This window comes from Pseudonocardia sp. NPDC046786 (assembly GCF_040645415.1).
Taxonomy (GTDB): Bacteria; Actinomycetota; Actinomycetes; order Mycobacteriales; family Pseudonocardiaceae; genus Pseudonocardia; species Pseudonocardia kongjuensis.
Genome location: NZ_JBEYYF010000002.1, coordinates 341,355 through 393,462 on the forward strand (window position 1 = coordinate 341,355; position 52,108 = coordinate 393,462).

The following is a 52,108-nucleotide window of genomic DNA, read 5'->3' on the forward strand; positions in this document are numbered from 1 at the left end:
CCTGGCCGGCCGGTATCGCCGATCTGTCGCCGTCATCGCCGGAGTACTTTCCCTGACTATCGCGGGAACCGTCGCTGTCGCCTTGGTGGCGAATGGTCTGCACTACGTGAGCGACGCGGTCACCGGGTTCCTCGTCGCTGTGACGGTCGTGTTCGGGATGGCTCTCGTCGCCGATGTCCGGGGAGTACATGACCGGGCTGTTACGGGCCGGTATCACCAATCGTGACGATGCTGGCGCCGTCGATGTCCAGCGAGGCTGAGGCCCTCGAGGGCGCATTCTCATCGGTGCACCCGTCGCTTGCGTGCGAAGGTGGACAACCCCGGAATTGCCTGGCTCGGAGCCTTCCGTGTCGGTTATGCCCCAAGGGAGATCGTGAATGTCGGAATCGTCTGCGGAGACGGCCAGCACCAGGATGCGGCCCCCGCTCCTGGACGGAGCGTGGTGGGCACTCGCCGTACCTGTGGCGACCTGGCTCCGCTTCGACGGTGATCTAGCCGGTGTGCAGCCGGCTCCGGTCGTGTGGTTCGCGCTGCTCGCGGTCGCGCTGCACCTGGCGGTCGGGTTGCTCTCGTGGCACTACCGCGGGAACCACGTGATCGGAGCCTTCGACGACGCCGTCGACGTCTGTATTGTCGCTGCCTCGGTCGGGGTGCTGCTGTTCGTGGTCGGGCTCACCGGGCTGATCGAGGTGCCCCGTTCGCTGGCGGTCATCGCCACGCTCACCGTCGTTCCGCTGATCCTCGGTACCCGTCTGGTGCGTCGTGCGGTCCGGGAGTGGCGGGCCCGTCCCGATGCCGGATCCGCGCAGCGTGTGATCGTCTTCGGTTCGGGCTGGGGAGGTCAGCAGATCGTCCGCTCGATGCTCGGTGACCGTCGCAGCGGCTACCTCCCGGTCGGCTTCCTCGACGACGACCGGTCCGTTCGCAACCGGCGGATCTCCGGTGTCGCGGTTCTGGGGTCGAGGGCGGACCTGGCCCAGGTCGCCGAGGGGACCGGGGCCGAGGTCCTGGTGGTCGCCATCCGGGATCTCGACCTGGTCGTCCTGCGTGAGGTCAGCACGGCGGCGATCGCGGCGGGCCTGCGGGTCAAGGTCGTGCCGGTGCTGACCGATCTGCTGCGGCCGTCGATCGGGTTCGCGGACCTGCGCGACATCGACCTGGCGGACCTCATGGGGCGGCAACCGGTCGACGTCGACATCGCGGCGATCGCTGACTACGTCAAGGGCAAGATTGTCCTGGTGACGGGGGCCGGGGGCTCGATCGGCTCCGAGCTCTGCCGGCAGATCCACCGTTACGACCCCGCCGAGCTCCTGATGCTCGACCGCGACGAGTCGGCCCTGCACGGGCTCCAGCTGTCCCTGCACGGCCACGCCCTGCTGAACACCCCGGACACGATCCTCGCCGACATCAGGGACGCTGCGACGATCACCGGACTGTTCCGGGAGCGCCGCCCAGACGTCGTGTTCCACGCCGCCGCGCTCAAGCACCTCCCGATGCTGGAGCAGTACCCGCACGAGGCGTGGCTCACCAACGTCGTCGGCACCTCGAACGTGCTCGACGCAGCCACGGCGGTCGGTGTCCGCACGTTCGTGAACATTTCGACGGACAAGGCGGCGAACCCGACGAGCGTGCTCGGTGCATCCAAGCGGATCGGTGAGCGGCTCGTCGCTCACGCCGGTGCCGCGGGCGACCGCGACTACCTGTCGGTCCGCTTCGGCAACGTCATCGGTAGCCGGGGATCGGTTCTGACCACGTTCGTCGACCAGATCGGAGCGGGCGGACCGGTCACGGTCACCCACCCGGACATCACCCGGTTCTTCATGACGATCCCGGAGGCGGTCCGGCTGGTCATCCAGGCCGGCGCCATCGGCCGTCCCGGTGAGGTCCTGGTGCTCGACATGGGTAAGCCGATCAAGATCATAGACGTGGCGCGCCAGCTGATGGTGCTCGCCGGACGCCCGGTCCAGATCCTCTACACCGGGCTGCGGGACGGCGAGAAGCTGCACGAGGACCTCTTCGGCGACGGCGAGGCCGACCACCGGCCGATCCACCCCTCGGTGTCGCACGTGTCCGCCCCGCCGCTGGATCCGATCCGGCTCACCGGTCCGGAGCAGGCCGGCCTGGCCGCCGAGCTGATGCACGCGTTGGCGGTCGCAGAACCCGAGATGCTCGACGCCGCGACGGCCGCGATCGCGAGCGTCCTGCCACGCGCACCACGCCAGCTCCGATCGGTGCGTGTGTCGAGTGGTCAGCGATGACGGCCGCGAGCACGAGCGAGCACGCGCTCGCCTCCGACGGTGGCCGCCCCGTGCGGCAGGTCCCGCTGCCGGGCTGGCCGGTGTTCGGCGACGACGACGTAGCCGCGGCGGCAGCCGTACTGCGCTCCGGCCGGGTCAACTACTGGACCGGCGAGCAGGGGCGTGAGTTCGAGCGCGAGTTCGCCGCGTGGGCGCAGGCACCGCACGCCGTCGCCGTGTCGAACGGGACGGTCGCACTCGAGCTCGCGCTGAAGGCGCTCGGGGTGGGCGCGGGCGACGAGGTCGTCGTGCCGTCGGCGACCTTCATCGCGACCGCGAGCGCGGTCGCGGCCTGCGGGGCCCGCCCGGTGGTCGCGGACGTCGACCCCGACTCCCAGGGACTGACCACCGACTCCGTGGCGGCCGTGATCGGTCCGCGGACGGTGGCCGTCGTCGTCGTGCACGTCGGCGGGTTCCCGGCCGATGTCGGGTCGCTCGCGGCGCTGTGCGCATCCCGGAAGCTCGACCTGGTCGAGGACTGCGCCCAGGCACACGGTGCCCGCCGGGCCGGGCGACCGGTCGGGCACCTCGGCCGGATCGCCGCCTGGTCGTTCTGCCAGGACAAGATCATGACCACCGCCGGTGAGGGCGGTGCCATCACGACGGCCGACGCGGGACTGGCCCGTCGGTGCTGGGAGCTGAAGGACCACGGCAAGGGCTTCGCGGCGGTCCACGAGCGGGAGCACGCTCCCGGGTTCCGCTGGCTGCACGAGAGTTTCGGCACCAACGGCCGGATGACCGAGTTGCAGGCGGCGGTCGGGCGGCGCCAGCTGCTGCGGCTCGACGGCTACGTCGCCCGCCGGCGAGCCAACGCGGCCGCACTGCGTGCGGCGCTCGCGGACCAACCGGCGCTGCGGCTGCCCGTCGTGCCGGATGACGTCGAGCCCGCCTATTACCGCTTCTACGCACAGGTCAGGCCGGAGCGCTTGCGGACCGGGTGGGATCGGGACCGGGTCGTCGCGGCGATCACGGCGGAAGGCGTGCCGTGCGGACCGGGCGGATGCACCGAGATCTACCGTGAGGTGGCGTTCGACGGTGCGGGGCGTCCGCCGTCGCCGCTGCCCGTCGCACGGTGGCTCGGTTCCACCTCCCTCGTACTACCGGTCCAGCCGACGCTGGAACCGGCAGACGTGGCCGATGTCGCCCGCGCAGCCGTCAAAGTACTGACGGAGGCGACGGCATGACCCGGCGTGCGGTGGACGTCGTGGTCGCCCTCGTGATCGTGCTGCTCGGCCTGCCGTTGATCCTGCTGGTCGCGCTCGTGGTGCTGGTGGGACTCGGGAGGCCGGTCCTCTTCCGGCAGGAACGGTCGGGCCGCGACGGGACCACCTTCACCGTCCTGAAGTTCCGGACGATGCGGCCGCCGGCCGCCGCGGCTGAGAGCGACGGGGCACGGACCTCGCGGCTCGGGTCGGTGCTGCGGGCGATCAGCGTGGACGAACTCCCGCAGCTGTGGAACATCCTGCGCGGCGACATGAGCCTGATCGGGCCCCGGCCGACCCTTCCACAGCAGGTGGCGCGGTACGGGCCGCACGAACGCGGCCGGCTGGCCGTCCGGCCCGGGGTCACCGGCTGGGCCCAGGTGAACGGCCGCAATGCGATCAGCTGGGAGACCCGGATCGAGCTGGACCTCTGGTACATCGCGAACAGGTCGGTGTGGCTCGACCTCAGGATCGTCTGGATGACGTTGGTGCAGATGGTCCGCCCGAGCGGCGTCGTGGGTGACGGCGGAGTGAACCCGGACTACGTCGGGAGCCGGCCCGTCCGCGACATCGTGGTGCCGAGTCCCGCGACCGAGCCGATCCCGCTGCACCCGGTGGAGCGTCGGTGATGGGCGGAATCCGGCGCTATGAGCCCGCCGACGCGGCCGAGGTGCTCGCGCTGCACGCGAAGACCATGCCCGCACAGACCCCGGCCGCGGCGGACTACCACGAGGGCCTGTACGGCAAGTCGATGTTCGACAACCCCTGGTCGGCCCCCGACCTCCCGTCCCTGGTCTACGAGCACGACGGCGCGCTGGTCGGGTTCCTCGGGGTCGTCGCACGGCCGATGTCCTTCGCAGGACGACCGGTCCGGGCCGCCGTGTCGGTGCGTTTCATGGTCGATCCCGCCAGCCGTGCCGGTGCGGTGGCAGCAGCGGCGCTGCACCGGCGGTTCCTCCGGGGCCCGCAGGACCTGTCCCTGATCGAGAACGCCAACGTCGCGGCCCGCCGGGTGTGGGAGGGGACCCCCGGCGTCGTCGTCGTTCCGCTCGGCAGCATCTCGTGGAGCACCACGGGTGGTCCGGGGCCGGACCCGGGTGGGTCCGATCACGCACTGGACACCGCGGCGCTGCTGGAGCGCATCCGGTCCTCGGCCGCGGCGTACGCGCTCGCGCCGGTCTACGACGAGCAGTCGCTGGGCTGGCTGACCGGCTTCCTGGAGGCGGCCGACTACCGGGGCACGCTCCGCTGCCGCGAGGTACTGGACGAGCGGGGCGGAGCCCGCGGCTGGTTCGTCTACCACGCCAATCCGGACGGTTACAACGGTGTGCTGGCACTGCGCGCCGTCCCGGGCGGGGCCCGGCAGACCTTCGCCGGGCTGCTGCGCGACGCACACGTGAGCGGTGCCGCGGAGAGGACGGTCGGCCGACTCGACGCCGACCTGCTCGGTGCCGTGGCCGACCGCGGCGCCACGCTCACCCCGGGCCCGTGGACGTTCGCGTACTCCACCGATCCGCGCATCGCCCAGGCCCTCGTGGCCGGGGACGCCTTCTTCACCCGATTGGACGGCGAGTTCTGTTGAGGCGATCCTCCGCGAAGGCGACGACATGATCGACGACGAGCTGGACCGGCTGCTGGGGCCGTTGGAGCGGTTCGAGACCGTCCGCAGGCGGGTGGCCCGCCTGGGCAACCGGGCGTGCGACCTCTCCTACGCCAACTTCGCCGGCGGCGTCGAGCCGGACGCGCTCGGGGTGCTGCGCCGCGCACTGGACGACGATCGCGCACTCGGGATGCAGTACGCACCGTTCGGCGGGCAGACGCTGGCCCGGCGCGCGGTGGCCGACGACCTCCGCGTGGGCCAGGGCCTGCCGACCACCTACGCCGACGTGATCCTCACCCCCGGTGCGATGGCCGGCCTGCAGCTCGCGCTCCGGGTCGCCGGGGTCGCTGGGGACGAGGTCGTCGTGCCGGTGCCCTGCTGGCTCGACCACCCGCTCTACGTGCAGAGCCTCGGCATGACCGTGCGGCCGGTCCCGATGCGGACGGACGACTTCGCGCTGGATCTGGACGCGATCGGAGCCGCGTTCGGCGAGCGGACGTCCGCCGTCCTGCTCAGCAACCCCAACAATCCCACCGGCACCGTGGTCACCCCACAGCTCGCCGAAGGGCTCCGTGACCTGATCGTCGCCCACGAACGTCGGACCGGCCGGCGGATCACCGTGATCGCCGACGAGACGCACCGGGACTTCTGCCCGGACGGGTTGTTCACCTCGATCGCGTCGACCGTGGCCAGGACCCTGATCGTCTACTCGTTCGGCAAGAGACACTTCATGCAGGGGCAGCGACTGGGCTACGTCGCGGTGTCGCCGGCACACCCGGAGCGCGCCGAGACCGGCGCCGAACTCGTGCGCTGGACAAGGATCACCGGCACGGCGACCCCGACCGCGGTCATGCAGCGCGCGGTACACGGCCTGCTGAAGATCCCGCTGCACACCGAGGCACTGCACCGCGCCCGGGCCCGGCTGCGCGCGGAGCTCGAAGGGCTCGGCTTCACCCTCGTCCCGTCCGAGTCGACGCTGTTCCTCTACCTGCGGACACCGGACGGGCTGACGGACGCGGCGTTCGCCGAGCGGCTGGCGTCCGACGGAGTGCTCGTCCTGCCTGCCGAGTGCTTCCACCACGAGGGCTACGTGCGGCTCGCCGTCACCGGCGACGACACCGTTCTCGAACGCGCGGTCCAGGTGTTCCGGCGGCACGCGCCCGCCGACGTCACGACGGGAGCGGTGGCCTGATGCAGGTTCGTGTGGTGGGGCGTCCGGACCCCTCGTTCGGTCTGGTCGACGGGGAGCTGATGCCGGACAGCTCGCTGCGGCCGGGTGCCGACGTCCCCGCGCACGGGGTGGGAACGCTCGCGTCGGCCCGGCGGGACGGCGACGACTGGCGGATCGCCCGCGACCCGCTCGGCCTCAACAAGCTGTTCTGGGCCCGCGACGCACCCGGCTCCGTCGTGCTCGCACCCCGGCCGCACCTGCTGCGGGCGGAGGGACTTTCCTTCGACGCCGTGCACGCGGTCCCACGCGGCGCCGTCATCGACATCGGTCCCGACGGGGTGCGGCACGCTCTGATGACCGTGCCCCCACACCAGGAGGACGCGGGGCGCCCGCTCGACGAGATCGCCGCGGACATCCGGCACGCCCTCGACGGCTACCTGGCTGCCGTGGCGTCGGCGGCCCCGGACGCCACCGCGGTCGTCTGCTGCTCCGGCGGACTGGACAGCTCGGGGATCCTCGCGCTCGCGAACCGGCACTTCGGGAGGGTCCTCGGCGTCAGCTTCGACTTCCGGCGGCCCGACGCCCGGCCGAGCGAGGACCGGGTGATCGCCCGGCGACTCTGCGACGACCTGGGGGTCGAGCTGCTCGAGACCGATGTGGATCGGAGCGGCCTGCTCGAGCACCTCGACGTCGTACTGCTGGAGGGCGCCGACTGGCGCGACTTCAACGTGCACGCCGCGCTGGTCAACGCGGTGCTGGCCGAATCGATCGCCGGGGCCGCGGGTGCGAGCCCGCTCGTGCTCACCGGCGACCTGGCCAACGAGTTCCTCGCCGACTACCACGAGGAGCGGTACCGGGGTGAGACGTACTACCGCCTTCCCCGCCTGGGCCCCTCGGCGCTCCGCCGATGGCTGGTCGCCGGCCTCGACAGCACCCACCGGGAGCTGGGGGTCTTCGGTGCCTGGGGTCTGCCCGTGGTCCAGCCCTACGCGGCGGCCACCCAGCACTACCTCAGCCTGCCCGGGAGCTTCCTCGCCCGGGACGACGCCAAGCAGCAGCTCTGCCGTGAGGTGTTCCGCGACCTTCTGCCCGGCTACGTGCTGACCAGGCAGAAGACCAGGGCGCAGGTCGGTGACCCGGACATCGGTGGCGGTGTCCTGGCCGCCTGCATCGACCAGGGAATCGACCAGGCCTCACTGCGGCACCGCTTCGCCGAGCTGCACAAGCTCGACCGGCTCGCCGACCTCGACCACTTCATCCGCGCCGGGCGCTACCGCTCCGCCGTCCCCGAGGAGAACGCATGACCGTCGAACAGATCACCGCGGAGATCGAGCAGTTCGTCTGCGAGTCCTTCGCGATCCGCGCGGACGACCCGGGCTTCCACCGGGACGTCGACGTCTTCGAGGCCGGGTACGTCGACTCGGTCGGGCTCGTCGAGATCCTTGCGTTCGTCGACAGCCGATTCGCGGTCGAGATCGCCGAGGACGATCTGCTTTCCGAAGAGTTCTCGACGCTGTCCGGGATGGGTCGGATCGTGCACCGGACCCGGGCCGGGCTAACGGCAGGACCCGCACCGGCGAGTACACGAGCATGATCCGCCAGGAACGGGACGGCTGAGAGTCTTCATGAGATCACGGGTTGTGCCGATATCCGACGTGGACCTGGACGAGGTCTCGAGCTTCCTGAACCGGCACATGGATCGTCATGTTCCACAGGCAGCGTGGCGGCAGTCGTTCCATGTCGGTCGGCGGTTCTCGCCGCCGAACCACGGAATGATGTTGCTCGCCGGTGACGAACTCGTCGGGGTTCACGCGGCCTACTACTCGGAGCGGGACTTCGGAGACGGCCGGGTCGAGAAGATGTGCAATCTCGGGTCCTGGTTCGTGCAGCCCGCACAACGGGTTCAGGGGGTCCGCCTGCTCAAGGCGCTGCTGGATCAGCCCGGATACCATTTCACCGATCTGACGCCCACCGGGAACGTCGTACCGATCAACCGGCGACTGGGCTTCACGTTCCTGGACAGCCGGTCCGTTCTGGTCCCCACGGTGCCGTGGGGCCGGAAGCGGGGGACGATCACCGCCGACCCGGATCAGCTCGCGGACGGCCTGCCGGAACCCGAACGCCGCATTCATGACGACCATCGCCGGGCTCCTGCGGCACGGCAGATCCTGCTCCGGAACGACCGTGGCTCCTGCCACGTCGTCTTCCGGGTCGACCGGAGGACCTCGCCGACCGGGCTGGTCGCGTCCGTGCTGCACGTCGGCGACCGCACTGTCTTCCGGTCGATGCTGCTGCCCTTCCTCGGGCACCTGCTGCTCCGGCACGGTGTCGTCGCGATGCTCGCCGAGATCAGGGTGATCGGTTACCGGCCGCCCGGCTCGATCCTGCTCCGCAACTTCCGGCGCAAGATGTACCGGAGCCGCACACTGCGGCCGAGCGAGATCGACTACCTGTACTCCGAGCTCGTCGCGGTGCCGTGGTGACGGCCCCGGTGCGTACCCGTCTGCACGATCTGCTGGCCGGCGCCGACGGCCGACGGCCGGACTCGCCCGCACTCACCTTCGGTGACTCGACGCTGACCTACGGGGAGCTGCGGGAGCAGGTCGATCTGGCCGCTCGCGGACTGGTCGCCGCGGGGCTGGCCCGCAACGACCGCGTCGCCGTCTACATGGAGAAGCGCCTCGAGACGGTGATCACCATCTTCGCCGTGTCCGCCGCCGGAGGGGTGGTCGTGCCGATCAATCCGCTGTCCCGGGCCCGGCAGGTGCGCCATGTCCTCGACGACTGCGCGGTGAGCGTTCTCGTCACCACCACGGACCGGATGCGGTCGATCGGCTCCGAGGCGGGTGATGCGAAGTCGTTGCAGACGGTCGTGCTCGTCGGCTCCGACACCGGCGGGTACACCGACGAACGGCTCCGGACGCAGGACTGGACCGCGCTCCTCGCCGCGGGCGTGGGCGCCGCCGAGCCCCGGCAGGCCGCGGTCGACACCGATGTCGCCGCCATCCTGTACACCTCCGGGAGCACCGGACTGCCCAAGGGCGTGGTGCTCTCGCACCGGAATCTGATCGTCGGTGCGGAGAGCGTGAGCAGCTACCTCGGCATCGGGCCGGACGACCGGATCCTCGCCGCGCTTCCGCTCAGCTTCGACGCCGGGCTCAGCCAGCTCACGACCAGTTTCCTGGTGGGAGCGCAGGTCGTCCTGATCAACTTCCTGCTGGCGACGGAGGTCGTCCGGGTCTGCGCCCGGCACCGCATCACGGGGATCACCGGAGTCCCTCCGCTCTGGATCCAGGTCGCCGACCAGCAGTGGCCCCCGGACGCGGCGTCCGGGGTGCGGTTCTTCGCGAACACCGGAGGCCGGATGCCGCGTACCACTCTGGACAGTCTCCGGTCCATCTTCCCGAACGCGCAGCCCTTCCTCATGTACGGGCTGACCGAGGCGTTCCGGTCGACCTACCTCGACCCGGGTGAGGTGGACCGCAGGCCGGACTCGATCGGCCGCGCGATCCCCAACGCCGAGATCATGGTCGTCCGGGAGGACGGCACGCTGTGCGATGCGGGAGAGCCCGGTGAGCTCGTGCACCGGGGACCGCTGGTCAGTATGGGTTACTGGAACGACCCGGAGCGGACCGCGCGACGCTTCCGGCCGGCGCCCGGCCGCGCCGATGAGCTGTGCACACCCGAGCTCGCTGTCTGGTCCGGCGACCTCGTCGTCCGTGACGAGGACGGCTTCCTCTACTTCGTCGGGCGCAACGACGAGATGATCAAGACCTCCGGGTACCGGGTGAGCCCGGCCGAGATCGAGGAGGTCGCCTACGAGTCCGGGGTGGTCCGCGACGCGGTGGCACTCGGGCTCAGCGATCCGCGGCTCGGGCAGCAGATCGTCCTGATCGTGACGCTCAGGCCGGACGTGGCGCCGGACGGGGCAGCAGTGGGAACACACATGCGGCAGACACTGCCGCGGTACATGGTCCCCGGACGGATCGTGGTCCGGACGGAGATGCCGCGTTCGGCGAACGGGAAGTTCGACCGGACCGTGCTGCGGGCCGAGCTCGAGGGCGCCGCCGGTGCGGCCGAGGCCCCGGACGGGGCAGCGCGATGACGGCGGAGCCCGCTCCCACGCATCCGACGGTGGCGACCTTCCGGGTGGAGGACGATTCGCTGCTGGTGGGCGGTGTGCCGGTCGAGCTGCTCGCCGAGCGGGTCGGCAGTACGCCGTTCTTCGCCTACTCCCGGGAGCGGCTCACCGCTCGGGTCGGCCACGTCCGGGAACATCTCCCGGCCGGGGTGGAGCTGAACTACGCGGTCAAGGCGAACCCGATGCCGGCGGTCGTCCAGCACCTCAGCACCCTGGTCGACGGGTTCGACGTCGCGTCGGCCCGGGAGATGCAGGTCGCCCTCGACACACCGACGCCGGCCGCCCGGGTGGGATTCGCCGGTCCCGGCAAGTCGATCGGGGAGATCACGCAGGCGGTCGCCTCGGGCGTCACGATCGAGCTCGAGTCGGAGCTCGAGGCGGAGCGGGTCGCCGAAGCGGGCTCGGCGCTGGGCATCCGGCCGAAGGTGGCGGTCCGGGTGAACCCGGATTTCCGCGTCAAGGGTTCGGGAATGCGCCTCGGAGGTGGCCCGCAGCAGTTCGGTGTCGACTCCGAGAACGTCCCGATGCTGCTCAAGCGAATCGTGTCCTGGGGTCTCGACTGTGCCGGCTTCCACATCTTCGCCGGATCGCAGAACTTGCATGCGGAGATTCTGTGCGATGCCCAGCGGCGTACCGCCGAGCTGGCGGTCCGGCTGGCCGAGGACGCGGATCTTCCGCTGCGCTACCTGAATCTGGGCGGCGGATTCGGGATTCCGTACTTCGAGCGCGACCGGCCGCTCGACCTGAGCCTGGTCGGGCAGGGGCTGGACGAGGTGGTGCGCGAGGTGATCCGCGCCGTGTACCCGGACGTCCGGCTGGTCATCGAGCTCGGCCGTTACCTGGTCGGCGAGGCCGGTGTGTACGTGACCCGGGTGCTCGACCGGAAGTCGTCCCGCGGGCAGCACTATCTCGTCGTCGACGGCGGGATGCACCACCAGCTGGCCGCCTCCGGAAACCTCGGCCAGGTCATCCGGCGCAACTACCCGGTGGCCGTCGGCAACCGGATGCGCCCGGCCGATCTCCGGAGTCAGACGGTGGTGGGCAGGCTCTGCACGCCGCTCGACGTCCTCGCGGACGACGTCGCGCTGCCGCCCGCGGGCGTCGGCGACCTGGTCGTGGTGTTCCAGGCCGGCGCCTACGGCCTGACCGCGAGTCCCGCGGAGTTCCTGAGCCACCCCCGACCCCCTGAGGTACTGGTATGAGTAACGGAATGGACGAGATCGCCGCGCACTCGGTGCCGGATGCGGTCGTGGCTGTCCTCGCGGATGTACTCGGACTTTCTGGCGATGCGCATTACCTCACGTCGGCCAGCGCCCTTTTCGGGAGTGTGCCGGAGCTGGACTCACTCGCCGTGATGGAGGTTGTCACGGCGCTCGAGGAGCGATTCGGAATCGAGTTCGAGGACGACGACGTGAGCATGGACGTGTTCTCGACTGTCGGCGCGCTCGCGGATCTCGTGGAGCGGAAGCAGTCGGACCTCTGAGCGCGAGCACGTGGATCGAGGGGGCGGAATGAACGAGCGTCCCACGGAGACGGTCGAGGCCTCGACCGGTCCTGGTCACGACGGCGCCGGTGTCGGCTCGCACACCGTGCTGTACCTGCTCGCCCGGGGCGTTCCCGGCCTGATGGCGTTCCTCGCCATCCCGTTGTTCACCAGTCTGCTCGAGCCCGGCGAGTACGCCCTGTACGCGGTCGCCATGACCTCCATCGGAACGGCGAACTCGCTGCTGTTCGAGTGGATCCGCTGGTCGATCGTCCGGTGCATGCCGGTCGACGAGTTCGGCCGGCGGTCGTTCGTGTCGACCGTGGTGCGGCTGTGGCTCGGCGTCTCGACACTCGTCGTCGTGACGGCGGCGGTGGCGCTCGCGGTGCCTCAGGTCCGGCCGGTGGGCCAGGTACTGGCGCTCGCCGTCGCGGTGCTGCTCGCACAGTCGATGTTCGAGATCGTCACCGAGGTGCTGCGTGCGGATCTGCGGCCGTGGCACTTCATGGTGCTGCACGTGATCAGGGCGAGCTCCTTCGTCGGCCTCGGGTACCTGCTGCTGCGTCTGGGCGCCGGATGGACGGGGCCCCTGATCGCGGTCGCGGTGGGCATGACGATCGCCTGTGCCGCCGGTTGGCGCAGGACCCGCATCACCACCGGGCCGCCGATTGACCGCGCCCGGACCGTGGAGATGTTCGCCTACGGCGTGCCGATCTCGGTGACGGTCGCACTGGCCGGCCTCATCTTCCTGACCGACCGCCTGCTAGTCGCCCTGCTGATCGGCAACGACGCCGCGGGCATCTACTCCGTGGCCTTCGACTTCACCACCCAGACGGTGACCCTGCTGATGGTGGCGGTGTCGATGGCGGCCTTCCCGATCGCGGTCCGCGAGCTCGAGACCAGGGGTGCCGACGCGGCGCGTCGGCCGATGGCGGTGAACGCCTCGCTGTTGCTGGCGATCGGTGTCCCGGCCGCCATCGGAGCAGGCGTGCTGGCCCCGGGTATCGCGGCGGTCTTCTTCGCCCCGGCGTACGCGGCGTCGGCCGGCATCATTCCGCTGATCGCGCTCGGTGCGCTGCTCGCCGGGCTGAAGGCCTACCACTTCGACACCGCCCTGCAGTTCTCCCGGCGTACCGTCCAGCAGGTCTGGATCGTGCTCGGGGCGCTCCTGGCCAACGGCGGGCTCAATCTCCTGTTGATCCCGGCACTCGGACTGACCGGTGCGGCCCTCGCGTCGGTGCTGACCTTCCTCGGTGCGCTGCTGTTCACCGCCTGGTGGGGACGGAGGCACTTCCGTCTGCCCTTCCCGCTCCGCGAGACCGCGATCGTCGTGCTCGCCGGGACGGTGATGGGTTGCGCGCTCGTACCCTTCCGGGAGTCGACCGGCGTGCTCGTGCTCGCGGTCCAGGTGACGGCCGGTGTCCTCGTCTACGGGATCGTCCTGGTGGCGCTGAACTTCCTCGGGGTACGCGGGCTGCTGCGGCGGGCGCTGGGAGCGGACCATGCGTGAGGGTGTCTGCGTCTACTCCCCCTACCCGACCGGCGGGATGCCGCTCTACGTCGCCGAGTTGCTGGGCGCGATCACCGGAGCGGCGGGATCGGTCGACGGGGAGGGCGGTCCGTCGGTCGAGTGGCTCTCCAGCACCGACCTGGACCGACGCTTCCTGGACGGCCGGTACGTGGTGCACCCCGTCCTGCCGGCGATCCGGGATGCCTCTCAGTTCCGGACCAGGATCGGCTACGTGGTGAGCCGGGTGCTGCATCACGTTCGGCGGGACCGGCGGTTCCTGGCCTGGGTCCGGTCCCGTGCCGACATCGGGGCCGTGCACGTGCAGGAGACGCCCACGCTGCTTCCGCACCTGGTCGTCCGGCTGCTGCGGCGGCGCGGGACCGGTGTCCTGGTGACCGTGCACAACGTCCGCCGACACGACTACCCGCCGTTCCTGCGGCCGGCCACGGTGGACCGCTGGCTCCGCCGCACCTACCTCGACAGCGACTGCCTCTTCGTGCACAGCCGTGGACTCGCCGACGAGCTGGAGCGGTTCCTGACCGCGGGTGGAGCCTGCACGGTGCCCCCGATCCGGGTGGTCCCGCACGGGATATGGAGCACGACCGCCGTTCCGGAGCGGATCGGCGAGCAGCGGCCGGCCGGGCGTCGGCTGTTGTTCTTCGGCACCATCCGGCGGAACAAGGGCCTGCACCTGCTGCTGGAGGCGGCAGCCCGGGGGGACCTGGCCGGGTACCGGATCACCGTGGCCGGTGAGGTCGCGGAGCCCGACCACCTGGATCAGATCATCGTCCCGCTGGTGGAGAAGGCCCGGGCGGCAGGCGTCGTGATCGACCTGCGACCGGAGTTCGTGCCGGACGACGAGGTCGCGGCGCTCTGCGCGGCACACGACGTGCTGGTGTTGCCCTACACCGAGGACTTCGTCGCACAGAGCGGGGCCGCGTTCATGGGGCTGGCGCACGGGCTGCCGATCGTCGCCACCCGGTCCGGTGCACTCGGCGAGCTGATGACCGATCACCGGATCGGCGTCCTGGCAGCGGCGGCCACCCCGTCGGCGATCGCGGCGGCGGTGCACGAGCTCTGCACACTGCCCGAGGACGGCGTCGCCGCGCTCGCCGACGGCATGCGACGGGCGGCCGAGACGCTGACCTGGGGTGGCATGGCCGCCACCACCGTCGCGGAGTACCGCCGCGTGCTGTCCCGTGGCCGGACACCGGCAGCCCGGGGAGGTCTCCGTTGACCTACCTGGTCCTGGTCGTCGGTGGTGTCGCCGTGCTGCACGCCGTCGTGGTGTGGCAGCTGAGCCGGGTGTACCCGGCACGGATCCCCGCCTGGTTCCACGCGGTGTGGGCCGGCCTGCTCGCCACCGTGGCCCTGGTCGCGATCGCTCGCTCGCCGATCCCGACGGACACCACGTCGGCGCTCGGCGTGCTGTGGGTCGTTCCCGCCGTCGATCTCGTGATGCTGCTGGTGGCGGCGGCGCTGCACGGCGAACGGGCCGGCCCCGGGGCAGGCGGTCCCGATCTCGACCGGGACCGCCGCCGGTTGCTGCTCGGCGTACTCGCCACCGGGACCGCCACCGCCACCGGGGTGCTCGCCGCACGACCCGCGCCACTGGCCGCGGGCCCGGGAACCGAGGGAGGGACTCCGACCGTGATCGATCCCGTCGCCCGCGGCGCCCGGGCCGACTACACCGGCCGGCTCGGATCGCCCGGCACCGGCACGGACAGCCGCGCCGGCATCCAGGCCGCGCTCGACGCGGCGAGCGACCTCTCGGGGACCGGCTACTTCGACTACGTCACGCGACGGTCCACCACCGTGACCCTCGCCCCGGGGCAGTACCTGATCAGCGCCCCGGACGACGACGCGAGCCTGGTCGTGCCGCCGGGCGTCGTACTGGACGCCGCCGCGGCCACCCTCTACTTCGACTACCCGTCGACGGCCAGGGCCTCCTGGTGCGGGATCCGGGTCGGTCAGGCCGGGCAGCTGCGCCTGGGGAAGCTGTACCCGTCCGACCGGTCGGACCCACCCGACCGGGAGCCGGTCTACGACGCGGTCCGGCTGGTCCAGACCGACGACAACAGCCGGGTGATCGGTTATGGCGACTCGGTGATCGGCGGCTGGCAGGGTGCAGCGATCCGTGGTGTCGGCGCGTGGTTGGTCTACGTGCAGGGTCTGCGCATCGCGGACAACGCCTACGGCTACGTCGCCTCGACCACCGGGGACGGGACCCTCGGGTACGAGGTCACCCAGGTGGGCCGGCAGGACGTGCGCAACCACGCGGACCTGCGCATCCAGGACTGCTACTTCGTGAACCTGACCCACGGCGGGATCGTCGGATCCGTCGGGGGGACGGCCGGCGCGCTGGTGGCCGCGGACCACGAGTCGCTGAACTTCACCGTGAGCCTGAGCGGATGCGCATTCGAGAACATCCCCGGGTACGCGCTCGAGCTCACCTCGGCGATGGTGGTCGCGACCTGGGACTGCGCATTCGAGGACGTCGGTGCGGCCGGGCGCGGCATGATCCGGCTCGACAACTGCCGGTCGGCGTCGTTCGCCAGTACCCGGGTGAACCTTGCCGCGGTGGGGGACTCCGGACGGCCGGTGCCCCGGTGGCTCTTCGAGGTGGCCACCACGGAGAGCCTCGTCGTGGACGGCATGCACGTGTTCAACGCCGTCGACCCCGCGTTACAGATGGCCGACGCCGAACCGAGGACGAGCTGGCGGGTGGGCAACGTCGGCCCGCGCAACGCGCTCGCGCCCGGCCCGGTCTACGCCGCCAACGAGGCCTTCGCGATGAGCGGCGGCTGGGACCAGGGCCATCTCGTGCTCGGCACGCACCACCTCTGGGTCGACGACGCCGGAGCGCTGCGGCACCGGAACGGTCCACCCGGCTCACCCACCGACGGCGAGGTCATCGCATGAGGCCCACCGTCCCGGTCCTCGACCCGGCCGCCGTCGCGCCGGCCGCGCCGGTGCCGTTCTCGCCGCGGGTCGCGATCCTGATCGTGCTGACCCTGTTCCCCTATCTGGCGCTTCCGGTGGGGGACAGCACCAACCTCCCCCTCGCGTCGCTGTTCGCGCTCGCCTTCGTCCGGGAGATCATGGGCCGGCCACGGCTGCTGGTGCCGTTCCTGGTCCTGTCGCTCGGGCCGATCCTGATGTTGTACGTGCAGTTCCTGCTCGGCCGGAGCCTGGGCTGGGTGATCCCCGCCGGGGTCTGGTTCATCCAGGTGCTGCCGTTCGTGGCGGTCGCGGCCGCCGTCGTCGTCTCGGCGCACACCGTCCGGATCACGCTGCGCGTGGCGCTGATCGCGGCCGCCGGTTACGCCGTCGTGCAGAAGTTCTTCCTCGACAGCGGCGTGCTTCCGTTCGTGTGGATGTACGACCTCCCGGGCTACTGGAGCGTGCCCGACAACCTGCACGAGATCGTCACCTACGTCCGACGCCCGTTCGGCTGGTTCCCGGAACCGTCCTTCATGGCGGGCACGCTGGTACTGGCGTCGATCGGGCTGCTGCTGCTCGGCTACCGGGAGCGGAACCGCCCCAGCGCCCCGGACCTGCTCGCCGTCGGCATGGTGGCGGTGGCGATGGCGCTGAGCCAGTCGGGCAGCGCCCTGCCGACACTGCCGGTCCTGGCGGCGCTGGCGGTCCTGCCGTTCTCCTCGGTGCGCAGGCAGGTCGCCTTCGTGCTCGCCGGCATCGTGCTGTGGGCGGTGGTGGCCACGGACCTGCTCGAGTCGCGGTACTCGACTCCGAACGCGTCCTGGAACGACCGCCTGGCGTCGATCATCGGCGGCGGCCGGTACCTGCTCGACAATCAACCTTTCCTGTTCACCGGGATCGGGGTGGGCGGCTCCACCGCCCTCTACGAACACCGGTTGATCCCGCTGAGTGGATTGGGTGTCGCCTATCCGCTCGACGACATCTTCAGCGTCTCCGGCGGCATCGTCATGTCCAACGGGATCATCGCGGGAGCCGCGATGCTGGCGGTGCTGCTCGTCCCGATCGTGTGGGCGTTCGCCCACTCGACATCGCCGTTCTTCGGGGTGCTGGCGGCATCCGCCTGGATCGTCGTCGCCTCGCTGACCATCAGCTACAACTCGGCCGCCTGGATCTGGGCCCTGCCCGGTCTCTGTCTGGGAATCCTGCTGAGCAACCGCGAAAGGCGGTCCACATGAGAGTCCTGGTTACCTCTCCCGAGATGGTCGCGATGGGTGGCGCCGAGCGGTTCGCACTCAGGATGGTGACCGGCCTGGTCGAACGGGGCCACACGGTCGGCCTGGTCGCGGGCCACGGTGACCTGGACCCGGCGCTGGCCGGGGTGGACCACCGGCGGTTCCCGCTGCCTCCGCCGACCAGGTCCCCCGGCAAGCTGGTCGCCACCCTGAACGCGATGCGCTCCGCGGTCTCCAGGTTCCGGCCGGATGTCATCCACGCGCAGAACGTTACCCACGCAGCCCTCAGCGCACTCGCCGTGCGGCTCGTCCCGGGCTCGCGGGCCCGGATCCTCACCACCTTCCACGGTGTGGAGCCGGGGGAGTACCGCCTCGCTGCCCGGCTCTTCCGGTCGGCCGACGTGGTTGCCTGCGTGTCCGGCGACCTGCTCGACTCACTCGTCGAGGCAGGCTTTCCACCCGGGCGGGCGTACCTGGTGCACAACGGCATCGCCACACCCGAGCCGTTGAGCACGGACCGGCTCGATGAGCTCGACGCAGACCTGGGGATGGGGCCCGCGATCGACGGCCGGCGGACCCGGCTGGTGGCGGCCGTCGGCCGACTGGAGAGCCAGAAGGCGCACGACATGTTCCTCGAGATGGCCGCCCGGGTCGCGGCCCGGCTACCCGGGACCCGGTTCGCGATCGTCGGGGACGGAAGCCTGCGCGCGGAGCTGCAGCAACAGGCCCGCGTCCTGGGTATCGACGACGACGTCGTCTTCACCCGCTACCGGGAGGACGCCCGGGACATCATCGCCCGCTCGGATCTGCTGGTGTTCTCGTCGCGCTGGGAGGGGCTCTCCATCGCCGCCCTGGAGGCGCTCGCCTGCGGGACCCCGGTCGTCTCCACCCCCTCCCAGGGGATGCGGGTGCTGCTGGAGAGCGGCGCGGGGGAGATCGTGGACGGTAGCGCGGAGTCGTTGAGCAACTCGGTCGAGGCGCTTCTGCGGGACGACGGACGACGGGCGGCGATGGGCGTCGAAGGGCGACGTCTGACGGCCGGGCCGTTCTCCGACGCCGAGATGCTGGACACCTACGTTCGTCTCTACGAGGAGCTCGTCTCGCGTCCGAGGAGCGCCGTCCGGTGAACGGGCGTGGAACCGACCATGGTGCTGGAGGGGGCGACCGGATGACCACTCGCGCGTACGTCGCGGTGCTGCGACGGCAGTGGCCGTGGATCGCAGGAGTGCTCCTGCTCTGCGTCGGAGCGGCGGCGGTCGCCACCGTGGTGCTGCCGCCGACCTACCAGGCACAGACGACGATCTACGTGTCCGGCCAGGCGGACGGCGAGTACCCGGTGGCGGTGGTCGAGGCGACCCTGTCCCGGATGCCGTCGTACCGTCAGCTGCTGACCGAGGACCCGGTGCTCGACGGGGCCATGGAGCAGCTCGGCATGGCGGAGTCGGCGGACGACCTGCGAGGCAGGCTCGTGGTCGACAACGAGCCGCAGAGCCTCCTGCTGAAGCTCTCGGCGACCGACAGCGACCCGGCCCGCGCCGCCGCGGTGGCCAACAGCGTGGCCCGGTCGTTCGTCGGGGTGGCCTCCTCGCTCGACACGCCGACCGTCGCCGGACGGCCACCGGTGGTGAGCGCCAGGATCGTCAACGTCGCGAACCCGCCCATCGATCCCATCTCGCCGCAGTCGGGCACCACGATGGGTCTCGGCCTGGTCGCCGGCCTGATCCTCGGCGTGGCCGCGGCGTTCGCGATGGACACCCGCGGCAGGCGGATCCGCACCGCCGCGGCGCTCGCCGAGGCCGCCCCGGCCGCACATCTGGGGAGCACCCTGCACCGCCCGGAGCCGGACACGGGCACACCGGTGGGGATGCCCGCGGCGGATGCTGCGGACTTCCGCCGGCTGGCGGCGAACCTGCAGATGGTCGATCTCGCACACGAGCACAAAGCGATCGTCGTGACCGGTCCCCGGCCCGCCACCGGTGCCACCACGACTGCCTGCAACCTGGCGGTCGCGCTCGCCGCGACGGGCCGCCGGGTCGCGCTGATCGACGCGGACCTGGCCGGTAGGCGGATCGCCACCACGATGCGGATCGAGTCGGTGGGCGGGCTGACCGCCGTACTGACCGGCCAGACGCCCTTCGGGCGTGCGATGCGCACCTGGAGCGGCGGCCCGGGGCTCTCGGTGCTCGACGCCGGCACCTCGCCGCCGAGCGCGATCGAGTTCCTGCGGTCGCCGCAGATGGGGACCTTGATCGAGGAACTCCGGATCGAGTACGAGATCGTGGTCTTCGACGCGTCTCCGCTGCTCGACGGGCCGGAGGCCGCGGTGCTCGCCGCACAGGTCGACGGCGCGGTCCTGTGCTGCCGGTCGGGGCGCACCACGAGCCGGGAGGTCGCGGCCGCCCTCACCGTGCTGGACGACGCGTCCGCCACGCTGCTCGGGACGGTACTGACCCACACACAAGACGAGGAGCGGAACCCGACCCCGACCCCGACGGTGCCGCCGCGGCCCAGCCCCGGTCCCCGAACGGCGGGATCGATGCCGTCGACGGCCGGAACCGGATCGCCGGCATGACAAGCCGGGACGGTGCGGCCAGGCGGCCGCGATTGATGCTGGTGGTCACCAGCGCGGTCACGGTCGAGACCTTCCTGCCCGGCCTCGTCCGTCGGCTGGCCCGGTCCGGCTGGGACGTGACGATCGCCTGCTCACCGGCCCCGGACGGCGCGGTGCCGTCGGTGCCCGGTGCCCGGGTGATCGGGGTGGGGATGCGTCGCGATCCCAGCCCGGTCGCCGATCTGCGCGCGGCGCGCGGTCTGTGGTCGGCGATGCGTGCCACGGAGCCGGATGTGGTTGCCACCGCCACGCCGAAGGCAGGCCTGCTCGGGACGCTCGTCGCCCGGGGACGGCGGGTGCCGGTCGTCGTGCACCTGATGTGGGGCTTGCGATCGGAGACGTTGGCCGGGCGGCGTGGGCGTCTGGTGCGGCTCCTGGAGGGGGTGGCGACGCGCTACTCGCACGCGGTCGTGCCCAACAGCGCCAGCCTCGCGACGGAGCTGAGCAGGCTCGGCATGGTGGACCCGCGGACGGTGACGGTGATCGGGTCGGGTAGCTCGCACGGGGTGGACCTGGCGCGGTTCCGGCCGGCCGGCGAGGGTGCCCCGGCGCCGCCGGCGGTCGTGTCCGGTCTGGCAGAGCTCGGAGCCGGCCCGGTCGTCGGTTTCGTCGGCCGGCTCACCGCGGACAAGGGGATCACGACCCTGCTGGATGCCGTCCGGCTCCTGCGTGGCCGGGGGCAGAAGGTGCGCCTGCTGCTGGTGGGGGCGGCGGAGGACCTGGCCGTCACCGACCGGATCGCCGTCGAGCGGGCCGCCGGGCTACCGGTGCTCGTCGTCGACCGGGTGACCGACACGGCACCGCTCTATAAGGTCATGGACGTCCACTGCCTGCCCAGCCTGCGCGAGGGGTTTCCCAACGTCTGTCTGGAGGCGTCCGCCTGTGCGGTCCCGACCGTGACGACGGACGCGACCGGCGCCGTCGACTCGGTGCTCGACGGGCACACCGGACGGATCGTCGGACGGGGCGACCCGGACGCGCTGGCCGACGCGCTCGGACCCCTGCTCGACGACCCGCAACTGCGCGCGCGGATGGGCCGGGCGGCACGGGACTGGGTGGAGCAGGAGTTCGGCGCCGAGCTGGTGGAACGACGCCACGTCGAGTACCTGGCGGGCCTGCTCGGTGCGCCGGTCGGCGCGGAGGTGACGTCATGACCGCGAGATTCGTGCTGTCCCTGGACTGCGAGGGCCGTTGGGGCATGGCGGACCGACTCACGCCCGGCCTGCGCGATGCACTGTCGGACCAGCCGCTGCGCGAGGCCTACCGCGGCTTGCTGGATCTGCTGGACGAGTTCCGGATGCCGGCGACGTTCGCCTTCGTCGGACTGTTCTCGCTGGATCCGCGGCTGATGCGGGAACTGCACCCCGGTGTGCGCGAGCTGGCGCGACACTTCCCCGACTACCTCGGACCGGCACTGGCCGAGCTGGAGTCGCCGGCGGCGCAGGGCTGGCACGGCGACTGGGCGATCGAGGCGACGCGTGGTGCACGGATGCCGCACGAGCTCGCCCTGCACGGCGCGACCCACGTCCCGTGGGACCACCCGGCGATGACGGCGGATCTCGCCCGCCGTGAACTCGCGTTGATCCACGACGCAGGGATCCCGCTCACCTCGGAGGCGACCACCTACATCTACCCGCGGAACGCCGTGGCGTATCCGGAGGTCCTCGAGGAGTTCGGCATCGTCGGCTACCGCACCGCACGTGGGAGACACTCCCGGATCGGCAGCCTGCTGTCGGAGTTCGACCTGACGGCGCCGCCGGACCCGGATCTCGAGCCGTCGTGGCCGGTGCGGGTCCCGGCCGGCTACTTCGTCAACTGGCTCTCCGGCCCACGCCGGGCCGTGCCGCGCCGGATCAGCGTCGCGCGGGTCCGGAACCTGCTCACTCGGGCCGCGGACACCGGCGGGGTCGTGCACCTGTGGACCCATCCGGAGAACCTCGCCACGGCGCCGGCCACGCTCTGCCTGCTGCGCGCCCTGCTCCGGGAGGTTGCCCGGATGCGCGACGCCGGTCGGTGCGAGGTGCTCACACAGGCGGAGTACTGCCGGCGTCTCACCCCGACCCCGACGACGTGACGACCACCGTGGTGACGGTGGCCGTCACCACGGCAGCTACCACGGCGTCGTACTGCGCCTTCACCACGGGGTTGTCCTTCAGCCCCTTCGCGATCGCCGCCGCCCGCTTCGTCCCGATCTTCCGCTGCGCGGTGTCCACCCCGGCCAGCGCCGCCTTCACCTGCGACGTCGAGTGCAGCAGCGTGATCAGCAGCGCGTCGTGCGCCCCCGGTTCGATCCCGGTGACCAGGATGCCGCGCAGCCGTTCCCGCAGCGCGCGCTCCGGCGCCGGATCGAGCGCGGGCAGCCGGGTGGTGCGGAACAGCCCGAGGACCTTCCCCTCCTCGCGGCTGAGCACGCCGTCGTCGACCAGCCGCTCGGCGACCAGCTCGGCCGGCTTCGTGTGCTTCCACGGCAGCGTGCTCATCCAGTGCGAGACGGTGCGCGGTTTGCTGTCGGCCGCGACGACGTCGTAGACCTTCCGCAGCGCCGGATGCTCGGGCGCCCGCTCGCCCGGGTGCAGCTTCTTGCGGTCGTCGACGGTCACCGCGCCGCTCCCGATCAGGTCGCAGACCAGTGCGCCGTGCAGGCACGACGGGTCGAACCAGCCGTCGGCCTTCCCGGTCTCGTCGTGCAGTCCGATGAGCAGCAGTTCCTCGCTGAGCAGCAGTTCCCCCATGCCGGACGACCGTAGCCGGGCCGGGCCCGGAGCACCTCCTGCGCGAGGACGAGTCCTACGGGGTCGCCGTCACCTCCGGCGGACCCATCGCGTCCGGCCCGCGCCGGTCGGTGCGCAGCTCCACGGTCACCTCCCGGGACCCGCCGTGCGGCGACCGGGTGTGCAGCGCGGCCCGCACCCGGTACACGTGCTCGGCGGTGCGCCCGATCCGCAGCAGCCCGAGCGCCTCCGGATTGCCGCGGCCGAGCCCGGTCAGCGCGACGGCGATGTCGTCGTCGTCCGGGCCGGGGCGGATCACCGCCCGGCTGCGCAGGTCACCGATCCGGGTCAGCTCGGCGCCGGGGGCGTAGGGATCGAGGACCGCCGATCCGCCGGACAGCGCCCGCAGCAGCTTCGCGGGCACCGCGAACAGCGTCTCGAACAGGGTGGATCCGGCGACCAGCGACATCGGCGAGGACACCAGCTCCAGCAGCGGCAGCGACGGCGCGTGCCCGACGTAGCTGGCGTGGATGTCGCCGCCGACGGTCACCGTGGGGCGTCCGGCCCGGGCGGTGACCAGGCCGTCCCAGAGCCGAGCGTACTGGTCGGAGTAGTCGGCGATCTGCAGGTCGATCGCGCGTTCCACCCGGGCACCGAGCGGGCGGTCCCGCAGCCGCGTCCGGTACGGCGGCACCAGCAGCGGCTGCGGGGTGACCAGCACCAGCACGGGCGCCTCGGCGGCGATGGCGAGCACCTGCTCCAGCGCCGCGGCGTCGACGAACGCCGACAGCTGCGGGTCGTCGGTCCGCCGGGTGCGCCGGGTCCGGGTGTCCAGCAGCACGATCTGCACGTCGTCGAGGTCGATCCGCTGCACCACCTGGTTGAGCGGCCGGTGCACCCGGCCGGGCGGGTCGTGCCGGGGCGGGCGGTGCGGATCAGCGGCAGGATCGTCGTCGAGCTCGCCGCGGGTGATCCGGCCGGTGTCGCGGTCGCGCACGCTCGGCGTCTGGAACGAGCCGTACAGGTCGAACGCGGCCCGCCCCCAGGCGTCCCACTCGTCGGGGTGCGGCGGGTGGTAGCTCTGCACCAGCGGATCGTCCGGCGCCGGGCCGGGATCGGCCGGGACGGGCACCGGATCGCCGGGCCGCCGCCGGGCCAGCGCCAGCTGCCTGCGGACGGCGCCGATCGCCGCGCGGGCGATGTTGGCGTAGGAGTGCCGGGCGGTGACCGAGGACTGCGGCCAGTTGTTCCAGAACTCGTGGTCGTCGGGCAGGAACCAGTGCGGGCCGTGGGTGAGCAGCGCGCGCATCCCGAGATGGCGGTGCTCGCCGTAGCGCTGCATCCCCCAGGACGTCCAGTACTCCAGCAGCCCGTAGGTGCGCGGGGTGCTGCGGGCCATCGTGCCGTAGAACTTCGCGGGCGCGTCGGCGTAGACCTGGTCGCCGGTCAGCAGCGTCAGGTCCGGCTCCGCGATCCCGTCGCGCAGCCTGCGGAACGCGGCGTCGAGCGCGTTCGTGGTGTCGGTGTCGGCGTCGTAGCAGGATCCGACCAGCGCGGTCAGCTCGCCGCCGATCCCGATCCGGTGCGGGAGCGTCCGCACCCGGCAGGACGCCCGCCGGTGCTCCTCGCGCAGCCCGGCCACCGGGGCGAGCTCGACCGACGCCTCGCCCCAGCTGTCCGGCTCCAGCCGGTCGACGACGACGTGGCCGTGGAAGAACCGGGTGCCCGACCGCCAGCCGGTGACCGGGCGCTCGGAGTCGAACCCGAACCGCAGCAGCTCGGTGGTCACCGGCCCGCCGGTGCCGAGATCGACCCGCACGGTCGCGGTCAGCGTGTCGGCGGCGCAGCCGTGCACCAGCGCGCCGATCCACAGCCGCACCTGCCGGGTCCCGGCGTCCTTCCCGACGACGAGCAGTCCCGGCTCGATGTCGCCCTCCGGGCCGCCGCGATGCCCGAGCAGCCACTGGCCCAGCCGGAACAGGGCGTGCTGGAAGCGCCGCACGGGCGCCGTCGCCTCGGTCACGCCACCAGCCTGTCAGCCCCGGAACTGCTCTGCGACACCCATCACGTACTCACCGTAACCGGAGCCGGCCTGGCGGGCGCCGAGCGCGTGGCAGGCGTCGGCGTCGATGAAGCCCATCCGCAGGGCGACCTCCTCGACGCAGGCGATCCGCACGCCCTGCCGGTTCTCCAGCACCCGCACGTACTGGCCGGCGTCGGTCAGCGACTCGTGGGTGCCGGTGTCGAGCCAGGCGAAGCCGCGGCCGAGGTCCTGCAGCTCGGCCCGGCCCTGCTCCAGGTAGACCCGGTTGACGTCGGTGATCTCCAGCTCGCCGCGGGCGGACGGGGTGATCGAGGCGGCGATGTCGACGACCTGGGAGTCGTAGAGGTAGAGCCCGGTGATCGCGCGGTCGGAGCGCGGCTTCTCCGGCTTCTCCTCGATGGACACCAGCCGGCCGTCGGCGTCCGCCTCACCGACGCCGTAGCGCTCCGGGTCGCGCACCGGATAGCCGAACAGCACGCAACCGGTCCGCCCGCTCGCGACGTCGGCGGCCCGCCGGCGGAGCATGCTCCCGAACGACGCGCCGTGGAAGATGTTGTCGCCCAGCACCAGCGCCGACGGCCCGCCGCGGACGTGCTCGGCCCCGATCACGAACGCCTCGGCCAGGCCGTTCGGGCTGGGCTGCTCGGCGTAGCCGATCTCCAGGCCGAGCTCGGCGCCGTCGCCGAGCAGCCGCTGGAAGCCGGGCAGGTCGTGCGGGGTGGAGATCAGCAGGATCTCCCGGATCCCGGCCAGCATCAGCGTGGTCAGCGGGTGGTAGATCATCGGCTTGTCGTAGACCGGCAGCAGCTGCTTCGAGACCGCCCGGGTGAGCGGGAAGAGCCTGCTGCCGGTGCCCCCGGCCAGGATGATCCCCTTCACGACCGGGCTCCCAGGTGGGTGTCGAGGGCGTCGCGCCACGACGGCATCGTGACGCCGGCCCGGGTGAGCAGGCTCAGGTCGAGCACCGAGTTCGCCGGCCGGCGGGCCTGCTGTCGTCCCGCGGCGTACTCGGCGGTGGACACCGGGCGGACGTCGGCCGGGTCGCGGCCCTGCCGGGCGAACACCTCGGCGGCCAGCCCGTGCCAGCTGACCGGCTCGCCGTCGTTGGTGACGTGCACCGTTCCGCGCTCCCGCCCGGCGAGCAGCACCAGCGCCGCGGCCAGGTCGGCGGCGAAGGTCGGCCTGCCGATCTGGTCCTCGACGACGGTGGGGGAGACGCCGTCGCGGGCCAGCCGTGCCATCGTCGCGACGAAGTTGCCTCCGTCGCCGACCACCCAGCTGGTGCGGACGACCAGGTGCTCCGGGGCGCCCGCCCGCACCGCGAGTTCCCCGGCGGCCTTGGACGCCCCGTAGACACCGAGCGGTGAGAGCGGCGTGTCCTCGGGCATCGGGCCGGAAGCGGAGCCGTCGAACACGTACTCGGTCGAGACGTGCACGAGCAGGAAGCCGTACCGGGCGGCGGCCCCCGCCAGGTGTGTGGGACCGAGCGCGTTGACCCGCCACGCCGCGGCGGGCTCGTGCTCGGCCCGGTCGACCGCGGTGTACGCGGCCGCGTTGAACACCACGTCGGCGCCGGTGAAGTCGTGGCCTGCGACGGCGCCCGGGTCGCCGATGTCGAGGGCGCCGTGGCCGAGGGCGACCGCATCCGGCAACGCCGCGGTCAGGGCCCGTCCGAGCTGTCCGTCCGCACCCAGCACGCACGCGCGCACGCCGGTCACCTCCCTCGCCCTCGGTGTGGTCGCTCGGAGCGACTCTGACACGCTGGCCTGCGGACACCGGCGACGGGGAGGGCGAATGCAGGTCGTGGTCACCGGCGGAGCGGGCTTCATCGGCTCGCACCTCGTGCGCACCGTCCTCACCGACCGGCACCCGTCGCTGGCCGGTGCCGAGGTGGTGGTGCTCGACGCGTTCACCTACGCCGGCCGGATCGAGAACCTGGCCCCGGTGCGCGACTCCCCGCGGCTGCGGATCGAGCGCGCCGACATCCGCGATCCCGCCCGGGTCCGCGAGGTGCTCTCCGGCGCCGACCTGGTGCTGCACCTGGCCGCCGAGACGCACGTGGACCGCTCGATCACCGGCGCCGCCGACTTCGTGACCACCAACGTGGTCGGCACCCAGGTGCTGCTGCAGGCGGCGCTCGATCTGGGCGTCGGCCGGTTCGTGCACGTCTCCACCGACGAGGTGTACGGCTCGATCGAGGACGGTTCGTGGCCGGAGACCGATCCGCTGGAGCCGAACTCGCCGTACGCGGCGGCGAAGGCGGGCAGCGACCTGCTGGCCCGCTCGTACCACCGCACGCACGGCCTGGACGTCGTGGTGACCCGCTGCTCGAACAACTACGGCCCGTACCAGTTCCCGGAGAAGGTGATTCCGCTGTTCGTCAGCAACCTGCTCGACGGCCGGCCGGTCCCGCTCTACGGCGACGGCGGCAACGTCCGCGACTGGCTGCACGTCGACGACCACTGTCGCGGCATCGCGCTGGCGGCGGCGAAGGGCCGGGCCGGCGAGGTCTACAACATCGGCGGTGGCACCGAGCTGAGCAACCGCGAGCTCACCCACCGGCTGCTCGCCGAGGTCGGCGCAGGGGAGGACATGATCGAGCGGGTGGCCGACCGCAAGGGGCACGACCGCCGGTACTCGGTGGACTGGACGAAGATCCGCGACGAGCTGGGGTACGCGCCCCGGGTGCCGTTCGACGAGGGACTGGCCGCGACCGTGGCCTGGTACCGGGACAACCGTGACTGGTGGGAGGCACTGCGCACGTGAAGGCCAGCGAACTCTCCATCGACGGGCTGTGGCTGTTCGAGCCGACCGTCTTCCCGGACGACCGCGGGTCGTTCACCGCGCCGTTCCAGGGGCCGGCGTTCCGCGAGGCGCTCGGCTTCGACCTGACCGTGGCCCAGGCGAACCAGTCGGTGAGCCGGCGCGGGGTGATCCGCGGCGTGCACTTCGCCGACGTCCCGCCGGGCCAGGCGAAGTACGTGCACGTCGCCGAGGGCGCCGTCCGCGACGTCGTGGTCGACCTGCGGGTGGGCTCGCCGACGTTCGGCCGGTTCGAGGTCGTCGATCTCGACGCCGGGTCGTTGCGCGCGCTGTACCTGGCGGAGGGGCTGGGGCACGCGTTCCAGGCGCTGAGCGACCGGGCGACGGTCGGGTACCTGTGCTCGACCCCGTACGCCCCGGCGGCCGAGCACGGCATCGACCCGCTGGACCCGGAGCTGGGGCTGCCCTGGGCGGACGGCGTGACACCGGTGCTGTCGGCGAAGGACCGGGCCGCCCCCATCCTGCGGCACGCGCTGGACACCGGGATGTTGCCCTCTCGCGAACTCTGTGACGTCCGGTATCAGCAGCTCCGGGCGGATGGTTAGTCTGCGGCCATGGCGCAGAGCAACGAGCTTGCCGAATCACCGCAGGCCCCGGAGGCGCTCAAGATCTCGGTGATCGGGTGCGGCTACCTGGGCGCGGTGCACGCCGCGTCGATGGCCGAGCTGGGGCACGAGGTCGTCGGGGTCGAGGTCGACGTCGAGAAGGCCGAGGCGCTGGCAGCGGGCCGGGTCCCGTTCTTCGAGCCCGGCTTCGAGGAGCTGCTGCGGCGCTCGCTGGCGTCCGGCCGGCTGAGCTTCTCCCCGGACATGAAGGCGGCGACCGGGGCGGCGGTGCACTTCGTGTGCGTCGGCACCCCGCAGCGCCGCGGCGAGTACGCGGCCGACCTGACCTACGTGGAGGCGGCGACGTCGTCGCTGCTCGACGTGCTGGGCCCCGGCGAGCTGGTGGTCGGCAAGTCCACCGTCCCGGTCGGGACGGCGGCCCGGCTGGCCGCGCTGGTCGCCGAGCGGGTGCCGGAGGCGGCGCTGGCCTGGAACCCGGAGTTCCTGCGCGAGGGCTTCGCGGTGCAGGACACCCTGCACCCCGACCGCCTCGTCTACGGCGTCGCGGACGGGGGACCGGTCGACGCCGAGGCCCTGCTGGACCGGGTGTACGCGCGGATCGTCGCCGACGACACCCCGAAGGTCGTCACCGACTACGCGACCGCCGAGATGGTGAAGACCGCCGCCAACTCCTTCCTGGCGACCAAGATCTCCTTCATCAACGCGATGGCCGAGCTGTGCGAGGCCACCGGCGCCGACGTCAAGCAGCTCGCCGACGCGATCGGGCACGACGACCGGATCGGCCGCAAGTTCCTCAACGCCGGGCTCGGGTTCGGCGGCGGCTGCCTGCCCAAGGACATCCGGGCGTTCATGGCCCGGGCCGGTGAGCTGGGCGCCGACCAGGCGCTCACCTTCCTGCGCGAGGTCGACAACATCAACATGCGGCGGCGGATCCGGATGGTGGAGCTGGCCCGACAGGTGTGCGACGACTCGCTGCTCGGCAAGCGGATCGCCGTGCTGGGGGCCGCGTTCAAGCCGGACTCGGACGACATCCGGGACTCCCCGGCGCTCAACGTCGCCGCCCAGCTGCAGCTGCAGGGCGCGAGCGTGCGGGTCACCGACCCGCAGGCGCTGCCCAACGTGCGCCGGCAGTGGTCGCAGCTCGACTGCGTCGACACCCCCGAGGAGGCCGCCGAGGGTGCCGACGCGGTGCTGCTGCTCACCGAGTGGCGGCAGTACAAGGAGCTGGACCCGGCCGCGTTCGGCGCGGTGGTGCGGACCCGCCGGGTGCTCGACGGCCGCAACGCGCTCGACCGCGAGGCGTGGGAGGCCGCCGGCTGGACCTACCGCGCGCTGGGCAGGCGCAACGCCTGACGCTGCGCGAGCGCCCACTCGGCGAACCCGGTGGTGGGCAGGCCCAGGTCCCGGGCGGCCTGCGGCACGGCCGGGGACGGATGGCGGGACCCGAACTCCTGCGCCCGAACGAAGACCTCGGGCAGCCCCGCGGCGCGGGCGACCTCCGGATCGTCGGAGACCGTGATCGCGAGGTCCCAGGCCTCGGACAGGGCGGCCGCGGCGGCCCGGAAGCTGATCCGCTCACCGGCCAGCTCCAGGACGACGCCGTCGAACCGGTCCGGCTCGACGAACGCGGCGGCCGCCGCGGCGCCGATGTCGGCCAGCGCGACGAACGGCAACGCGACGTCGGCGTCGCCGGCCAGGATCATCCGCTCCGGGTCTCCCTCGGCGTGGTACATCGAGGGCTGCAGGAAGTTCTCCATGAACCCCGAGGGGCGCAGCACGGTGACCCGGGTCGCGCCGCTGCCGGTGAGCAGCCGCTCGGCCGCGAGCTTGGTCCGCCAGTAGTGCGCGAGCAGCGGGCCCCACTCCTGCGGGTCGACCACCCCGGCGGGCCCGAACGTGCCGGTCCCGCTCACCGAGGTGTGCACGACCTGGTCGATCCCGGCCGCGCGGACCGCCTCCGCGATCGCGCGGGCGTGCTGCACCTCGCGGTCGCCGAGCAGGTTCGCCAGGTCCGGCATCTGCACCGAGAACACCGCCCGCGCGCCGCGGGCCGCCGCGACCACCGACGCCGGGTCGTCGAGGTCGCCGGTGACCAGGTCGATCCCGGCGTCGGCGAGTGCCAGGGCCTGCTGGGTGCCGGGATCGCGGACCAGGGCGCGCACCGGCAGCCCGGCCGCCTGCGCGGCCCGGGCCACCGCTCCGCCCTGCTTGCCGGTCGCACCCGTCACCAGTACCGCGTCGTCCATTTCGTTCGTCTCCTCCGTCGATGAAACGGAGAGAGTCTCCGTTTCGCGACCGCTACGATATGGAGAGCCCCCCCGTTTGTCGAGGAGCAGGAGCCGCCGATGTCCCCGGCCACCGGTCGCGCCGACCGCAGACGGAACCGGGAGCGGCTGATCGAGGCCGCCGCCGAGGTGTTCCGGCGGGACGGGCCGGCCGCCCCGCTGGAGGAGATCGCCCGCCGCGCCGGGGTCGGCTCGGCGACCCTGCACCGGCACTTCGGCTCCCGCCGGGACCTGCTCGAAGCGGTGTGCGCCGACGGGATCGATCAGCTCTGCGTGCGGGCCGGCGAGCTCGCGGCGGGCGACGGCGACGCCGCGGCCGACCTGTGGGGCTGGCTCGACGAGCTGGTCCGCTTCGCCTCGGCGACCCGCGGCGTGGTCGGTGTCCTGCTCGCCGAGCCGCCCGGGCCGGAACTGCCGGTCTGTCACAGCAACCGGCTGCGCGACGTCCTCGGGCCGCTGCGGGCCCGGGCCGCCGGATCCGGGGCGGTGCATCCGGAGGCGACCGTGGACGACCTGCTCGCCCTCGTCACCGGGATCTCCCGGGTCACCGAGGACGCTCCGGAGGCGGCGAGCAGGCTGCTGCGGCTCGCCCGGGCCGGGGTCGGATCGGATCGAATCAGCCACGAAAGGGTGGCTCGCGTGGGCGGAGCGTGATCGACTGATTGCGCAGCGGCACGAGAGGTGGGCTCGACGGCCGCATCCGAGCGGGAGGCCCGACGCGTGAGTACCGATCTCCGTGCTGTCATCGACGATGCCCCGATGCGCGCCTTCCAATGGCGGGCGATCGCGATCTGTGTGCTGCTGAACGTGCTCGACGGCTTCGACGTGCTGGTCATGGCGTTCACCGGCCGGACCGTCGCGCAGGAGTGGGGGCTCGGCGGCGCCGAGCTGGGCCTGCTGCTCTCCGCCGGGCTGGTCGGGATGGCGGCCGGCTCGCTCGTGCTCGCCCCGGTCGCCGACCGGATCGGCCGCCGCCCGGTGATCCTGATCGGGCTGCTCGTGGCGGGCAGCGGGATGCTGCTGTCCTCGCTCGCGCCGTCCGCGGTCGCGCTGGGTGCGCTGCGGGTGCTCACCGGGTTCGGCGTCGGCGGGGTGCTGGCCTGCAGCACCACGATCGCCACCGAGTACGCCGCGCGCCGCTGGCGGCCGCTCGCGGTCGGCCTGGTCGGGATCGGCTACGCCGGCGGCGCGACCATCGGTGGCCTGCTCGCCGTCACCATGATCGAGGCACTCGGCTGGCGGGCGGTGTTCCTGACCGGCGGGATCGCCACCCTCGCCGCCGTGCCGGTCGTGCTGCTCGCGCTGCCCGAGTCGCTGCAGTTCCTGCTCACCCGCCGTCCCTCCGGAGCCCTGGACCGGGTCAACCGCCTGCTGGCCGGGCTGCGGGCGCCGGTACTGTCCGAGCTGCCCCCGCCGGTCGCCGGTGCGGCCGCCGCCGGCGGTGGCTTCCGCGCCCTGCTGGCACCCGGTGTGCGTGCCACCACATTGCGCCTGTGGGCGCTGTTCTTCCTGGTCATGGCCGGCTTCTACGTGGTCACCAGCTGGACGCCGACGCTGCTGGTCGAGGCCGGTCTGTCCGAATCGCAGGGCCTCACCGGCGGGACCCTGCTCAATCTCGGCGGAATCTTCGGCACCCTGCTGCTGGGCCTGCTGGCCGCCCGCTGGACGCTACGCGCCGTCCTCATCGGGTACATGCTCGCCACCGGCCTGCTGCTCGCTGCGTTCCTGCCCGCCCTGGGCTGGCTGGCGGTGGCCTTCTCGATCGGGATCGTGATCGGGGTCGTGGTGAACGGCTGTGTCGGCGGCATGTACGCGCTCACCGCGACCGGCTACGAGGACGGCATCCGAGCCACCGGCGTCGGCGCGGCGATCGGGATCGGCCGGATCGGAGCCGTCGGCGCACCGACCGCGGCCGGTGCGCTGCTCGACGCCGGATGGACCCCGAGCGCGCTCTACCTCGCCTGCGCGGTCCTGTTCGTGCTCGGCGCCGCGGTCCTGCTCGGGCACCGGCCGGCCGTGGCCACCGAGGCTCGGCTGCAGTAGGAACAGGGGGTGACCTCGCACCCGGTACTGGCCGGCGCCGATCGTGAGCCCTACGACTCGCTGCACCGTAGATCCACACCGCGCGCGGAGCGCTACCGGATCGGCCGGAGCCTGCGCACGGCCGCGCCGCGGTCGACGCTGGCATCCTGGGCGACGGCATTGCGCCGGGTCGATCCGGTCGACCTGGTCGAGGCCACCAACGCCGGCCGGGTGCCCGAGCTCGTCCCGCTGCGGATCCAGCGGATGAGCGCCTCCCCGCACGCCTTCCTGCGCGGGGCGGCCGCGCTGCACGCCGCCGACTTCGCGGTGCTGCCCGCCACCGGCATCCATCCGGTCATCTGCGGCGACGCGCACCTGGGCAACTTCGGCTTCTACGCCTCGCCGGAGCGCGAGCTGGTCTTCGACCTCAACGACTTCGACGAGGCCCATCCCGGTGCCTGGGAGTGGGACCTGCGCAGGTTGGTCGCCTCCACCTGGACGGCCGGGCGGGACTCCGGGGCGTCCGAGCGGCAGTGCGAGGAGGCGGTCCGCCGCTGTGTGCGCGCCTACGCCGAGCACCTGCGGGCGCTGGCCGAGCAGCCGCTGCTGGGCCGCTCGTTCGACGTGATGGACGTCGACACGCTGCGCTCGGACACCGGCAACAAGCGGGCCCGGCGGGCCGTCGACAAGGCCGCCGAACGCGCCCGCACCCGGACCAGCGACCGCGCGCTGCCCCGGTTCGTGACCGACGACGGCGGGGAGCGCCGGATCGTCACCGAGCCGCCGCTGATCACCCATCCCGACGACGAGCACACCGAGCGGATCCTGGCCGCGCTGGACGACTACCTGGCCACCCTGCCGCCGCACTGGGCGCGCATCCTCGGCGGCTACCACGCCGTCGACGTGGCCCACAAGGTCGTCGGCGTCGGCTCGGTCGGCCTGCGCGCCTATCTCGTGCTGTGCGAGGGCTCCAGCCCGGACGACGTGCTGTTCCTGCAGCTCAAGCAGGCCCGCCGATCGGTGGTCGCGCCGTTCGTGCACGGCACCGAGGCGTGGCACGACCACCAGGGACAGCGCGTCGTCGAGTACCAGCAGGCACTGCAGACGGTGTCCGATCCGCTGCTCGGCTGGACCAGCATCCACAGCAGCCGGCACGGCCTCCAGCAGTTCTACGTGCGCCAGTTCCGGGACATGAAGGGGGCGATCGTCCCGGACCGGCTGGACGGCCCGGCACTCGCCGACTACGCCGCGGTCTGCGGCCAGCTGCTCGCGAAGGGACACGCCCGCACGTCCGGCGCGTCGATGATCGCCGGCTACCTGGGCGGCGGCGGGCGGGTGGCGGACGCGTTGTGCGCCTTCGCCCGCGCCTACGCCGACCAGACCGAGGCCGATCACGACTCCTTGCTGCGCGCAATCCGTTCCGGACGCCTGTCGGATCGGACACCTGGGCAGGTGCCGGGCGGCGCCATCGGCTAGGTTCTGGCCCCGTGACCGTCGTCGAGACACTCCTGGTCTACGTGGTCGCGCCGGTGGTTCTGTACTTCGCGATCTGGGGATGGATCGCAGTGCGCAGCCGGAGCGGCCGCTCCCGCAACACGGCGGGGGACGCGTGGCCGTACGAGCCCCTGTTCTGGATCGCCAACCCGGCCGGCGCGGCGCACGACGCTGCGCACGCATCGGCGGACGGCAGCGACGCGCGAGGAGGTACCGGTGGGAAGTGGTAGCGGCGTCGCCGTATTCCAGGGCAACGAGGACGAGCTGCCCGAGGGCTCGGTCGTCACCAACTCCGGTCGCCTGTCGGTGGCCCGCGAGTTCCGCGAGCCGGACCCGTCCGAGCAGCCCTTCACCCCGGTCCAGCTCGCCCGCCTGGACGACGCGCTGACCCTCACCAGCCGAGAGACCGGCCTGCGGTTCGCGCTCTACCTCGGCGACCTCGGCGAGGACGCGCGGCGGACCGCGGTCGACCTGCACAGCCGGATCGAGAGCTACGACGACGCCGTGCTGGTCGCGGTCAGCCCCGGGCAGCGGCTGCTGGAGATCGTCACCGGGGCCGAGGCCAAGGTCCGGCTCCCGGACCGCGGCGCCAAGCTCGCTCTGATGAGCATGGTGGCCTCCTTCAAGGAGGGTGACCTGTTCAACGGACTGCTGTCCGGTCTGCGGATGCTGGCCGACCAGGCCGGCACCCGGCGCTGACCTCGGCGTTCCTCCCCGGCCGGGCACGCGGCCGCCGCACCGGCGGACGCACCAGCCGCGTGTCCGGTACGTGGACGACACCACGAAGGGCCGAACGGTTCTAAGGTGTCTTTATGTCGTCCCCGGAGGGGGCGGTCAGGGAATGACCGCCGGGAGCCCGATCCTGATCGTCGACGACCATGAGCTGGTCGGTTCGGCGCTCGCGCTCAACCTGCGCGCCGAGGGTGAGGACACCACCTTCTTCCCGGTGCGGTCGGCGGCCGCGGTGCTGGAGCGCGCCCGCACCGGCGAGCCCGGCCTGATCGTGCTGGACCTCGATCTCGGACGGGACCCCGACGGCAACCGGATCGACGGCGTGCAGCTGGTCGGCCCGCTGGTCGACGCGGGCTGGCGGGTGGTCGTGCTGTCCGGCAGCTCCGACGCCGGCCGGGTGGGCGCCGCGCTGGACGCGGGGGGCTTCGTGTTCGTCCCGAAGAACGCGCCGTTCCCGGCGCTGCTGAACGCGATCCGGGAGGCCCGGATGGGACGCTCCGTGATGCCGCCGGGGCGGCGCGAACAGTTCATCCAGCTGCACCGGGACCGCGAGCAGGAACGTCGCGAGCTCTACGGAAAGCTGGGGAAGCTCACGCAGCGCGAGCGCGAGGTGCTGGCCCTGCTGGCGGGCGGGAAGCGGGCCCAGGCGGTGGCCGACCACTTCGTCGTGTCGCTGGCGACGGTCCGGACCCAGATCCGCGCGGTCCTCACGAAGCTCGAGGTCGGTTCCCAGCTCGAGGCCGTGGCGTTGTATCGGAAGGCCGCAGGCATCTGACCTGCAATTACACTGAATGGTCCTACGCAGTTGGGACAAAAGGTCCTATGGTGGACCGACTGTGCTCGACCGTACGCTCCGTCACGGCAAGGCCGTTCGCCCGCAAGGGTGACCCCCTCTCGCCTTGTGTCACCGGCGTCATATCATTGACCATTCATCAATCTGGGGGATACGGAGCGTAACGTGGCGGCCGGCAGCTTCAGCGGTGTCCTCGGGCGGCACCGCCGCGCGCGGTTCATCGCCGGGCATCTCGCGGATCTCCTGGTTGTCGTCACGCTGTGTGTCGTCGTCGTCGCGGTCACCCGCCCCCAGGTCGTCGGGGACTGGATCGACGTCGCGACCGCCACCGCCGTCCTGACCCTCGTCGCGGCCGCGTTCGGCTCGGCCGCCGCGATCGTCGCCCTGGTCACCGGCCGGCTCACCGGCGATCCGCGGCCCTCCTGGTTCGGCGCGGCGCTGCTGCTCTACGCCGTCGTGCTGCTGCCGATGTCGGCGCTGGTCGTGCAGAACAACCCGGACGGCGTCGCCCGGCTCGCGGTGCTGTCGATGCTGGTGATCGGGCTGTGCATCCTGATCGCGGCGCTCCGCCCGCCGGCCCGGCTCGGCGCGTGGGGTGGCTGGGCGCTGATCGCGCTCGCCCTCGCGGTCGGCGCGACCGTCGCGCTGCAGGAGGAGAGCCGGTTCACCACGCTGCTCGCCGGTAGCCCGCTGACCTCGCTGGTCGCCCAGGCCGGGTGGGCGACGGTCGCGGTGCTGTTCCTGCTCGACGGCTACCGGCGGCAGAGCCGGATCCGGGCCCGGCTCGGCCTCGGGCTGCTGGTGATCGCGGTGTCCCAGCTCTACCGCACGGTCGTGCCGTCCGAGCCGGCCACCGGCCTGGCGTACCCGTCGCTGCGGATCCTCGGCATGGCGGTGGTGCTCTCCGCCCTGCTCACCATGGCGCTACGCGCGGTCAGCCAGATCCAGGACGACTACGACCGGCTGCAGGAGACCCTCGGCGACGCGACGCTGCTGCTGGAACGGGCGGCCGGGCAGGCGGCGGAGCGCGATCACGAGCTGCGCAACGGTCTCGCCGGTCTCGCCGGCGCGGCCTACCTGCTCTCGCACGGCAGCGGCGACCCGCAGACCGGACAGCTCCGCGACGCCGTGCTGACCGAGCTGGGCAGGCTGCGCGAGATGCTGGAGAACCCGCTGACCGCGCACGTCGAGGACGTCCCGGCGGGGGCGCAGGTCGACCCGATGATCGACGAGCGGGACACCGAGCTGCTCGACCTGGGCCCCCGCTTCAGCCCGGCGACCGCGGCCGAGCCGGCCGAGGTCCCCGACTCGCACCGGGTGGACGTCGTGCTGCGCCAGCTGGTGAGCCTGCGCGCCGAACTCCCGATCCGGCTCGACGTCGACGATGACCTCCCGGTCGTCGCGGCGCCGGACACGGTGACCCGGCAGGTCGTCACCAACCTGCTCGCCAACTGCGACCGGCACGCACACGGCGCCCCGGTCGAGGTCCGCGGGCGCACCGCCGACGAGCCCGGGTTCGTGACCGTGGAGGTCCGCGACGAGGGCCCCGGCCTCCCGGACGGGCAGGACGAGCTGGTGATCACCCGCGGGGTGCACGACGAGCGGGCCGGCGGATCCGGCCTCGGGCTGCACATCAGCGCCCAGCTGGCGCAGGAGTACGGCGGCGAGCTGGTCCTCCGGACGGCGCACGACCCGCGGGGCTGCCTCGCCGTGCTCACCCTTCCGGCCGTCACCTGATCGGGGCGTTCGGGCAGCCGGAACCGCAGGTCAGGCCACCGAGGGCTACTTCGAAGCGGACAGTCGTTCCCCGGAAGCCCGTTCTGATCCCATACTGGACGTCGACGGTGTCCGCCGAGCGACGACGCACGGGCCACCGTCCGTACGAAGGAGGTCACCATGGCGCACCCGCACGACGGCGCGGAGAGCACCGCAGGATCGCGGCCGAACGGACGCCGGTCGATGTCGCACCCCACGACCCCCTCGGCAGCGGTCCTCACACCGCCGACCGGCCTGCCCGCGGTCGAGCCGACGGCCCCGCCGCGGATCCCGGCACAGCGGACCCCGGCCACCCCCACCCCGCCGGCGACGGTGGACGCGGGGGTGCGGATGTGTTCCTGCGGGCACCCGGAGGAGGTGCACGAGCACTACCGGTCCGGCACCGACTGCGGAGCCTGCGGGGCACGCACCTGCAGCTCGTTCCGGCTCGACGGCGAGGACCGGCCCGCCGGCCGGCTCCGCGGCCTGCTGCGGCGCCGCCGCGGCTGACCGCACGGTGGCGGCCCCGTGCAGGGCCGCCACCGCCGCTAAGGCTGCTCGACCGCGGTCGCCTGGTCGGGCGTCGTGGGGGTCGGCTGGGCGTCGAACTCCCGGGCGGCGAGCGCCCGGACGATCCCGGCGCGACCCTCCGACACCAGGCGGCGCAGCGACGCCGGCTTCGACTCGTCGGCCAGCCAGTGGTCCGCGGCGTCGACGGTCTGCTGGTCCACCGCCCAGGACGGGAACAGCCCGATGACGACGTTCTGCGCCAGCTCTGAGGTGCGGCGCTCCCAGACGCCGTCGATCTCGGCGAAGTAGCGCTCCACGTAGTCCCCGAGCAGGTCCCGCTGGGCCGGGTGCGAGAAGCCGGCGATGATCGACTCGTTGACCGCGTTCGGCAGCGAGTCGTCGTGCACGGCGCGCTGCCAGGCCCGCTCCTTGGCCTCGGCGGTCGGGACCAGCGCGCGGGCCCGCTCGGCGTGCCGGGCGCCGGTCGAGGTCGGGTCGCGCTGCTCCTCCTCTGCGATCTCGGTCTCGCCCGCCTTCCCGTGCGCGACCAGCGCGTGCAGCAGCCGCCAGCGCAGGTCGGTGTCCACGGTCAGCCCGTCCGGGACCCGGACGTCGAGCAGCCAGCCCTTCATCGAGTCGAGGGTGTTCTCCGGCAGCACCGACGCGGCGAGCGCGTTGACGACCGCGAGCTGGATGTCCGATCCCGCGGGTGCGGTGTCCAGCCGGAACCGCAGCGCGTCGGTCAGCAGCGGCCAGCCCCGCCCGGTGGCCCACTCCGGCGTGGCGTACGACGCCGTGGCCGTCTGGGCCTGCAGCAGCAGCCGCTGGACCACGCCGATCTCGGACTCGGTGTCGAAGCCACCGGCGACCAGGGTGACGAAGTCGCGGGCCTTCAGCTCGGCCTCGCGGGTCATCTCCCAGGCCGAGGACCAGCACAGGGTGCGCGGCAGCGGATCGGCGATGTCGCCGATCCGATCCACCAGGGTGGCCAGCGAGCCCGGGTCCAGGCGCAGCGCGCAGTAGGTGAGGTCGTCGTCGTTGACCAGCACCAGCTTGCCGCGGGGCAGCCCCACCAGCTCGGGGACCGCGGTGCGCTCGCCGGACACGTCGAGCTCCACTCGCTGGGTCCGGACCAGCTTGCCGGTCGCCGGGTCGTCGTCGTACACGCCGACGGCGATCCGGTGCGTCCGCAGCTCACCGGCGCCCGGCCGGGCGCCGCCCTGCACGACGTCGAAGCTGGTGAACTTCCCGGCCTCGTCGACCCGGAAGGACGGCCGCAGCAGGTTCAGGCCGGTGGTGCGCAGCCACTGCGCGCCCCAGTCGGACAGGTCCCGGCCGGACGCCTTCTCCAGCGAGCCCAGCAGGTCGTCGAACGTCGCGTTGCCCCAGGCGTGCGCGGCGAAGTAGTCGCGCAGCCCGGCCAGGAACGGCTCCAGCCCGACGTAGGCGACCAGCTGCTTGAGCACCGAGGCGCCCTTGGCGTAGGTGATGCCGTCGAAGTTGACTTCGACGGCCTGCAGGTCCGGGATGTCCGCGGCCACCGGGTGCGTGGAGGGCAGCTGGTCCTGGCGGTACGCCCAGGACTTCTCCAGGTTCGCGAACGTCGTCCAGGCACCTCGGTACTCGGTCGCGTCGGCCTGGCAGAGCACCGACGCCCAGGTGGCGAACGACTCGTTCAGCCACAGGTCGTCCCACCAGCGCATGGTCACGAGATCGCCGAACCACATGTGCGCCATCTCGTGCAGGATCGTCTCGGCGCGCCGCTCGTAGAGGGTGCGGGTGACCCGGGACCGGAAGACGTAGTCCTCGAGGAAGGTGACGGCGCCGGCGTTCTCCATCGCGCCCGCGTTGAACTCGGGCACGAAGAGCTGGTCGTACTTGCCGAACGGGTAGGTCACCCCGAAGTTGCGGTGGTAGAAGTCGAAGCCCTGCTTCGTCTCGGTGAAGATCCGCTCGTGGTCCATGTGCGGGGCCAGTGAGGCGCGGCAGAAGATGCCGAGCGGGATCTCGCCGAACTCGTCGCGGTAGGTGTCGTGCCAGCTCTCGTAAGGCCCGGCGATCAGCGCCACCAGGTAGGTGGAGAGGATCTCGGTCTGCTCGAAGCGGTGCACGCTGGCGCCGCCGCCCAGGGCGTCGACCGCCCCCGGCGCGTTCGAGACGACCTTCCAGCCCTCCGGCGCGGTCACCGTGAGGGTGTAGCGGGCCTTGAGATCGGGCTGGTCGAAGCAGGGGAACAGCCGCTTGCAGTCCGCGGTCTCGAACTGCGAGTACAGGTAGACGCCGCCGTCGACCGGATCGACGAAGCGGTGCAACCCCTCGCCGGTGTTGGTGTAGAGCCCGGTCGAGACGATCGTCAGCTCGTTGTCGGCGGTCAGGCCGGGCAGCACGAGGCCGTCGGACTCGGTCCAGCCGGAGACGTCGAGGGCGGCGCCGTTCAGCTCGGCCGACGTGATGCCCTCGCCCACCCACTCGATCCAGGTGCTCCCACCGGGCTCGGTGGCGGTGAAGCGGACTGTGGTGGTCACCGCGAAGGTCCGCTCCGACGGGGCGCCCGCGCCGTCGGTGAGGTCGATCGTGACGTCGTAGGTCGACACCGCGATCTGCGCCGCGCGCTGCTCGGCCTGGGTGCGGGTCAGGTTGGGCGGGGTCATGGAGGTGCTCGGGTCCTCTCCGGGATCGGTGTCGCTGGGCATCCAATCACGTGCACCGGTGGGCGGCCCGTGGAATCTCCCGGCGACGCCCGACGTTGGGCCGGACATGACGACTGCTGCTGCCGACGGACGTGCCCGGGTCGACGTCTGGTTCGATCCGCTCTGTCCGTGGGCCTGGCTGACCTCCCGCTGGGTGCTGGAGGTCGAGAAGGTCCGCGATGTCGACGTGACCTGGCACGTGATGAGCCTCGCGGTGCTGAACGAGGGGCGCGACCTGCCCGAACAGTACGTCGAGATGATGCGCAGGGCGTGGGGCCCGGTGCGGGTCTGCATCGCCGCCGCCGAGCAGCACGGCGAGCAGGTGCTGGCCCCGCTCTACACCGCGCTCGGCGAGCGGATCCACAACCAGCAGAACAAGGACTTCGACGACGTGATCGCCGGGGCGCTCAAGGAGCTGAACCTGCCCGCGTCGCTGGCCGAGGCCGCGCACACCACCGAGTGGGACGACAAGCTCAAGATCAGCCACCACGAGGGCATGGACCCGGTCGGGCTGGACGTCGGCACCCCCACCATCCACGTCGACGGCGTCGCGTTCTTCGGTCCGGTGATCTCCCGGGTGCCCAAGGGCGAGGAGGCGGGACGGCTGTTCGACGGCGCCCGGCTGATGGCGGAGAACCCGCACTTCTTCGAGCTGAAGCGGACCCGGACCGAGGACCCGTCGTTCGACTACTGACCCGCGTGTGACTATCGGGGGATGAGCACCCTCCAGCACTTCATCGACGGCGCCGACGTGACCGGGGGCGCCGAGCGGATCGAGGTGACGGACCCGGCGACCGGTGCGGTCGTCGGATCCGTCCCGGCCGGCACCGCCCAGGACGTCGACAGCGCCGTCGCCGCCGCCCGCGCCGCGTTCCCCGGCTGGTCGGCCACGCCGGTGGCCGAGCGCGCCGCCGTCGTGCAGCGCATCTCCGACGGCATCAAGGAACGGGCCGGCGAGATCGCCGCCACCATCACCGCCGAGATGGGTTCGCCGATCACCTTCTCGCAGAAGGTCCAGGTCGCGATGCCGATCGGCTCGTCCGCGGCGTTCGCGGCGCTGGCCGCGGACTTCGCCTGGACCGAGGAGATCGGGAACTCGCTGGTCGTCCGCGAGCCGGTCGGGGTGGTCGGCGCGATCACGCCGTGGAACTACCCGCTGCACCAGATCGTTGCCAAGGTCGCCCCGGCGCTGCTCGCCGGCAACACGGTCGTGCTCAAGCCGACCGAGGTCGCGCCGCTGACCGCGCAGATCCTGGCCCGGATCACCGTGGCCGCCGGGCTCCCGGCCGGCGCGTTCAACGTCGTGCACGGCACCGGCCCGGTCGTCGGCGAGGCGATCGCCGCCCATCCGGACGTCGACATGGTCTCCTTCACCGGCTCGACCCGGGCCGGGAAGCGGGTGTCGGTGGTCGCGTCGGACACCGTGAAGCGGGTCTCGCTGGAGCTCGGAGGCAAGTCCGCGAACGTGATCCTCGACGACGCCGACCTGGGGAAGGCGGTCAAGGTCGGCCTGGGGAACGCCTGGATCAACGGCGGCCAGACCTGCACCGCGTGGACCCGGATGCTGGTCCCGGCCGCCCGCCAGGACGAGATCGTGTCCCAGCTCGTCGACGCCGCGCAGCGCTACACCGTCGGCGACCCGACCGACCCGTCCACCCGGATCGGGCCGATGTCGTCGGTGGCACAGCAGGAGCGGGTGCGCTCCTACGTCGAGCGCGGCGTCGCCGACGGCGCCCGGCTGGTGTTCGGCGGGCCGGAGCCGGTCGACGGGCTGGACGGCGCCTACGTCCGGCCGACGATCTTCGCCGACGTCGGGCCGGACGCCGTCATCGCCCAGGAGGAGATCTTCGGCCCGGTGCTCTCGGTGATCCCCTACGCCGACGAGGAGCAGGCCGTGCAGATCGCGAACAGCACCGTCTACGGCCTGGCCGGCGCGGTGTTCGGAGAGCAGGAGCACGCGCTCGCGGTCGCCCGGCGGCTGCGGACCGGGCAGGTCGACGTGAACGGCGGGGCGTTCAACATCCTGGCGCCGTTCGGTGGGTACAAGCAGTCCGGCAACGGGCGCGAGCTGGGACGCTTCGGGCTGGAGGAGTTCCTGGAGACGAAGTCCATCCAGCGCTGACGTCCGCGGACGTGATCACCGTCGTGGTGCGCCGGGCCGCGGATCGCGCGGTCCCCCGCACCACGACGGCGATCATGCGGGTGCGATCGCGAACCGTATGCCCGGATCGGCCGTGGCCGGGGGCGCGGATCGGCAGGGTGCCCGGCCGTGGACACCTGGTGGGAGCAGCACCGGCCGGCGTCGGTGCTCGGGACCGTGTTGCTGGTGGTGGGCGCGCTGGCCGGCGCGCAGGTCGCGGTGGGGGCGGTGTTCGATCCCGTCCAGGCGGACGAGCGGATCCGGGCGGCGCTGAGTCCGTACCGGGACGGGGCGTTCACCGTCCGGGCGGCGTCGGTCGATCACCGCGTCGACATCGCGACCGCGGAGGACGGCTCCTACGTGCTCGGGCACACCCCGGCGGGGAGCGACGTCGTGCTCGACCTGGACCTGCTCGAGGGTGACGCCGCCCGGCCCTGGTGGGTCGAGCCGGACACCGGCCGGACGATGGAGCTCGAGACCCTGGAGAGCGCGGGGGTGGCCCGGTTCCCGGTTCCCGAGGGCGGCGGTGTGGCCTGGGTGCTGGTCGTCGACGACGCCGCCGCGGGCTACCCGATGCCCGACGTGGACGCGATCGCCGAGTTCGTCGGGCAGGTCGTCCGCGCCGGGACGGCGCGGGGGGCCGGTCCGGGGTCCGACGGGGGCGGCGACGGAGCAGCGGCGGAGGATGCGCCGCCGGGGAGCCGGTCCGAACACGACGGTACCCACCGCGACGCGGAGGCCGGAGAAGGCGAGGCGGACCGGAGCACCGGGGACGGCCGGGCGGACGGGAGCGCAGGCCCCGGGTCTGCGCAGGGCCGGAACGCCGAGGGACACGCGCCACGCGCCGGGGACGCCCCCGCCTCCGGCAGCGACCCGGACGCCCGGGAGTTCCGCACCGGCGGACCCGCGCCCGGGGAACAGCGCGACGAGCAGCCGGACCGGCCGGCCGCGGGGAGTGGCAGCGCCGACCAGGAGCGCCCCGACAGCGTGGAGCCACAGGAACCGCAGGAAACACAGCAGTCACAGGGGCCGAAGGAACCGCAGCAGCAGGAAGCGCCCGACCTCACCTGGGACCGGCTCGCCCAGTGCGAGTCCTCCGGCGACTGGTCGATCTCGACCGGCAACGGCTACTACGGCGGCCTCCAGTTCGACCGGCCGACCTGGACCGAGTTCGGCGGCACCGCCCACGCCCCGACCGCCGACGGCGCCACCCGGGAGCAGCAGATCGAGATCGCGACGAAGGTCCGGGACGCCCGCGGCGGTTACGGATCGTGGCCGGCCTGCGCCCGGAAGCTCGGACTTCCACGCTGAGCGGGGCACGGTGGTGTCGCCCTCGATCCATGGAACCGCGACCGGTCAACGCGTAGGGTCGAGGGACCTCCGACCGGATGCCCGGGGCGGGTGCCCTGGTGGTCGCCGTCCCGGTCCGATTCCCTACCCTTGGATCCCATGAGCTCGCCCACCCCCGAGGCCCACCGGATCGGGAACCGCTACCGGCTCGACGAGCGGATCGGTGCCGGTGCGATGGGTGCCGTGTGGCGTGGGACCGACGAGCTCCTGAATCGGACGGTGGCGGTCAAGGAGCTCCTCGCCGCCGCGCTGCCCTCGGCCGACCAGCTCGAGGAGTCCCGCCAGCGGATCCTGCGCGAGGGCCGGATCGGTGCCCGGCTGCAGCACGCGCACGTGATCAGCATGTTCGACGTCGTGGTGCACGACGACCGGCCGTGGCTGGTCATGGAGTACCTGCCGTCCCGCTCGCTGGCCGCGGTGCTCGCCGAGAAGGGCCCGATGAGCCCGCGCGAGGCCGCCGCGATCGGCCGCCAGGTCGCCGACGGGCTGGCCGCCGCGCACACCGCGGGCGTCGTGCACCGCGACATCAAGCCGGGCAACGTCCTTATCGCCGAGGACGGCCGGGCCAAGATCACCGACTTCGGCGTCTCCCGGGCCGTCGACGACGTGCAGCTGACCCGCACCGGGGTGATCGCCGGCACCCCGGCGTTCCTCGCGCCGGAGGTCGCCCGCGGCCAGGAGCCGACCGCCGCGTCGGACGTGTTCGCGCTCGGCGCCACGCTCTACGCCTCGGTCGAGGGGGAGCCGCCGTTCGGGCTGGACGACAACGCCTACGCGCTGCTGCACAAGGTCGCGACCGGCGCGATCTCGCCGCCCACCCAGGCCGGGCCGCTGACCGCGCTGCTGATGCGGCTGCTGTCCAACGACCCGGCGGAGCGGCCCAGCGCACCGCAGGCCCGGGACGCGCTGGCCCGGATCGCGGCCGGGCAGTCGATCGCCGGGCTGGCCACGCCCGCGAGCGCGGCCGCGATGATGGACTCCGGCGACGACGTCGCGGCCGAGCAGGCCGGCGGCACCGTGGTCGACGCCCCCGCCGTCCCGGCACCGCAGGTGATCCCCGGCAGCGGCGCCCGCCGCGGTGCCGCCGCGGGAGGCGCCCGGCGCAAGCGGCTGCCGATCGTCCTCGGCGTGGTGGCGGCGCTGCTGGTCGTCGGCGGCGGGGTGGCGTTCGGGGTGCTCAGCACCCAGCAGCAGGAGCAGCCGCCGCCGGCCGCCGCGCCGACGTCGCAGGCGCCGCCGCCGACCAGCGCACCGCCGACCTCGTCGCCGCCGCCCACCACCAGCGCCTCGCCGACGGCGACCCCCGGCCAGGCGACCGATCCGGTGACGTTCGTGCAGGAGTACTACCGGATGCTGCCCGACGACATCGACGGCGCGTTCGCCCGGCTCAGCCCGGAGGCGCAGTCCCAGTCGCAGGGGATCGAGAGCTACCGGGAGTTCTACAGCGGCATGCGCACCGTCTACGCGGAGAACCTGCGCAACGCCGGGCCGAACACGGTCACCGCGACCGTGGTGTTCCTGCGCACCAACGGCACCGAGTCCCGGGAGAACTACCGCTTCGTGGTGGGCACCGATGAGCAGGGCAACCAGGTCCTGCAGTCGTTCAGCCAGGCCTGACCCCGGTCACCTGGGCCACCCACCGGACGATCCGGCCGTTCGCCGCGGCCCGGGTGTCCCGGTCGAACACGTCGTGCCCCTCGTCGGCCATCCGCAGCAGCTCCACCGGCGCGCCGCGGGCGGAGAGCGCGGCGTGGATCGCGAGCGCCTGCCCGACCGGCACGTTCGTGTCGTTGTCGCCGTGCACCACGAGCAGCGGCGCGCGGATCCGGTCCGCCCGGTACAGCGGGGACAGCTCGTCGAGCAGCGCGCCGTCGGTGCGCGGGTCGCCGTACTCGGTGCGGGCCGGCCCGGCGATCCACGGCTCGGTGCGGGCGTAGAACTCGGCCAGGTCGGCGATCCCGCAGACGTCGACCCCGCCCGCGTACAGCTCGGGGAAGCGGACCAGCGCGGCGAGCGTCAGGAACCCACCGTAGGACCGCCCGGCGACGACGATGCGGGCCGGGTCGACGTCCGGTATCCCGGCGAGCAGCCGGGTCGCCGCCCGCACGTCGGTGATCGACGACGGCCGCAGCGCGCCGTCGTCGAGCCGGGCGAACGTCCGGCCCCGCCCGGACGAGCCGCGCACGTTCGGGGTCAGCACGGTGACCCCGGCGGCGACCAGCTCGTGCAGCAGCGGCGCCCAGCCGGGCCGTTCCTCGGACTCCGGGCCGCCGTGCAGCCACAGCAGGCCCGCCCCGTTCGGCGACGATGGCCGGTGCAGCCAGCCGCCGAGCCGCAACCCGTCCTCGGCGGGGAACACGACGCGCTCGGGCTGCGGCGTGACCGGCGCGACCGGCGTGCCGCCGAGCAGCGGAGTGGCCGCACCGCCCCGGACCGGGACCCGGACGACGTGCGGCGGGACCCCCGGCGCGTGCCCGGCGACGAGCAGCGAGGTGTCGTCGCGGGCGAAGCTCACGTTCGTCACGACGTCGCAGGGCACCAGCACCCGCTGCGGCCGACCGCCGCGCAGGTCGGCGATCTCGATCTCGCTGCGGCCGCCGGTGTTCCACACCAGCGCCGCCCGCGCGCCGCCCGGGTCGAGTGCGACCACGTCCAGATCGGCGCCGGGTCGGACGGCGACCGGCCGGGCCGGGGCGATCAGCTCGTCGCCCGCGTGGCCGAGTGCGACGGCGAGCAGCGCCGAGTGCTCCCGGTCGGCGTCGGTGTGCACCCACAGCGTGCCGGGCGCGGCACCGAACCGGGCGGTCGCGTTCAGCGCCCCGCCGGGGCCGCCGACGATCTGGGTCCGGCAGCCGGTGCGCAGGTCCACCAGCTCCAGGCCGCGCTCGCCGCGCCGTCCGGTGCGCAGCACCACTCGCCTGCCGTCGGCGGAGACGGCCTGCACGACGGCCGCCTGCCCGGTCCCGAGCACCACCGACGAGCCGTCGCGCACGTCGACCAGGCAGGCGGTGCCGTCGCCGTAGCGGTCGGAGTCCGGATCGCCCGCGTCGGTCAGCACGGTGACGCCGAGCCGCCGGCCGGTCGGCTCCCAGGCGCCGAGCACGACGGCGGTCGCGGCCGGGGCGATCTCGGTCGGCGGGCCGCCGTCCGGGTCGAGCAGCGCGACCCGGGTGCGGTCACCACCGGCCGGTGCGATCTGGACGGCGATCCGGCCGCCGTCCGGCGACCAGGTGAACGAGGTGACGTCCGGATGCGGGCCGCCGATGCCGGTGGCGTCGAGCACGGTCGCGGCGTCCGGGTCGATCGGGCCGTGCGCCGGCATCGCCGCGACGTGCAGCCGCGGCCGCCCGGTCCGGTCGGAGAGCCAGGCCAGCCGGGTGCCGTCCGGGGAGACGACCGGCGAGTGGTGGCCGACCGCCGCGGAGGCGGTGGGCACAGCCGGGGTGGCAGGCACCGCGGGTGCCGTCCGTGCGACCTCCACCGATCCGACCTCCGTTCTGCCCCTGATCCGGTACGTCCTTCCCGCGGCGGCCCGCCGGGCGCGACCGGGCCGCCGCGGGAGATCACGCAGAGATCATCGCGCTCCGGGTCCGGTCCGGGAAGCCACCGGGCCCGGACGGCCGGCAACGGAAAGTACCTCCCGGCCGTTCCCGGCACGGACGCCGGGACGCACAGCACGGACGCCACCGGAGCAGCTGCGCCGGCGGCGTCGGTGTCGGTGTCGGAGGGGGTACATCGGTCAACCTCACGTCCGTCCTGCGACGGCCGCAAGACCCCGGACGTTTCCGGGGTGTGAACGTCGCCGGGCTACCGGGGGTGCACCTCGACCTCGACGAGTCGCCGATCGGCAGGCCCGATCTCGTGCACCGGCCCGGTGAGCTCCACCGCGGACCGCAGCACCGGATCGGCGCAGGAGGTGCCGACGAACAGCTCGACGGTGCCCGGTTCGACGACGTGCCGCAGGTCTCGGTCGTACAGCCCGATCCGGTGTGTGGGGACGTCGAAGCGCACCTCGGCGCTCGCGCCGGGCGCCTGCTCGACCCGGGCGTAGCCGAGCAGCACGACGACCGGACGGGTGACCGAGGCGATCACGTCGGTGCCGTAGAGCTGCACGACGTCGGCGCCGGCCCGGTCCCCGTCGTTGCGGACCCGGCAGCTGACGGTGAAGGCGCCGCCGGTGGGCACGCCGTCGTCGGGGACCCGCAGGTCGGAGTGGGTGAACGTGGTGTAGCTGAGGCCGAAGCCGAACGGCCGGACCGGGGCGGTGTCCACCGCGGTCACCGAGCTGGCCGCGCCGAGCCGCGGATGCAGGTAGCTGTAGGGCTGGGCGCCGGCCGAGCGGGGCAGGCTCACCGGCAGCCGGCCGGAGGTGCCGCGGCCGAACAGTCCGGCCCGGTCGCCGACCACGACGACGGCGACGTCGGCGTCCCGCGCCGCCGCCACCGCGCCGGCGAACCCGGAGACGTCATCGGTGTCGATGTCGCAGCCGCGGGTGTGGGTGATCCGCGCCCCCGGCAGCTCGGCGCGCAGCGCGTCCAGCACGGTCGGCACCTCGATGCCCAGCTCGACGCCCGGATGGTGCGGCAGCACGTGGTTGGCGAAGCTGTAGCAGCCCATCAGCGCGGCCGGGTCGTCGGCGTTCGGGCCGAGCACCGCGATCCGGGCGGCGTCCGGGGCGAGCGGGAGCACCCCGTCGTTGCCGAGCAGGATCACCGACTCCTCGGCGAGCCGGGCCAGCGCCCGGTGCGCGGGCGGGTCGAGATCGACCTCGCCGGTGGGCAGGGTGTCGGCGAACCCGGGCTCGAGCAGGCCGAGCCGCTGCTTCTGCTCCAGCACCCGGCGCACCGCGCGGTCCACGACCTCCTCCGGCACCTCGCCGGACCGGACGCGCTCGGCGAGCGGCTCCAGGTACCCGCTCTCGGCCACCACCGGGCCGTCACCGATCGCGTGCTCGACGACCCGGACCTGCTGCTCAGGCCATGATCCAGGTGTCCTTCGCGCCGCCCCCGCGGGACGAGTTGACGATCATCCCGCCGGGCGGTGCGACCCGGGACAGCGCCGCGGGCAGCACGTCGACCTCGGGCTGCGGGCCGTGCCCGGCCGACTGGACCGCGAACACCCGCAGGTCGACGGCCTGCGGCTGGAGCGTCCCGTCGGTGAAGGTCGGGTGCGTGGAGATCCGCACCATCTCCTGCGCGACCCAGCCGGCCGGCCGCTCCCGGATCGCGGCGGCGGCCCGCTCCAGCTCGCCGGCGTCGGCGTTCGGGCCGATCACGATGCCGGCCCCGCCGTAGCCGTCGACAGGCTTGAGGACGAGCTCGCCGAGCCGGTCCAGCACCTGCTCGCGGGCGGCCGGATCGACGCAGGCCCAGGTCGGCACCGAGGCCAGCACCGGCTCCTCGCCCAGGTAGTAGCGGATCATCTCGGGGACGTAGGCGTAGACGAGCTTGTCGTCGGCGACGCCGTTGCCCGGCGCGTTGCGCAGCGCGACCCGGCCGCGGGCCATCGCGGCCAGCAGGGCCCGCCCGATCGGGCGGTGGTCGGCGCCCCTGGCCAGCGCCAGGTCCTTCTCGTCGATCCGACGGTAGAGCGTGGTGAGACGCCGCCGGCGCCCGCCGCCGACCATGAACACCGCGCCGTCGGTGATCTGCAGCCGGCCCGGGGTGACCAGCGGGATCTCCATCGCCTCGGCCAGCAGCCGGTGCTCGAAGAAGGCCGAGTCGCTCTCGCCCGCGGTGAGCAGGGCGGCCTCGCCGTCCGGGCCGGTGGGATCGCCGTCGGCCAGCACGGCGCGCAGCCGGGCCGGGACGTCGTCGAGGCCCAGCACCTCCGACGGCGACTCCAGATCGGGCAGCACGCTGCGGATCAGCCGGCGGCCCATCAGCGAGAACCCGATCCCGGACGGCACCCGCAGGTTGTCCTCCAGCACCACCCAGCCGTCGTCGGCGTCGCGGACCAGGTCGATCCCGGCGACCGCGATCCGGACCGCGTCCGGCGTGACGAGGGTCCCCGAGCGGGTGCGGCCCGGCGCGTTGTCGACGACGGCGGCCGGGACGATCCGGTCGCGGACGATCTCGCGGCGGCCGTAGACGTCGCGCAGGAACAGTTCGAGGGCCCGGACCCGCTGGGCCAGCCCGGTGGAGAGGTGCTCCCAGGAGTCCGGGCCGATGATCCGCGGCACCAGGTCGAGCGGGAACAGCCGCTCGCCGTCCTCCCCGGGATCGACGCCCGGCACCGGGAAGGTGACGCCGCGGGCCCGCTGCTCGGTGCGCAGCGCCGACTCGGCGGCGGTCAGCCCGCGCGGGCCGAGCCGTTCCAGCGCCCGGAACAGCCAGCCGTAGGCGGGCCGGAGCTTGCCCTCGTCGTCGACCGCCTCGTCGTAGCGCGGCGGCCGGTAGCCCTCCAGCAGCTCGGGCGCGACCGGCACGGTCAGCGGCGGCGTGGTCCGCGGCTCCTCGCCCTGGGTGCGGGCCACCAGGTCGTCGACGACGTCGACCAGCGAGCCGCGCCGCCCGAACGCGCGCCGCTGGATCGCGGCCCCGGAGCCGCGGGCCAGCACGGCCTCGGCGAGCTCGGTGACCTGCTCGGTGTCACCGGTCTCGGCCAGCCACGGCTCCAGGTCGGCGACCAGTGCGCGCAGCTGCACCGCGGGGGAGGCGAGCGCCGGCCCGGAGACGTCGACCAGGTCGCCCTCCAGCCCGGAGCGGGCGGCCCGCCAGGCCGCGGCGCGCAGCAGCTCGTGCCGGACCGGGGGCAGCGGCCTGCCCGCCTCGGTGTCCGCCCGGGCCCGCCCGACCAGCGCCCGGAAGAGCCCGGCGACCAGCACGACGTCGTCGACCTCGGGGCAGGCGTCGCAGAGCCGCAGCTCGACGGTCGGCAGGTGCGCGCTGGGCCGGACGTCGAAGTACAGCATCCCGGCGTCGCTGATCGTCCCGGACGCGATCAGCTCGGCGATCATGGCGTCGTACTCGGCGGCGGTCGTGACGTTGCCGGGCGGGCCGGCGGTGGGCCAGCGCTGCCAGATCATGCTGCGGTAGCTGGCGTAGCCGGTGTCGTGCCCGCGCCAGTACGGCGAGCTGGCGGTGATGGCGAGCAGCGTCGGCAGTGCCGGGGCGACCCGGCGGGACACCTGCACGGCGGTGTCCCGGTCGGGGACGTCGACGTGCACCTGGACCCCGCAGATGTGCTGCTCGCGCACCAGCATCTGGTACTCGTGCTGCATCCGCTCGTAGCGGGCGCCCGCCGAGATGTCGTCGCCGGACAGATCGACCAGCGGCACCGTCCCGGCGGCGACGACGCCCAGCCCGAGCGGCTCGGCGGCCTCCCGCAGCCGGCCGCGCAGCCGCCGCACGTGCGCGCGCAGCTCGTCCAGCGACGGCGTCGCCGGCGAGTTCGTCTCGACCAGCGAGCGCTGCAGCTCGGGGAAGAACTCCTTCCCGTCCAGGTGCTCCAGCAGCCGGTCCACCTCGGGAGCCGCCCGCCGGTCGGCCAGACCGACGACGTGGAACTCCTCCTCGACACCTACCAGCGGCACGTCCCCCATCGGCGTGACGCTAGGGCGCCCGTGTTACGACAATGTGTCCCCGCGACCTCCGGGCCGTGGCGTCGCTCGCGGGCGGCCGCGGGGGCGGTGCCTGCGCCGGGGTGCGATGTCCGGACCTGCCATGATCCCCTGGTGTTCGAACATGTGTTCGTCTATGGTGGACGCGTGACCACGGTCATCGACGCTCCCGCCGCATCCGATCCGCCTGCTGCCTCTGGTCTGCCTGCGGTCCCGGATCTGGATGCCGTGCGGGCTCGGTTCGAGCAGCTGGCGGCGGTGGTCGACGAGGTGTCGCCGTCGCCGGTGCTGGTGGATCGGATGATCGCGCTGGTCGCCGTGCGCAACAGTGTGGAGGCGGCGCTGGTGGCGACCGAGCTGGCGTTCGCCCGTCGCCGCGCCGCGGACAGTGCCGCCGAGGTCGACCCGGAGCGGCTCGAGCGCAGCATCGGCGCCGAGATCG

The 52,108-nt window shown here is 72.9% G+C and carries 44 protein-coding genes and 2 pseudogenes (1 of these 46 running past the window's edge); 36 read left to right on the forward strand and 10 right to left on the reverse strand.

Features of this window, described 5'->3' with window-relative positions; genetic code table 11:
• The 17 genes and pseudogenes from ABZ881_RS03590 to ABZ881_RS03670 all read left to right on the forward strand — a co-directional run.
• A protein-coding gene (locus ABZ881_RS03590) for a phosphatase PAP2 family protein (protein WP_358481500.1) crosses the window boundary here: on the forward strand, positions 1-226 show its 3' portion. 386 nt of this gene lie to the left of the window's left edge; the window shows 226 of its 612 coding nt (coding positions 387-612); the start codon falls outside the window, past its left edge; it ends in the stop codon at positions 224-226.
• Positions 227-500: 274 nt separating this feature from the next.
• Complete coding sequence (locus ABZ881_RS03595) at positions 501-2,258, forward strand: nucleoside-diphosphate sugar epimerase/dehydratase (protein ID WP_358481502.1); 1,758 nt, start codon at positions 501-503, stop codon at positions 2,256-2,258.
• Positions 2,255-3,481: a DegT/DnrJ/EryC1/StrS family aminotransferase gene (locus tag ABZ881_RS03600; protein ID WP_358481503.1), complete on the forward strand. Its 1,227-nt coding sequence runs from the start codon at positions 2,255-2,257 to the stop codon at positions 3,479-3,481. Before ABZ881_RS03595 ends, ABZ881_RS03600 begins: the two co-directional genes overlap by 4 nt.
• Positions 3,478-4,128 carry a sugar transferase gene (locus tag ABZ881_RS03605; RefSeq protein WP_358481505.1) on the forward strand — a complete coding sequence of 217 codons (651 nt, stop codon included), beginning with the start codon at positions 3,478-3,480 and terminating at the stop codon, positions 4,126-4,128. Before ABZ881_RS03600 ends, ABZ881_RS03605 begins: the two co-directional genes overlap by 4 nt.
• Complete coding sequence (locus tag ABZ881_RS03610) at positions 4,128-5,081, forward strand: hypothetical protein (RefSeq protein WP_358481507.1); 954 nt, start codon at positions 4,128-4,130, stop codon at positions 5,079-5,081. The genes ABZ881_RS03605 and ABZ881_RS03610 overlap by 1 nt, the downstream gene beginning before the upstream one ends.
• A gap of 25 nt (positions 5,082-5,106) precedes the next feature.
• Positions 5,107-6,291: an aminotransferase class I/II-fold pyridoxal phosphate-dependent enzyme gene (locus ABZ881_RS03615; protein ID WP_358481509.1), complete on the forward strand. Its 1,185-nt coding sequence runs from the start codon at positions 5,107-5,109 to the stop codon at positions 6,289-6,291.
• Positions 6,291-7,574 carry an asparagine synthase-related protein gene (locus tag ABZ881_RS03620; protein ID WP_358481510.1) on the forward strand — a complete coding sequence of 428 codons (1,284 nt, stop codon included), beginning with the start codon at positions 6,291-6,293 and terminating at the stop codon, positions 7,572-7,574. Before ABZ881_RS03615 ends, ABZ881_RS03620 begins: the two co-directional genes overlap by 1 nt.
• Positions 7,571-7,864: an acyl carrier protein gene (locus ABZ881_RS03625; protein WP_344019771.1), complete on the forward strand. Its 294-nt coding sequence runs from the start codon at positions 7,571-7,573 to the stop codon at positions 7,862-7,864. The genes ABZ881_RS03620 and ABZ881_RS03625 overlap by 4 nt, the downstream gene beginning before the upstream one ends.
• A 181-nt stretch (positions 7,865-8,045) precedes the next feature.
• Positions 8,046-8,753, forward strand: a complete 708-nt coding sequence (locus ABZ881_RS03630; RefSeq protein ID WP_358481511.1) for a hypothetical protein — start codon at positions 8,046-8,048, stop codon at positions 8,751-8,753.
• An 8-nt stretch (positions 8,754-8,761) separates the two neighbouring features.
• Positions 8,762-10,375: an acyl-CoA ligase (AMP-forming), exosortase A system-associated gene (locus tag ABZ881_RS03635; protein ID WP_358481512.1), complete on the forward strand. Its 1,614-nt coding sequence runs from the start codon at positions 8,762-8,764 to the stop codon at positions 10,373-10,375.
• Positions 10,376-10,404: 29 nt separating this feature from the next.
• Complete coding sequence (locus tag ABZ881_RS03640; protein ID WP_358481515.1) at positions 10,405-11,613, forward strand: pyridoxal-dependent decarboxylase, exosortase A system-associated; 1,209 nt, start codon at positions 10,405-10,407, stop codon at positions 11,611-11,613.
• A gap of 8 nt (positions 11,614-11,621) precedes the next feature.
• Complete coding sequence (locus tag ABZ881_RS03645; protein ID WP_358481517.1) at positions 11,622-11,894, forward strand: phosphopantetheine-binding protein; 273 nt, start codon at positions 11,622-11,624, stop codon at positions 11,892-11,894.
• Positions 11,895-11,922: 28 nt separating this feature from the next.
• The gene (locus ABZ881_RS03650) at positions 11,923-13,404 is read left to right on the forward strand and encodes a lipopolysaccharide biosynthesis protein (protein WP_358481518.1); all 1,482 of its coding nucleotides are present in this window, start codon (positions 11,923-11,925) and stop codon (positions 13,402-13,404) included.
• On the forward strand, positions 13,397-14,641 hold the full coding sequence (locus tag ABZ881_RS03655) for a glycosyltransferase (RefSeq protein WP_358481520.1): 1,245 nt from the start codon (positions 13,397-13,399) through the stop codon (positions 14,639-14,641). The genes ABZ881_RS03650 and ABZ881_RS03655 overlap by 8 nt, the downstream gene beginning before the upstream one ends.
• Positions 14,638-16,326 carry a hypothetical protein gene (locus ABZ881_RS03660; RefSeq protein WP_358481521.1) on the forward strand — a complete coding sequence of 563 codons (1,689 nt, stop codon included), beginning with the start codon at positions 14,638-14,640 and terminating at the stop codon, positions 16,324-16,326. The genes ABZ881_RS03655 and ABZ881_RS03660 overlap by 4 nt, the downstream gene beginning before the upstream one ends.
• Positions 16,323-17,582 carry a hypothetical protein gene (locus tag ABZ881_RS03665; RefSeq protein WP_358481523.1) on the forward strand — a complete coding sequence of 420 codons (1,260 nt, stop codon included), beginning with the start codon at positions 16,323-16,325 and terminating at the stop codon, positions 17,580-17,582. Before ABZ881_RS03660 ends, ABZ881_RS03665 begins: the two co-directional genes overlap by 4 nt.
• 32 nt (positions 17,583-17,614) lie before the next feature.
• A pseudogene (locus tag ABZ881_RS03670) lies at positions 17,615-18,601 on the forward strand (glycosyltransferase); the annotation flags it as partial.
• On the opposite strand, the pseudogene ABZ881_RS03675 reads toward ABZ881_RS03670, so the two are convergent.
• Positions 18,536-18,802 (reverse strand): annotated as a pseudogene (locus ABZ881_RS03675) (DUF1569 domain-containing protein); the annotation flags it as partial. The pseudogenes ABZ881_RS03670 and ABZ881_RS03675 sit on opposite strands and share 66 nt — an antisense overlap.
• Here ABZ881_RS03675 and ABZ881_RS03680 point away from each other — a divergent pair.
• Genes ABZ881_RS03680 through ABZ881_RS03690 form a run of 3 tightly spaced genes read left to right on the forward strand, consistent with a single transcriptional unit; the run spans position 18,748 to position 22,264 of the window.
• Complete coding sequence (locus ABZ881_RS03680; RefSeq protein WP_358481524.1) at positions 18,748-20,151, forward strand: Wzz/FepE/Etk N-terminal domain-containing protein; 1,404 nt, start codon at positions 18,748-18,750, stop codon at positions 20,149-20,151. The pseudogene ABZ881_RS03675 and the gene ABZ881_RS03680 overlap by 55 nt on opposite strands.
• Positions 20,148-21,344, forward strand: a complete 1,197-nt coding sequence (locus ABZ881_RS03685) for a glycosyltransferase family 4 protein (RefSeq protein ID WP_358481525.1) — start codon at positions 20,148-20,150, stop codon at positions 21,342-21,344. Before ABZ881_RS03680 ends, ABZ881_RS03685 begins: the two co-directional genes overlap by 4 nt.
• Positions 21,341-22,264 carry a hypothetical protein gene (locus tag ABZ881_RS03690; protein WP_358481526.1) on the forward strand — a complete coding sequence of 308 codons (924 nt, stop codon included), beginning with the start codon at positions 21,341-21,343 and terminating at the stop codon, positions 22,262-22,264. The genes ABZ881_RS03685 and ABZ881_RS03690 overlap by 4 nt, the downstream gene beginning before the upstream one ends.
• On the opposite strand, the gene ABZ881_RS03695 is transcribed toward ABZ881_RS03690, so the two are convergent.
• From ABZ881_RS03695 to rfbD, 4 genes are read right to left on the reverse strand one after another with little or no spacing between them, the layout of a single operon-like run.
• Positions 22,242-22,922, reverse strand: coding sequence for a GPP34 family phosphoprotein (locus tag ABZ881_RS03695; RefSeq protein ID WP_358481527.1), 681 nt, complete (start codon positions 22,920-22,922; stop codon positions 22,242-22,244). The genes ABZ881_RS03690 and ABZ881_RS03695 overlap by 23 nt on opposite strands.
• A 55-nt stretch (positions 22,923-22,977) precedes the next feature.
• Positions 22,978-24,924 (reverse strand): hypothetical protein, encoded by a 1,947-nt coding sequence (locus ABZ881_RS03700; RefSeq protein WP_358481528.1) that lies wholly within the window; start codon positions 24,922-24,924, stop codon positions 22,978-22,980.
• 12 nt (positions 24,925-24,936) lie between these two features.
• Positions 24,937-25,824, reverse strand: a complete 888-nt coding sequence (gene rfbA / locus ABZ881_RS03705) for a glucose-1-phosphate thymidylyltransferase RfbA (RefSeq protein ID WP_358481530.1) — start codon at positions 25,822-25,824, stop codon at positions 24,937-24,939.
• A complete protein-coding gene (gene rfbD, locus ABZ881_RS03710) occupies positions 25,821-26,654 on the reverse strand; it encodes a dTDP-4-dehydrorhamnose reductase (RefSeq protein ID WP_358481532.1) in 834 nt (277 codons plus the stop codon). The genes rfbA and rfbD overlap by 4 nt, the downstream gene beginning before the upstream one ends.
• Before the next feature lie 85 nt (positions 26,655-26,739).
• Here rfbD and rfbB point away from each other — a divergent pair, with 85 nt between their 5' ends.
• From rfbB to ABZ881_RS03725, 3 genes are read left to right on the forward strand one after another with little or no spacing between them, the layout of a single operon-like run.
• Positions 26,740-27,711, forward strand: coding sequence for a dTDP-glucose 4,6-dehydratase (gene rfbB, locus ABZ881_RS03715; protein WP_358481534.1), 972 nt, complete (start codon positions 26,740-26,742; stop codon positions 27,709-27,711).
• Positions 27,708-28,313: a dTDP-4-dehydrorhamnose 3,5-epimerase gene (rfbC, locus tag ABZ881_RS03720; protein ID WP_358481535.1), complete on the forward strand. Its 606-nt coding sequence runs from the start codon at positions 27,708-27,710 to the stop codon at positions 28,311-28,313. Before rfbB ends, rfbC begins: the two co-directional genes overlap by 4 nt.
• A gap of 9 nt (positions 28,314-28,322) precedes the next feature.
• A complete protein-coding gene (locus tag ABZ881_RS03725) occupies positions 28,323-29,687 on the forward strand; it encodes a UDP-glucose/GDP-mannose dehydrogenase family protein (protein ID WP_358481537.1) in 1,365 nt (454 codons plus the stop codon).
• Here ABZ881_RS03725 and ABZ881_RS03730 read toward each other — a convergent pair.
• On the reverse strand, positions 29,657-30,580 hold the full coding sequence (locus tag ABZ881_RS03730) for an NmrA family NAD(P)-binding protein (protein ID WP_358481538.1): 924 nt from the start codon (positions 30,578-30,580) through the stop codon (positions 29,657-29,659). The genes ABZ881_RS03725 and ABZ881_RS03730 overlap by 31 nt on opposite strands.
• Positions 30,581-30,679: 99 nt before the next feature.
• Between ABZ881_RS03730 and ABZ881_RS03735 the strand changes: the two genes are divergently transcribed.
• From ABZ881_RS03735 to ABZ881_RS03770, 8 genes are all read left to right on the forward strand, one after another.
• Positions 30,680-31,273 (forward strand): helix-turn-helix domain-containing protein, encoded by a 594-nt coding sequence (locus ABZ881_RS03735; RefSeq protein WP_358481540.1) that lies wholly within the window; start codon positions 30,680-30,682, stop codon positions 31,271-31,273.
• A gap of 105 nt (positions 31,274-31,378) precedes the next feature.
• The gene (locus ABZ881_RS03740) at positions 31,379-32,662 is read left to right on the forward strand and encodes an MFS transporter (protein WP_358481542.1); all 1,284 of its coding nucleotides are present in this window, start codon (positions 31,379-31,381) and stop codon (positions 32,660-32,662) included.
• Positions 32,663-32,671: 9 nt separating this feature from the next.
• Positions 32,672-34,117, forward strand: coding sequence for a DUF2252 domain-containing protein (locus ABZ881_RS03745; protein ID WP_358481544.1), 1,446 nt, complete (start codon positions 32,672-32,674; stop codon positions 34,115-34,117).
• 11 nt (positions 34,118-34,128) lie between these two features.
• Complete coding sequence (locus ABZ881_RS03750; protein WP_344019724.1) at positions 34,129-34,365, forward strand: hypothetical protein; 237 nt, start codon at positions 34,129-34,131, stop codon at positions 34,363-34,365.
• Positions 34,352-34,834, forward strand: a complete 483-nt coding sequence (locus tag ABZ881_RS03755) for a DUF5130 family protein (protein ID WP_358481546.1) — start codon at positions 34,352-34,354, stop codon at positions 34,832-34,834. The genes ABZ881_RS03750 and ABZ881_RS03755 overlap by 14 nt, the downstream gene beginning before the upstream one ends.
• A gap of 142 nt (positions 34,835-34,976) precedes the next feature.
• Positions 34,977-35,642, forward strand: coding sequence for a response regulator transcription factor (locus ABZ881_RS03760; protein WP_358481548.1), 666 nt, complete (start codon positions 34,977-34,979; stop codon positions 35,640-35,642).
• A gap of 183 nt (positions 35,643-35,825) precedes the next feature.
• Complete coding sequence (locus ABZ881_RS03765; RefSeq protein WP_358481550.1) at positions 35,826-37,397, forward strand: HAMP domain-containing sensor histidine kinase; 1,572 nt, start codon at positions 35,826-35,828, stop codon at positions 37,395-37,397.
• Between the two features lie 159 nt (positions 37,398-37,556).
• On the forward strand, positions 37,557-37,925 hold the full coding sequence (locus tag ABZ881_RS03770; RefSeq protein ID WP_358481551.1) for a hypothetical protein: 369 nt from the start codon (positions 37,557-37,559) through the stop codon (positions 37,923-37,925).
• Between the two features lie 38 nt (positions 37,926-37,963).
• On the opposite strand, the gene pepN is transcribed toward ABZ881_RS03770, so the two are convergent.
• The gene (gene pepN / locus ABZ881_RS03775; RefSeq protein ID WP_358481592.1) at positions 37,964-40,576 is read right to left on the reverse strand and encodes an aminopeptidase N; all 2,613 of its coding nucleotides are present in this window, start codon (positions 40,574-40,576) and stop codon (positions 37,964-37,966) included.
• Between the two features lie 106 nt (positions 40,577-40,682).
• On the opposite strand from pepN, the gene ABZ881_RS03780 reads away from it, so the two are divergent.
• The 4 genes from ABZ881_RS03780 (at position 40,683) to ABZ881_RS03795 (ending at position 45,722) form a co-directional block, all read left to right on the forward strand.
• Entirely contained in the window at positions 40,683-41,309 is a 627-nt protein-coding gene (locus ABZ881_RS03780) for a DsbA family protein (protein WP_358481553.1), read from the forward strand.
• A gap of 21 nt (positions 41,310-41,330) precedes the next feature.
• Complete coding sequence (locus ABZ881_RS03785) at positions 41,331-42,737, forward strand: aldehyde dehydrogenase family protein (protein WP_358481555.1); 1,407 nt, start codon at positions 41,331-41,333, stop codon at positions 42,735-42,737.
• Positions 42,738-42,884: 147 nt separating this feature from the next.
• Entirely contained in the window at positions 42,885-44,066 is a 1,182-nt protein-coding gene (locus ABZ881_RS03790) for a transglycosylase family protein (RefSeq protein WP_358481556.1), read from the forward strand.
• A gap of 138 nt (positions 44,067-44,204) precedes the next feature.
• Entirely contained in the window at positions 44,205-45,722 is a 1,518-nt protein-coding gene (locus ABZ881_RS03795) for a serine/threonine-protein kinase (RefSeq protein WP_358481557.1), read from the forward strand.
• Here the strand turns inward: ABZ881_RS03795 and ABZ881_RS03800 are convergent.
• The 3 genes from ABZ881_RS03800 to ABZ881_RS03810 all read right to left on the reverse strand — a co-directional run bounded on the left by ABZ881_RS03800 (position 45,709) and on the right by ABZ881_RS03810 (position 51,648).
• On the reverse strand, positions 45,709-47,586 hold the full coding sequence (locus ABZ881_RS03800; protein ID WP_358481559.1) for a prolyl oligopeptidase family serine peptidase: 1,878 nt from the start codon (positions 47,584-47,586) through the stop codon (positions 45,709-45,711). The genes ABZ881_RS03795 and ABZ881_RS03800 overlap by 14 nt on opposite strands.
• Positions 47,587-47,912: 326 nt before the next feature.
• Positions 47,913-49,034 (reverse strand): fibronectin type III-like domain-contianing protein, encoded by a 1,122-nt coding sequence (locus tag ABZ881_RS03805; RefSeq protein WP_358481560.1) that lies wholly within the window; start codon positions 49,032-49,034, stop codon positions 47,913-47,915.
• A 43-nt stretch (positions 49,035-49,077) separates the two neighbouring features.
• A complete protein-coding gene (locus tag ABZ881_RS03810) occupies positions 49,078-51,648 on the reverse strand; it encodes a carboxylate--amine ligase/circularly permuted type 2 ATP-grasp protein (protein ID WP_358481562.1) in 2,571 nt (856 codons plus the stop codon).
• 132 nt (positions 51,649-51,780) lie between these two features.
• On the opposite strand from ABZ881_RS03810, the gene ABZ881_RS03815 reads away from it, so the two are divergent.
• On the forward strand, positions 51,781-52,108 hold a 328-nt coding region (locus tag ABZ881_RS03815), incomplete at its 3' end, for a hypothetical protein (RefSeq protein ID WP_358481564.1).

Excerpts from the sequence above, each read along its gene's own strand:
- ABZ881_RS03600 (WP_358481503.1), top strand. The coding sequence starts at position 2,255 with ATGACGGCCGCGAGCACGAGCGAGCACGCGCTCGCCTCCGACGGTGGC.
- ABZ881_RS03605 (WP_358481505.1), top strand. The coding sequence starts at position 3,478 with ATGACCCGGCGTGCGGTGGACGTCGTGGTCGCCCTCGTGATCGTGCTG.
- ABZ881_RS03610 (WP_358481507.1), top strand. The coding sequence starts at position 4,128 with ATGGGCGGAATCCGGCGCTATGAGCCCGCCGACGCGGCCGAGGTGCTC.
- ABZ881_RS03615 (WP_358481509.1), top strand. The coding sequence starts at position 5,107 with ATGATCGACGACGAGCTGGACCGGCTGCTGGGGCCGTTGGAGCGGTTC.
- ABZ881_RS03620 (WP_358481510.1), top strand. The coding sequence starts at position 6,291 with ATGCAGGTTCGTGTGGTGGGGCGTCCGGACCCCTCGTTCGGTCTGGTC.
- ABZ881_RS03625 (WP_344019771.1), top strand. The coding sequence starts at position 7,571 with ATGACCGTCGAACAGATCACCGCGGAGATCGAGCAGTTCGTCTGCGAG.
- ABZ881_RS03630 (WP_358481511.1), top strand. The coding sequence starts at position 8,046 with ATGTTGCTCGCCGGTGACGAACTCGTCGGGGTTCACGCGGCCTACTAC.
- ABZ881_RS03645 (WP_358481517.1), top strand. The coding sequence starts at position 11,622 with ATGGACGAGATCGCCGCGCACTCGGTGCCGGATGCGGTCGTGGCTGTC.
- ABZ881_RS03650 (WP_358481518.1), top strand. The coding sequence starts at position 11,923 with ATGAACGAGCGTCCCACGGAGACGGTCGAGGCCTCGACCGGTCCTGGT.
- ABZ881_RS03655 (WP_358481520.1), top strand. The coding sequence starts at position 13,397 with ATGCGTGAGGGTGTCTGCGTCTACTCCCCCTACCCGACCGGCGGGATG.
- ABZ881_RS03665 (WP_358481523.1), top strand. The coding sequence starts at position 16,323 with ATGAGGCCCACCGTCCCGGTCCTCGACCCGGCCGCCGTCGCGCCGGCC.
- ABZ881_RS03680 (WP_358481524.1), top strand. The coding sequence starts at position 18,748 with ATGACCACTCGCGCGTACGTCGCGGTGCTGCGACGGCAGTGGCCGTGG.
- ABZ881_RS03685 (WP_358481525.1), top strand. The coding sequence starts at position 20,148 with ATGACAAGCCGGGACGGTGCGGCCAGGCGGCCGCGATTGATGCTGGTG.
- ABZ881_RS03690 (WP_358481526.1), top strand. The coding sequence starts at position 21,341 with ATGACCGCGAGATTCGTGCTGTCCCTGGACTGCGAGGGCCGTTGGGGC.
- ABZ881_RS03695 (WP_358481527.1), bottom strand. The coding sequence starts at position 22,922 with ATGGGGGAACTGCTGCTCAGCGAGGAACTGCTGCTCATCGGACTGCAC.
- rfbB (WP_358481534.1), top strand. The coding sequence starts at position 26,740 with ATGCAGGTCGTGGTCACCGGCGGAGCGGGCTTCATCGGCTCGCACCTC.
- ABZ881_RS03725 (WP_358481537.1), top strand. The coding sequence starts at position 28,323 with ATGGCGCAGAGCAACGAGCTTGCCGAATCACCGCAGGCCCCGGAGGCG.
- ABZ881_RS03730 (WP_358481538.1), bottom strand. The coding sequence starts at position 30,580 with ATGGACGACGCGGTACTGGTGACGGGTGCGACCGGCAAGCAGGGCGGA.
- ABZ881_RS03735 (WP_358481540.1), top strand. The coding sequence starts at position 30,680 with ATGTCCCCGGCCACCGGTCGCGCCGACCGCAGACGGAACCGGGAGCGG.
- ABZ881_RS03740 (WP_358481542.1), top strand. The coding sequence starts at position 31,379 with ATGCGCGCCTTCCAATGGCGGGCGATCGCGATCTGTGTGCTGCTGAAC.
- ABZ881_RS03760 (WP_358481548.1), top strand. The coding sequence starts at position 34,977 with ATGACCGCCGGGAGCCCGATCCTGATCGTCGACGACCATGAGCTGGTC.
- ABZ881_RS03770 (WP_358481551.1), top strand. The coding sequence starts at position 37,557 with ATGGCGCACCCGCACGACGGCGCGGAGAGCACCGCAGGATCGCGGCCG.
- pepN (WP_358481592.1), bottom strand. The coding sequence starts at position 40,576 with ATGACCCCGCCCAACCTGACCCGCACCCAGGCCGAGCAGCGCGCGGCG.
- ABZ881_RS03780 (WP_358481553.1), top strand. The coding sequence starts at position 40,683 with ATGACGACTGCTGCTGCCGACGGACGTGCCCGGGTCGACGTCTGGTTC.
- ABZ881_RS03785 (WP_358481555.1), top strand. The coding sequence starts at position 41,331 with ATGAGCACCCTCCAGCACTTCATCGACGGCGCCGACGTGACCGGGGGC.
- ABZ881_RS03795 (WP_358481557.1), top strand. The coding sequence starts at position 44,205 with ATGAGCTCGCCCACCCCCGAGGCCCACCGGATCGGGAACCGCTACCGG.
- ABZ881_RS03810 (WP_358481562.1), bottom strand. The coding sequence starts at position 51,648 with ATGGGGGACGTGCCGCTGGTAGGTGTCGAGGAGGAGTTCCACGTCGTC.